This is a genomic window from Streptomyces sp. NPDC093109 (assembly GCF_040701725.1).
Lineage (GTDB): Bacteria > Actinomycetota > Actinomycetes > Streptomycetales > Streptomycetaceae > Streptomyces.
On sequence record NZ_JBFBEZ010000025.1, the window covers coordinates 56,407 to 111,932 of the forward strand.

General features: G+C 72.8%; 52 protein-coding genes and 1 pseudogene (2 of these 53 only partly in view). 15 read left to right on the plus strand and 38 right to left on the minus strand.

Features of this window, described 5'->3' with window-relative positions:
• Window positions 1–258 carry the 5' portion of a CapA family protein gene (locus tag AB0389_RS23530; protein WP_366397431.1) on the minus strand. Its footprint begins 924 nt before the window's first position, so 258 of the gene's 1,182 nt are visible here — the first part of the coding sequence; it begins with the start codon at window positions 256–258; the stop codon falls past the left edge of the window.
• Between the two features lie 263 nt (window positions 259–521).
• On the opposite strand from AB0389_RS23530, the gene AB0389_RS23535 reads away from it, so the two are divergent.
• Entirely contained in the window at window positions 522–1,175 is a 654-nt protein-coding gene (locus tag AB0389_RS23535; RefSeq protein ID WP_366397432.1) for a sigma-70 family RNA polymerase sigma factor, read from the plus strand.
• Here the strand turns inward: AB0389_RS23535 and AB0389_RS23540 are convergent.
• Window positions 1,112–1,327 carry a zf-HC2 domain-containing protein gene (locus AB0389_RS23540; protein ID WP_366397433.1) on the minus strand — a complete coding sequence of 72 codons (216 nt, stop codon included), beginning with the start codon at window positions 1,325–1,327 and terminating at the stop codon, window positions 1,112–1,114. The genes AB0389_RS23535 and AB0389_RS23540 overlap by 64 nt on opposite strands.
• A gap of 123 nt (window positions 1,328–1,450) precedes the next feature.
• On the opposite strand from AB0389_RS23540, the gene AB0389_RS23545 reads away from it, so the two are divergent.
• Window positions 1,451–1,972, plus strand: a complete 522-nt coding sequence (locus tag AB0389_RS23545; RefSeq protein ID WP_366397434.1) for a hypothetical protein — start codon at window positions 1,451–1,453, stop codon at window positions 1,970–1,972.
• Between the two features lie 94 nt (window positions 1,973–2,066).
• Here the strand turns inward: AB0389_RS23545 and AB0389_RS23550 are convergent, their stop codons facing one another.
• The 4 genes from AB0389_RS23550 to AB0389_RS23565 form a co-directional block, all read right to left on the minus strand.
• Window positions 2,067–3,260 carry a histidine kinase gene (locus AB0389_RS23550; RefSeq protein ID WP_366397435.1) on the minus strand — a complete coding sequence of 398 codons (1,194 nt, stop codon included), beginning with the start codon at window positions 3,258–3,260 and terminating at the stop codon, window positions 2,067–2,069.
• A complete protein-coding gene (locus tag AB0389_RS23555) occupies window positions 3,257–4,723 on the minus strand; it encodes a cation acetate symporter (protein WP_366397436.1) in 1,467 nt (488 codons plus the stop codon). The genes AB0389_RS23550 and AB0389_RS23555 overlap by 4 nt, the downstream gene beginning before the upstream one ends.
• Window positions 4,720–5,019 carry a hypothetical protein gene (locus AB0389_RS23560; RefSeq protein WP_366397503.1) on the minus strand — a complete coding sequence of 100 codons (300 nt, stop codon included), beginning with the start codon at window positions 5,017–5,019 and terminating at the stop codon, window positions 4,720–4,722. Before AB0389_RS23560 ends, AB0389_RS23555 begins: the two co-directional genes overlap by 4 nt.
• A gap of 131 nt (window positions 5,020–5,150) precedes the next feature.
• On the minus strand, window positions 5,151–5,903 hold the full coding sequence (locus AB0389_RS23565; RefSeq protein ID WP_366397437.1) for a LytTR family DNA-binding domain-containing protein: 753 nt from the start codon (window positions 5,901–5,903) through the stop codon (window positions 5,151–5,153).
• Between the two features lie 122 nt (window positions 5,904–6,025).
• Here AB0389_RS23565 and AB0389_RS23570 point away from each other — a divergent pair, with 122 nt between their 5' ends.
• The gene (locus AB0389_RS23570; protein WP_366397438.1) at window positions 6,026–6,694 is read left to right on the plus strand and encodes a zf-HC2 domain-containing protein; all 669 of its coding nucleotides are present in this window, start codon (window positions 6,026–6,028) and stop codon (window positions 6,692–6,694) included.
• 28 nt (window positions 6,695–6,722) lie between these two features.
• On the opposite strand, the gene AB0389_RS23575 is transcribed toward AB0389_RS23570, so the two are convergent.
• Window positions 6,723–7,595, minus strand: coding sequence for a DNA-formamidopyrimidine glycosylase family protein (locus AB0389_RS23575; RefSeq protein WP_366397439.1), 873 nt, complete (start codon window positions 7,593–7,595; stop codon window positions 6,723–6,725).
• Between the two features lie 130 nt (window positions 7,596–7,725).
• On the opposite strand from AB0389_RS23575, the gene AB0389_RS23580 reads away from it, so the two are divergent.
• Complete coding sequence (locus AB0389_RS23580; protein ID WP_366397440.1) at window positions 7,726–8,445, plus strand: alpha/beta fold hydrolase; 720 nt, start codon at window positions 7,726–7,728, stop codon at window positions 8,443–8,445.
• An 18-nt stretch (window positions 8,446–8,463) separates the two neighbouring features.
• Here AB0389_RS23580 and AB0389_RS23585 read toward each other — a convergent pair whose 3' ends face one another.
• The 7 genes from AB0389_RS23585 to AB0389_RS23615 form a co-directional block, all read right to left on the minus strand.
• Window positions 8,464–9,528 (minus strand): aldo/keto reductase, encoded by a 1,065-nt coding sequence (locus AB0389_RS23585; RefSeq protein ID WP_366397441.1) that lies wholly within the window; start codon window positions 9,526–9,528, stop codon window positions 8,464–8,466.
• Between the two features lie 118 nt (window positions 9,529–9,646).
• Window positions 9,647–11,719 (minus strand): SpoIIE family protein phosphatase, encoded by a 2,073-nt coding sequence (locus AB0389_RS23590; RefSeq protein ID WP_366397442.1) that lies wholly within the window; start codon window positions 11,717–11,719, stop codon window positions 9,647–9,649.
• A gap of 39 nt (window positions 11,720–11,758) precedes the next feature.
• Complete coding sequence (locus AB0389_RS23595; protein WP_366397443.1) at window positions 11,759–12,892, minus strand: DUF6777 domain-containing protein; 1,134 nt, start codon at window positions 12,890–12,892, stop codon at window positions 11,759–11,761.
• 164 nt (window positions 12,893–13,056) lie between these two features.
• Window positions 13,057–13,230, minus strand: a complete 174-nt coding sequence (locus AB0389_RS23600) for a hypothetical protein (protein WP_181957574.1) — start codon at window positions 13,228–13,230, stop codon at window positions 13,057–13,059.
• A 263-nt stretch (window positions 13,231–13,493) separates the two neighbouring features.
• The gene (locus tag AB0389_RS23605) at window positions 13,494–14,897 is read right to left on the minus strand and encodes an SDR family NAD(P)-dependent oxidoreductase (RefSeq protein WP_366397504.1); all 1,404 of its coding nucleotides are present in this window, start codon (window positions 14,895–14,897) and stop codon (window positions 13,494–13,496) included.
• A 263-nt stretch (window positions 14,898–15,160) separates the two neighbouring features.
• A complete protein-coding gene (locus tag AB0389_RS23610; protein ID WP_366397444.1) occupies window positions 15,161–15,919 on the minus strand; it encodes a GNAT family N-acetyltransferase in 759 nt (252 codons plus the stop codon).
• 101 nt (window positions 15,920–16,020) lie between these two features.
• Window positions 16,021–18,612: a PA14 domain-containing protein gene (locus AB0389_RS23615; protein WP_366397445.1), complete on the minus strand. Its 2,592-nt coding sequence runs from the start codon at window positions 18,610–18,612 to the stop codon at window positions 16,021–16,023.
• Between the two features lie 218 nt (window positions 18,613–18,830).
• Here AB0389_RS23615 and AB0389_RS23620 point away from each other — a divergent pair, with 218 nt between their 5' ends.
• Window positions 18,831–19,859 carry a DMT family transporter gene (locus tag AB0389_RS23620; protein ID WP_366397446.1) on the plus strand — a complete coding sequence of 343 codons (1,029 nt, stop codon included), beginning with the start codon at window positions 18,831–18,833 and terminating at the stop codon, window positions 19,857–19,859.
• Here the strand turns inward: AB0389_RS23620 and AB0389_RS23625 are convergent.
• The 7 genes from AB0389_RS23625 to AB0389_RS23655 all read right to left on the minus strand — a co-directional run bounded on the left by AB0389_RS23625 (window position 19,740) and on the right by AB0389_RS23655 (window position 27,456).
• The gene (locus AB0389_RS23625) at window positions 19,740–20,996 is read right to left on the minus strand and encodes a transglycosylase family protein (protein WP_366397447.1); all 1,257 of its coding nucleotides are present in this window, start codon (window positions 20,994–20,996) and stop codon (window positions 19,740–19,742) included. The genes AB0389_RS23620 and AB0389_RS23625 overlap by 120 nt on opposite strands.
• Before the next feature lie 403 nt (window positions 20,997–21,399).
• Window positions 21,400–22,347: a carbohydrate kinase gene (locus AB0389_RS23630; protein ID WP_366397448.1), complete on the minus strand. Its 948-nt coding sequence runs from the start codon at window positions 22,345–22,347 to the stop codon at window positions 21,400–21,402.
• Window positions 22,344–23,333, minus strand: a complete 990-nt coding sequence (locus tag AB0389_RS23635) for a zinc-dependent alcohol dehydrogenase family protein (protein WP_366397449.1) — start codon at window positions 23,331–23,333, stop codon at window positions 22,344–22,346. The genes AB0389_RS23630 and AB0389_RS23635 overlap by 4 nt, the downstream gene beginning before the upstream one ends.
• Window positions 23,334–24,230, minus strand: a complete 897-nt coding sequence (locus tag AB0389_RS23640) for a carbohydrate ABC transporter permease (protein ID WP_366397450.1) — start codon at window positions 24,228–24,230, stop codon at window positions 23,334–23,336.
• Window positions 24,227–25,213 carry a sugar ABC transporter permease gene (locus AB0389_RS23645; RefSeq protein WP_366397451.1) on the minus strand — a complete coding sequence of 329 codons (987 nt, stop codon included), beginning with the start codon at window positions 25,211–25,213 and terminating at the stop codon, window positions 24,227–24,229. Before AB0389_RS23645 ends, AB0389_RS23640 begins: the two co-directional genes overlap by 4 nt.
• Window positions 25,210–26,568 carry a sugar ABC transporter substrate-binding protein gene (locus tag AB0389_RS23650; RefSeq protein ID WP_366397452.1) on the minus strand — a complete coding sequence of 453 codons (1,359 nt, stop codon included), beginning with the start codon at window positions 26,566–26,568 and terminating at the stop codon, window positions 25,210–25,212. Before AB0389_RS23650 ends, AB0389_RS23645 begins: the two co-directional genes overlap by 4 nt.
• 126 nt (window positions 26,569–26,694) lie before the next feature.
• Complete coding sequence (locus tag AB0389_RS23655) at window positions 26,695–27,456, minus strand: DeoR/GlpR family DNA-binding transcription regulator (RefSeq protein ID WP_366397453.1); 762 nt, start codon at window positions 27,454–27,456, stop codon at window positions 26,695–26,697.
• A gap of 413 nt (window positions 27,457–27,869) precedes the next feature.
• On the opposite strand from AB0389_RS23655, the gene gndA reads away from it, so the two are divergent.
• Window positions 27,870–29,309, plus strand: a complete 1,440-nt coding sequence (gene gndA / locus AB0389_RS23660) for an NADP-dependent phosphogluconate dehydrogenase (protein WP_366397454.1) — start codon at window positions 27,870–27,872, stop codon at window positions 29,307–29,309.
• Window positions 29,310–29,718: 409 nt separating this feature from the next.
• Here the strand turns inward: gndA and AB0389_RS23665 are convergent.
• From AB0389_RS23665 to AB0389_RS23725, 13 genes and pseudogenes are all read right to left on the minus strand, one after another.
• Window positions 29,719–30,345: pseudogene (locus AB0389_RS23665) on the minus strand (aspartate/glutamate racemase family protein); the annotation flags it as partial.
• A gap of 150 nt (window positions 30,346–30,495) precedes the next feature.
• Window positions 30,496–31,059 carry a DoxX family membrane protein gene (locus AB0389_RS23670; RefSeq protein ID WP_366397455.1) on the minus strand — a complete coding sequence of 188 codons (564 nt, stop codon included), beginning with the start codon at window positions 31,057–31,059 and terminating at the stop codon, window positions 30,496–30,498.
• A 198-nt stretch (window positions 31,060–31,257) separates the two neighbouring features.
• A complete protein-coding gene (gene yicI, locus AB0389_RS23675; protein ID WP_366397456.1) occupies window positions 31,258–33,570 on the minus strand; it encodes an alpha-xylosidase in 2,313 nt (770 codons plus the stop codon).
• A gap of 125 nt (window positions 33,571–33,695) precedes the next feature.
• Entirely contained in the window at window positions 33,696–34,427 is a 732-nt protein-coding gene (locus tag AB0389_RS23680; RefSeq protein WP_366397505.1) for a carbohydrate ABC transporter permease, read from the minus strand.
• A 122-nt stretch (window positions 34,428–34,549) separates the two neighbouring features.
• Complete coding sequence (locus tag AB0389_RS23685) at window positions 34,550–35,473, minus strand: sugar ABC transporter permease (RefSeq protein WP_366397457.1); 924 nt, start codon at window positions 35,471–35,473, stop codon at window positions 34,550–34,552.
• A 14-nt stretch (window positions 35,474–35,487) separates the two neighbouring features.
• On the minus strand, window positions 35,488–36,714 hold the full coding sequence (locus AB0389_RS23690) for an extracellular solute-binding protein (protein WP_366397458.1): 1,227 nt from the start codon (window positions 36,712–36,714) through the stop codon (window positions 35,488–35,490).
• Between the two features lie 237 nt (window positions 36,715–36,951).
• The gene (locus tag AB0389_RS23695; RefSeq protein WP_366397460.1) at window positions 36,952–38,022 is read right to left on the minus strand and encodes a LacI family DNA-binding transcriptional regulator; all 1,071 of its coding nucleotides are present in this window, start codon (window positions 38,020–38,022) and stop codon (window positions 36,952–36,954) included.
• Window positions 38,023–38,099: 77 nt separating this feature from the next.
• Window positions 38,100–38,642 (minus strand): hypothetical protein, encoded by a 543-nt coding sequence (locus AB0389_RS23700; protein ID WP_366397461.1) that lies wholly within the window; start codon window positions 38,640–38,642, stop codon window positions 38,100–38,102.
• 57 nt (window positions 38,643–38,699) lie between these two features.
• Window positions 38,700–39,458: an SDR family NAD(P)-dependent oxidoreductase gene (locus AB0389_RS23705; RefSeq protein WP_366397462.1), complete on the minus strand. Its 759-nt coding sequence runs from the start codon at window positions 39,456–39,458 to the stop codon at window positions 38,700–38,702.
• Window positions 39,459–39,514: 56 nt separating this feature from the next.
• Entirely contained in the window at window positions 39,515–40,288 is a 774-nt protein-coding gene (locus AB0389_RS23710; RefSeq protein WP_366397463.1) for an SDR family oxidoreductase, read from the minus strand.
• A 127-nt stretch (window positions 40,289–40,415) separates the two neighbouring features.
• Window positions 40,416–41,813 carry an MFS transporter gene (locus AB0389_RS23715; protein ID WP_366397464.1) on the minus strand — a complete coding sequence of 466 codons (1,398 nt, stop codon included), beginning with the start codon at window positions 41,811–41,813 and terminating at the stop codon, window positions 40,416–40,418.
• Between the two features lie 215 nt (window positions 41,814–42,028).
• Window positions 42,029–42,907, minus strand: coding sequence for a polysaccharide deacetylase (locus AB0389_RS23720; RefSeq protein WP_366397465.1), 879 nt, complete (start codon window positions 42,905–42,907; stop codon window positions 42,029–42,031).
• A gap of 78 nt (window positions 42,908–42,985) precedes the next feature.
• A complete protein-coding gene (locus AB0389_RS23725; RefSeq protein WP_366397466.1) occupies window positions 42,986–43,996 on the minus strand; it encodes an asparaginase in 1,011 nt (336 codons plus the stop codon).
• A gap of 150 nt (window positions 43,997–44,146) precedes the next feature.
• On the opposite strand from AB0389_RS23725, the gene AB0389_RS23730 reads away from it, so the two are divergent.
• Both AB0389_RS23730 and pgm read left to right on the plus strand, forming a co-directional pair.
• Window positions 44,147–45,187, plus strand: a complete 1,041-nt coding sequence (locus tag AB0389_RS23730) for a LacI family DNA-binding transcriptional regulator (RefSeq protein WP_366397467.1) — start codon at window positions 44,147–44,149, stop codon at window positions 45,185–45,187.
• 146 nt (window positions 45,188–45,333) lie between these two features.
• Entirely contained in the window at window positions 45,334–46,974 is a 1,641-nt protein-coding gene (gene pgm / locus AB0389_RS23735) for a phosphoglucomutase (alpha-D-glucose-1,6-bisphosphate-dependent) (protein WP_366397468.1), read from the plus strand.
• 18 nt (window positions 46,975–46,992) lie between these two features.
• Here the strand turns inward: pgm and AB0389_RS23740 are convergent, their stop codons facing one another.
• Together AB0389_RS23740 and AB0389_RS23745 are read right to left on the minus strand one after the other, a co-directional pair.
• Entirely contained in the window at window positions 46,993–47,673 is a 681-nt protein-coding gene (locus AB0389_RS23740) for a response regulator transcription factor (RefSeq protein ID WP_366397469.1), read from the minus strand.
• Complete coding sequence (locus AB0389_RS23745) at window positions 47,670–48,911, minus strand: histidine kinase (RefSeq protein WP_366397470.1); 1,242 nt, start codon at window positions 48,909–48,911, stop codon at window positions 47,670–47,672. The genes AB0389_RS23740 and AB0389_RS23745 overlap by 4 nt, the downstream gene beginning before the upstream one ends.
• Before the next feature lie 133 nt (window positions 48,912–49,044).
• On the opposite strand from AB0389_RS23745, the gene AB0389_RS23750 reads away from it, so the two are divergent.
• Together AB0389_RS23750 and AB0389_RS23755 are read left to right on the plus strand one after the other, a co-directional pair.
• Window positions 49,045–49,968, plus strand: a complete 924-nt coding sequence (locus AB0389_RS23750; protein ID WP_366397471.1) for an ATP-binding cassette domain-containing protein — start codon at window positions 49,045–49,047, stop codon at window positions 49,966–49,968.
• Window positions 49,965–50,798, plus strand: coding sequence for an ABC transporter permease (locus tag AB0389_RS23755; protein WP_366397472.1), 834 nt, complete (start codon window positions 49,965–49,967; stop codon window positions 50,796–50,798). Before AB0389_RS23750 ends, AB0389_RS23755 begins: the two co-directional genes overlap by 4 nt.
• A 10-nt stretch (window positions 50,799–50,808) precedes the next feature.
• On the opposite strand, the gene AB0389_RS23760 is transcribed toward AB0389_RS23755, so the two are convergent.
• A complete protein-coding gene (locus tag AB0389_RS23760) occupies window positions 50,809–51,477 on the minus strand; it encodes a DedA family protein (RefSeq protein ID WP_366397473.1) in 669 nt (222 codons plus the stop codon).
• A gap of 84 nt (window positions 51,478–51,561) precedes the next feature.
• Between AB0389_RS23760 and AB0389_RS23765 the strand changes: the two genes are divergently transcribed.
• Complete coding sequence (locus tag AB0389_RS23765; protein ID WP_366397474.1) at window positions 51,562–52,233, plus strand: hypothetical protein; 672 nt, start codon at window positions 51,562–51,564, stop codon at window positions 52,231–52,233.
• 6 nt (window positions 52,234–52,239) lie between these two features.
• Here AB0389_RS23765 and AB0389_RS23770 read toward each other — a convergent pair whose 3' ends face one another.
• Window positions 52,240–52,851, minus strand: a complete 612-nt coding sequence (locus AB0389_RS23770; protein WP_366397475.1) for a GNAT family protein — start codon at window positions 52,849–52,851, stop codon at window positions 52,240–52,242.
• A 69-nt stretch (window positions 52,852–52,920) separates the two neighbouring features.
• On the opposite strand from AB0389_RS23770, the gene AB0389_RS23775 reads away from it, so the two are divergent.
• The 4 genes from AB0389_RS23775 to uppS all read left to right on the plus strand — a co-directional run.
• Complete coding sequence (locus AB0389_RS23775) at window positions 52,921–53,532, plus strand: TetR/AcrR family transcriptional regulator (protein WP_366397476.1); 612 nt, start codon at window positions 52,921–52,923, stop codon at window positions 53,530–53,532.
• A gap of 97 nt (window positions 53,533–53,629) precedes the next feature.
• On the plus strand, window positions 53,630–54,157 hold the full coding sequence (locus tag AB0389_RS23780) for a methylated-DNA--[protein]-cysteine S-methyltransferase (protein WP_366397477.1): 528 nt from the start codon (window positions 53,630–53,632) through the stop codon (window positions 54,155–54,157).
• On the plus strand, window positions 54,154–54,825 hold the full coding sequence (locus tag AB0389_RS23785; protein ID WP_366397478.1) for an alpha-ketoglutarate-dependent dioxygenase AlkB: 672 nt from the start codon (window positions 54,154–54,156) through the stop codon (window positions 54,823–54,825). Before AB0389_RS23780 ends, AB0389_RS23785 begins: the two co-directional genes overlap by 4 nt.
• A 120-nt stretch (window positions 54,826–54,945) precedes the next feature.
• On the plus strand, window positions 54,946–55,526 hold the start of the coding sequence (gene uppS, locus AB0389_RS23790; protein ID WP_366397479.1) for a polyprenyl diphosphate synthase. The gene runs 1,126 nt beyond the window's last position; 581 of the gene's 1,707 nt are visible here — the first part of the coding sequence; it begins with the start codon at window positions 54,946–54,948; the stop codon falls past the right edge of the window.

Genomic DNA, 55,526 nt, shown 5'->3' on the forward strand with positions numbered 1-55,526 from the left:
CCGTACGCCGGCGAGCATCGGCGCGAAGTCGTGTCCGGAGCCGCCCGCGTCCGCGCGCGCCCGGTCGATCACCGAGTCGTGCGGCAGGACATCGCCCGAGGCGACCAGGGTGAATCCGCGCCGCTGCGCCGGGGCGGGCGCGCCGGTGCCCGGCGGTCCTGGCGGGGCCGGTGGTGTCCGGGGGGCCGCGCAGGCCGCCGCGGCCGTCATGAGCAGCGCCACGGCGGCCACTGCTCCCTGTCGCACACGCTGTGTCATGGGTGGGGCTCCGGGGTCCGGGGATACCGATCCCTTGAATCCATATAGTCATATAAATGGATGTCAAGTAACCAACCCGACACCACGCCCGAATAGGGCCGAACGGCGGCCGGCGGCCGTCCCCCGACCGTTCACCGCACCACTCGTCGCAGTGAGCGACCGCTCGTCGCAGATCTCTGCCCGCTGTCTGTCCCCCGGCGCCGCCATGGGTTCGGATACGCCGCACGGCACACCGCGACACCGGCGAGAAAGGGCGGCCCACGATGACCACCGCTACCGCGACACGCACGGCCGACGGGACCACCGACGAGCGGGCCCTGGCCGAACTCCAGCACCGGCACGGCCCCGCCCTGCTGCACTTCCTGCTCGGCCTGGTCTACGGCGACCGCCAGCGCGCCGAGGACCTCGTCCAGGAGACGCTGCTACGGGCCTGGCTCCACCCCGAGGCGTTCGACGCGCCCTTCGAGTCGATGCGGCCCTGGCTCTTCACCGTCGCCCGCCGGCTGGCCATCGACGCGCGCAGATCCCGGCTGGCCCGCCCGCCGGAGGTCGGTGACGCGGTGCTGGCCGCCACGGCCGACCCCGAGGACCGTACGGAGAGCGCGGTCGCGGCGCTCGACGTGCGGCGGGCGGTGCGGACGCTGAGCGGGGAGCACCGCGCCGTGCTGGTCCAGATCTACTTCCGCGGGCTCGGCGTCAACGAGGCGGCGCGGGTGCTGGGCATTCCGCCGGGCACCGTCAAGTCCCGTACGTACTACGCGCTGCGGGCCCTGGCGCACGCGCTGCCTGGCTACAGCAGGAGCGGCGACGGGGCCGGCGCCGGGACCGGCGACAGGCCCGGCTGCGGTTCCGGTCACCGCAGGTCGTCCTCGTCCAGCAGTCCGAGCAGTGACGGCGTGTCGGCCACCTCCCCATAGGCCGCGCCGCATCCGTCGCACTCCGCCAGATGGTCCGCGACCCGGCGGCCCTCCCCGGGCGTCAGCGCGCCGAGTACATAGACGCCGAGAAGCGACCGTACATGTGGGCCGGAATCGTCCGCTCCATCGTCGGCGTTCTCACCGTCGGCCACACCCGTCACAATCCGCTCCCGTCAGCCGACCGATCCTGCTCTTCTGGCCACGCGGAGCGGCTGCCGCCGGTTCAATGCTCCCTTAAGCAGGTTTCGGGGGGACGGAAGGAAGGCGGAAAATCGATGCGTCCGGAATGCACTGAAGGGGAAGGGACCGGCGGTGGCGGGCTGCTCGTCCCCATGGCGTGGATGTACGCGGAGTACATCGCCGACGAGCTCCTGCGCACCGGTGATCTGATGCCACCGACGACACTGGAGTACCGGGCGGGCCGGGACGCGCTGGCGCTGACCATCTTCCTCTCCGACGGCTCGGTGGGCGGACCGCGCGTGGTGGCCAGAATGGAGGAGTGGCGCTCGCTCACCGCGTACGGCACGAGCTGGCGGGAGTGGGTCTGCGCGCGGCTCGACCGGCTGGAGGCGCTCGACTTCGAGGCCGGCTCGGGGACCCGTGATCCGGATCTGGCGCTGGCGGGGACGGCCTGGCGGTGGCTGGAGGAGACGGAGCTGCTGGCGCCGGACCTCGACGCGATGGGCCCGTACGGCGCGGGGCCGCCGACCGCGGACGAGGCGGAGGGGCCCCAGGTGTGGACGCCCGCCTGGCAGTTGGGGCTGCCGCTGGGGCATCTGGCGATCCATCTGTTCTGAGGACCCGCGCCACCGCGAAAGCCTCGCGACAGCCGCGCGACAGCCGCGAGTGAACCGCGGGGCAGCGGCGAGACAGCCGCAGGTCTGCCGCGCGTCAGCTGCCGTGCACGCCCGCGCGGTACTTGGGAATGCGTACCGTGATCTTCATACCCGCGCCGACGCCCGTCTCGATGACGAGGCCGTACGCGTCCCCGTACACCTGGCGCAGCCGTTCGTCCACGTTGAGCAGCCCGATCCCGGTGGAGGCGCCGCCCTCGCCGCGCAGGATCCGGCGCAGCCGGTCCGGCTCCATGCCGACGCCGTCGTCCTCGATCACCACCTCGGCCTCGGCGCCCGCGTCGAGCGCGCTGATGGTGATCCGGCTCGCGGTGGCGTCCGCCCCTTCGAGACCGTGCTTGACCGCGTTCTCCACGAGCGGCTGGAGGCAGAGGAACGGCATCGCGACGGGCAGCACCTCGGGGGCGATCTGGAGGGTGACCGAGAGCCGCTCACCGAACCGGGCCCGGACGAGGGCCAGATACTGGTCGATGGAGTGCAACTCGTCGGCCAGCGTGGTGAAGTCGCCGTGGCTGCGGAACGAGTAGCGGGTGAAGTCGGCGAACTCCAGCAGGAGTTCGCGGGCGCGGGCCGGGTCGGTCCGGACGAACGAGGCGATCGCGGCCAGCGAGTTGAAGAGGAAGTGCGGTGAGATCTGCGCCCGCAGCGCCTTGATCTCGGCCTCGATCAGCCGGGTGCGGGAGCGGTCGAGCTCGGCCAGTTCCAGCTGTACGGAGACCCAGCGGGCCACCTCACCGACCGCCCGTGCCAGCACCGCCGACTCGCGCGGCGCGTACGCGACCAGCGTGCCGAGCACCCGGTGGTCGACGGTCAGCGGGGCCGCCACGGCCCAGCGCCGCGGGCAGTCGAGGTCGTCGCAGGCGTCGGCGAAGGCCGTACCGCGACCGCTGTCGAGCAGCCCCCCGATCCGCTCCATCACCCGGGCTCCGTGGTGGTCGCCCGTACCGTCCCAGGCGAGGACCCGCTCCCGGTCGGTGAGGCAGAGCGCGTCCGTGCCGAGCAGCGAGCGCAGCCGGCGGGCCGCCTTGCGGGCGCTCTCCTCGGTGAGACCTGCGCGCAGCGGGGGCGCGGCGAGCGAGGCGGTGTGCAGCGTCTCGAAGGTGGCGTGTTCCACCGGGGTGCCGACATCGCTGGTGCGGCCGTGCGGCGCGGTGCGCCGGCCGAGGAGGAAACCGCCCGCGACGAGCAGCGGGCCCAGGGTGATCAGTACGGCGAGAGCGGAGCCGCTCATGTCAGGCCCTCCGGCAGATGGAAGCGGGCCATCGCGGCGTTCGTGCCCGCCGGTATCCGGCTCCGGGTGGCCAGCGAGACGAGGATCATGGCGAGGAAGCCGACGGGCACGGACCAGACGGCGGGCCAGGCGAGCAGCGCGTGCGGCCACCCCGACCGTACGGTCCCGGTCACCGTGATGACCGTCGCGGCGAACGAGAGACCGCCGCCGAGCAGCAGTCCGGCGGCGGCCCCCGGCGGGGTGAGCCCCCGCCACCAGATGCCCAGCACGAGCAGCGGGCAGAAGGACGACGCGGAGACCGCGAAGGCCATGCCCACCGAGTCGGCCACGGGCGCCCCTGCGACCAGCAGCGACCCGCCCAGCGGTACGGCCATGGCGATCGGGGTGGCCAGCCGGAACTGCCGTACCCCGCGCGCGGGCAGCACGTCCTGGGTGAGGACCCCCGCGACGGCCATGGTCAGCCCGGAGGCGGTGGAGAGGAACGCGGCGAAGGCGCCGCCCGCGACCAGCGCGCCGAGCAGATCACCGGCGAGCCCGCCGAGCGCCCGGGCGGGCAGCAGCAGCACGGTGGCGTCGGCGTCGGTGCCGTGGGGCAGCACGGGGACGTACAGCCGGCCCAGCGCCCCGTAGACGGGCGGCAGCAGATAGAACGCGCCGATCAGCGCCAGTACGGCCACGGTGGTGCGGCGGGCGTCCCGGCCGCCGGGGCTGGTGTAGAAGCGGACGACGACGTGCGGCAGCCCCATCGTGCCGAGGAAGGTCGCGATGATCAGACCGTAGGTGGCGTAGAGCGGGTGGTCGGCGCGGACGGCGACGGCGGCGGCCAGGGCCGCGTCCGGGCGCGGCCGTCCGTCGCCCCACCAGGCCGTCAGCAGGAAGACGGCGGGGACGAGCAGCGCGGTGAGCTTGAGCCAGTACTGGAACGCCTGGACGAAGGTGATGCTGCGCATGCCGCCCGCCGCGACGGCCACCACCACGACGAGCGCGACGAGCACCCCGCCGAACCAGCCGGGTGCGCCGGTGAGGATCTTCAACGTCAGCCCGGCGCCCTGGAGTTGGGGTACGAGATAGAGCCAGCCCGCGCCGACCACGAAGACACCGACCAGCCGGCGCACGGCGCGTGATTCGAGCCGTCCCTCGGCGAAGTCGGGGAGGGTGTACGCGCCGGAGCGGCGCAGCGGGGCGGCGACGAACACCAGCAGGACGAGATAGCCGGCGGTGTAGCCGACCGGGTACCAGAGCATGTCGGGGCCGTGCAGCAGCACCAGTCCCGCGACGCCGAGGAAGGAGGCCGCGGAGAGGTACTCGCCGCTGATCGCGGCGGCGTTGAGGGAGGGCCCGACGGTGCGGGAGGCGACGTAGAAGTCGGAGGTGGTACGGGATATCCGCAGCCCGAAGCCGCCGATGAGGACGGTGGCGAGCACGACGACGGCGACGGCCGTGACGGGGTAGCTCTGGTTCACGGGGCGGGCCGGCCCTTCACGAGCCGGGCGAAGTCGCGCTCGTTGCGCTCGGCGCGCCGTACGTACCACCAGCCGCCGAAGGTGAGCAGCGGGTACGCGGCGAAGCCCAGCACCACCCAGACGGCGGTCGCGTCGCGCAGCGCTGCGAAGGCGAGCGGGAGGGTGCCGGCGGTCAGCGCGAGGACGCCGAACACCGTGAGTCCGGCGCGCAGTTGGCCGCGCATGAGGGAGCGGACATAGGCGTCGCCGAGCGCGGTGTGTTCCCGGATCTCGGCCTGGGCGCGGTAGCGGGGCAGCGGGCGGACGCGCCGGGGCTCGCCGGTGACGACCTCACGGCGCGGCGCGGGTACGGGCGCGGACCGGGGTGTGGACGGGGGTGTGGACGGCGGTGGGGGCGCGGGCTCGCCCGGTCCGGTCCTCGGGTCCTTCACCGGGGCCGCCGCATCAGCAGCTCCCGCAGCGCGCGGGCGTGCCGGCGGCTGACGGCCAGCTCGGCGTCCCCGACGCGGACGCTCATCGCGCCCGCGTCCAGGCGCAGTTCGTCGATGCGGTCGAGCGCGACGAGATGACGGCGGTGGATCCGTACGAAACCGCGCGGCCCCCAGCGCTCCTCCAGTGTGGTGAGCGGTATCCGGACCAGATGGCTGCCGGTGCCGGTGTGCAGCCGGGCGTAGTCGCCGCGCGCCTCGGCGTAGGCGATGTCGGCGACGGCGACGAGGCGGATCACCCCGCCCCGTTCGACCGCGATCTGGTCGGCGGCCGGGGCCCGCTCGGGCAGCGGGGCGCGCTCCCCCACGAGTCCGGCGACGCGGCGCACCGCTTCGGCGAGGCGCTCCCTGCGGACGGGTTTGAGTACGTAGTCGACGGCCTTGAGGTCGAAGGCCGTGACGGCGAAGCCCTCGTGTGCCGTGACGAAGACGATCAGCGGGGGCTCGGCGAAGCCGGCCAGCAGCCGGGCGACGTCGAGCCCGGTCAGTCCGGCCATGTGGATGTCGAGGAAGACGACATCGACGGCCCCGGCCCCGCCGGGCCCCGCCTCCAGCGCGGCCCCGATGCGGCGCAGCGCCTCCGTGGCGCCGGTGGCCCCCTCGGCGGTGCGGACGCGGGGGTCGGCCCTGAGCAGATAGAGCAGCTCTTCGAGGGCCGGTTCTTCGTCGTCCACAGCGAGTACGCGCAGCATGAGGCCGGAGTGTAGACCGACCGTCACATGGGGGGGTGGGTAAAGGAGCGGGGCCCGGAACGAGTTGAATTCGGGGGCGGGACGGTTTGAGTGATTCCGCGCTTCACTGCGTAACAGAGAACATGCGGACCTTGGACCTCCATCGTGATGTCGGCGCCTACGCACTCGGGGTGCTGGACGCCTCGGACGCCTTCCGCTTCGAAGATCACCTGATGGTCTGCCCGCAGTGCACGCTGCTGCTGGCCGACTTCGGTGGAGTGAAGGCGCAGCTCGACCAGTACGCCCGCCAGACCCCGGCAGAGGTGGCGCCCTACGCTGTCGCGAGCCCGGAGCTGCTGACCGGGCTGCTCGACCGTACGGCCGCCGGCCGGCGCCGGAACCGCCGGCGGCGGTTCGTGCTGGCCGCCGCCGCGGCGGTGCTCATGGTGGGCGGCCCCCTCGCCGTCCTCGGGGCGGCGCCGCCCGACCGGCAGGACCCTGCCGTGCCCGGGACCGTACGGTGGACCGCCTCGGACGGCGCCACCGGCACCTCGGCCGTCGTGACGACGGCGGAGACGGACTGGGGTACGGACGTCGGCCTCGAACTGGTACGCCCCGGAGCCTCCGATGTGTGCGCCCTGGTCGCGGTGGGCCGCGACGGCTCGAAGGAGACCGTGATGACCTGGGCGTCGCACACGCGGGACGGTGGACGGCTGGTCACCCGGGGCGGGGCGGCGCTGCGCCCGGGAGAGATCGCGCGCTTCGAAGTACGGGCCTCGGACGGACGGCTGGTGGTGGCCATCGCCGAATGACCTGCCGCCCCGGGACAGTGGGGCGGCCCTACTTGAGCAGCCGGGACATTCTGCGGTCGGCGAGCGGCCTGCCGCCCGTCTGGCAGGTGGGGCAGTACTGGAGCGAGGAATCGCTGAAGGACACCTCCCGGACGGTGTCGCCGCAGACCGGACACGCCTCGCCCGTCCGGCCGTGCACCCGCAGCCCGCTCTTCTTCTCCGCCTTCAGCCGGCCCGCGGCCACCCCGCGCGAGCGCTCGACGGCCTCGCGCAGGGTGTCGCGCAGCGCCTCGTACAGCGTGGTGATCTCGTCCTCGGTGAGATTCCGCACCGGCTTGAAGGGCGACATCCGCGCCGCGTGCAGGATCTCGTCGCTGTACGCGTTGCCGATCCCGGCGATCAGCCGCTGGTCCCGCAGCGCGCCCTTGATCTGCCGCCGCTCGCCCGCGAGCAGCGCCGCGAGGGCCGCCCGGTCGAAGGACGCGGCGAGCGGATCGGGGCCGAGCCGGGCGATCCCGGGGACCTCGGCCGGATCGCGTACGAGATGGACGGCGAGGCGCTTGGCGGTGCCCGCCTCCGTCAGATCGAAGCCGTCGCCGCCGGCGAGTACGGTACGCAGGGCCAGCGGCCCCCTGCCCGGCCGCGGCGGCTCGGCGGGGAACGAGTCCTTCCAGCGCAGCCACCCCGCGCGGGCCAGATGGATCGCCAGATGCAGCGCGCCGGCCGGGGCGTCCGCGACGATGTCGAGGTACTTGCCGTACCGGCCGACCTCCGTGACGGTCGCGCCCTCCAGCGCGGCGAGTGGGGGATCGTACGTCTTCAGGGCATTGACCGTCAGCGGCAGGACACGGACGATTTCCTTGCCCACCAGGTGGCCGTCGAGAAACTCTCGCAATGCTTCGACCTCGGGTACTTCCGGCATACATCCAGCGTGCCGCAGGCCCCGCGCGAACGCCCGGTGGGACCGTGCCCGGGCAATCCCGGACCGCCTCGGCCACGAAGACCGGGAAGAGGTGCTCCCAGGGAGCACCGCCGCAGGAAGGAAGGCCCACGTGCCCAAGAGCGACAGCCGAACCGCCGTCCGGCCCGCCCTGGTCCTCGACAGAACGGCCGCGCGGCCCCGCGCCGTCGTGCTGCTGCTGCACGGCGGGCGCGCCGACAGCATGGCTCCGCCCGCCCGGCTGAACCCGGCGGCCACCCGGATGCTGCCGTTCACCCGTTCCGTGCTGAAGGCCACCGAGGGGTGCGATGTCGTGGTGGGCCGGGTCCGCTACCGGCACCGGGGGTGGAACGGCAGCCGTGCCGACGCGGCGCGCGACGCGCTCCGGGCGCTGGACGAGCTGGCCCAGCTCGTGGGCACGGTACCGGTGGTGCTGGTGGGGCACTCGATGGGCGGCCGGGCGGTGCTGGCAGCCGCCGGGCACGAGCGGGTGACCGGGGTGGTGGGGCTCGCCCCCTGGTGCCCGCCGGACGAGCCGGTGGAGCAGCTCGCCGGCCGCCGGGTGGTGCTGCTCCACAGCGACCGGGACCGCGTGACCGATCCGCGCGCCAGCGTGGAACTCGCCGCCCGGGCCAGGGCCGCGGGCTCGGACGCCTGCGCCGTGCTGCTCTCGGGCAGCGATCACGCGATGCTGCGCCGGGCCCGTACGTGGCACGCGCTGACCACCGGATCGGTCACCGCGCTGCTGGGGATGAACCCGTTCCCGGAGGTGGTCGGAGAGGCGTTCCTGCGGGCGACCGGGGGCCGGGCGGAGCCGGTGCGGCGCGTGTGAGGCCGTGGACGCGGCGCGTCATCGGGCGGCCTCCCCCGACTCCACGGACTCCAGGGATGCCGCAGACTCCAGGGACGCCTCGGACTCCAGGGACGCCTCGGACTCCTCGGACAGCAGTCCCTCCGCGCGCAGTTCGGCCCACAGGTCGTCGGGGATCGTACGGTCCGCCAGCGCCGCCGCGTCCCGTACCTCCGCCGCCGAGCGGGTGCCGGTCAGGACCGTGGCCACGGCCGGGTGACGCCGCGGGTAGCGCAGGGCGGCGGCGCGCAGCGGAACGCCGTACCGCCGGGTGACGGCGTCCATGCGCAGTGCGCGGTCGACGAGTCCGGGCGGAGCGGCGGTGTAGTCGTAGGTGGCTCCGGGGCGCGGGTCGGCGAGCAGCCCGGAGTTGAAGACCCCGCCGACGACGACGCTCCGGCCGCGCGCGGCGGCCTCGGGGAGCAGTTCGAGGAGCGCCGACGGGTCCAGCAGGGTGAAGCGTCCCGCGCACAGGACAACATCGGCGTCGGTGTCGCGGAGGAACCGGGTGAGCAGCTCGTTCTGGTTCATCCCGGCGCCGATCGCGCCGATGACGCCTTCGCCGCGCAGCCGCTCCAGCGCCGGGTACGCCTCGGTGAGGGCGGCTTCCGCGTGGTCGTCGGGGTCGTGCAGATAGACGATGTCGAAGCGGTCGAGGCCGGTGCGCAGCAGGCTCTCCTCGATGCTCCGCCGTACGCCGTCGGCGCTGAAGTCCCAGACGCGCCGGTGGGTGGCCGGCACGGCGAAGCCGTTGCCCAGATCGTCCCCGACGGGGAGCGCGCCGCCCGTGCCCGGCGCGGGTTCCAGGAGCCGGCCGACCTTGGTGGAGACAGTGAACTCGTCGCGGGGCCGGTCGCGCAGGGCCGCGCCGAGCCGGCGTTCGGAGAGGCCGAGGCCGTAGTGGGGCGCGGTGTCGAAGTAGCGGATGCCCGCGTCCCAGGCCGCGTCGACCGCCGCCCGTGCCTCCTCCTCGCCGACCGGGGTGTAGAGATTGCCGATCCCGGCGGCTCCGAAGGAGAGTCCGGTCACCCGGACCGTGCTGTTCCCCAGCGTGGTGTACCGCATCCGCCGCCCCTGACGTCTGTCCCCGTCGTCTGTCGAGGTCCGAATATTCATCGGATGACTGGCGCCGTCAACACCTTGTTCCGCGAAACTCTCCGTTCACCGCGCCGGCCGGTTCCGCTCACCGCGCCGGCCGGTCGGGGACCCGGAACTCGCACCACACGCACTTGCCGCTGCCGCGCGACTCCACGCCCCAGCCGTCGGCCAGCCGGTCCACGAGCAGCAGTCCGCGCCCCGACGTGCCCGACTCCCCCGCGTCACGGCGGTGCGGCAGGGCGCTGGAGCCGTCCTCCACCTCGACCCTGATCCGCCGCTCCGGGCCCGGCAGCACCCGTACGATCACGGTCGCCGCGCTGCTCGCGTGCATCAGCGCGTTGGTGATCAGCTCGTCGGCGGTCAGCTCGATCTCGTCGGACCTCTCCCGGGCGCCCCACGCGGTCACCGCCGCCCTGATCATGTGGCGCACCGTGGACAGCGCCTCGGGGTCGCCCTGCGGGACGTACCGCTGGAGCCGGCCGGCCGAGCGGACGGGCCGCGCGCCGCCCCGGCGCAGCAGCAGTACGGCGACGTCGTCCTCGCCGCCGCGCGCGTCGACGACCTCGCAGAGCCGGTCGGCGAGCAGCTGGAGATCGCGCGGCCCGTCCCCCACCAGTGAGGCGAGCAGCTGCATCCCGTCGTCGAGATCGGCGCCCGGCTGCTCCACCAGTCCGTCGGTGTAGAGCAGGAGGGTCTGGCCGGGGTCCAGCTCGACGGTCTCCACCGGGTAGTCCAGCGCCCCGAAGGCGGCCGAGAGCCCGAGCGGCAGCCCGCCGGGCACCAGCAGCCGGCGGCAGCTGCCGTCGGCCTCCCTGACGAGCGGATCGACGTGCCCGGCCCTGACCAGCTGGATCAGCCCGGTGGTCAGGTCGGCCTCGGCGTAGACGCAGGTGGCGAAGCGGTCGGTGTCGAGTTCGTGCAGGAAGACCGAGGCGCGGGCCATCACGGTGGCCGGGATGTGCCCCTCGGCGGCGTAGGCGCGCAGCACGATGCGGAGCTGTCCCATCACCGCCGCGGCGTGCGTGTCATGGCCCTGTACGTCGCCGATGACCGCGCCGACCCGGCCGCCGGGCAGCGGGATCACGTCGTACCAGTCGCCGCCGATGTCCCGGCCGAGCCGGGCGGACCGGTACCGTACGGCGATCTCGGCGCCCTCCACGGCGGGGATACGGCGCGGCAGCATCGCCTGCTGGAGCCCTTCCGCCAGATCGTGCTCCTGCTCGAAGAGCACGGCGCGCTGGAGGCTCTGGGCGATGCTGCTGCCGAGCGCGACCAGCAGATTGCGGTCCTCGGCGGTGAAGCCTCCCCGGTCGGTGTAGAGCAGTCCGAGGGCGCCGATGGGGCGCGCCTGGGCGATCAGCGGCAGATACGCGGCCTTGTGGATGCCTAGTTCGCCGATGTGCGGCCACAGGAGCGGGTAGGACTCGGCGAACTCGGCCGCGGACTCGATGAAGCGCGGCGCGAGCGTCCGTACCACCTCGCTCATCGGATAGCCCTCGTCGGTGCGGGTGACCCGGGTGCCCGGCACGTACGAGCCCTCGGGTCCCTCCGCGACCAGATGGATGCGCCCGGCCTCCATCAGGCCCATGACCAGGCTGGTGGCGCCGAGGTGAGCGAGGCCGCGGGAGTCCTTGAGGACGTCGATGACGTCCTGGACCGTTCTGGCGTGCGCGAGCGCGGCGGTGGTGCCCTCCACGACGCTCGTCTGCACCCGGCGCACGGCGTTCAGTTCGAGCCGGGCGGCCGAGTCGGCCAGCTCCTGGGTGGCGTCGCGGATGACGCCGATGACGCGGAAGGGCCGGCCGTCCTCGTCGCGGCGGATGGCGCCCTGGGTGTGGGCCCAGTAGAGGGTGCCGTCCCGCCGCCGCACCCGGACGTACGCCCCGTAGTTCGCGCTGCCGTCGCGGAACGCCTGCTCGACCACCAGGTCGAGCCGGTTGACCTCGCTCTGCGGGATCCAGGGCGCCAGGCCCTGGATCCGGCCGTCGAACTCGCCGGGGCGCAGACCGAGGACGTCGAGGGCCGGCGAGTCGAGGTGGAGGAGCCCGCTGGCGATGTCCCAGTCGAAGGTGCCCATCCGGTTGAGCGACAGACTGATGTCCGGGTGGACGGGCCAGTCGTCGGGGAGCGACAGGGGACCCCTTGCCCGTTCAGCCATGGAGACACTTTGTCATCATTTGCCGGATTCTTCGAGCGGTCAGCCCTGGAAGGGGTCGGGGCCGGTGAGCACCCCGCCGTCCGCCCCGCCGTCCGCGCCGGGCTGCTCCCCCTCCGGCAGCGGACCGAACAGCTCACCGTCCCCGGCATCGTCACCGGCCCCGGCATCGCCACCGACCGGGTCCGCGTCCGGGACCGGAACCGCGCCCGGGTCCGCGCCCCGGTCCGGCGGGTTCGCTCCCCGGGAGGAAGCGGCGGAGGGCGCGGCGGACGGGGCCGCCGGGACGAGGGCGTCCGGCGGCGGGACCGCGTCGGCGTCGGTCACATCGGCCTCGGGACCGTACGCGGGCGGGACCGCCGGGACGATGTCCTCCCCGCCGTCGGTGCCGATCCGCCGCTCCAGCCAGCCGCCGCCCGCCGTGTCGGCGATGACGAGACCGGCCAGGGCCTCTTCGGAGGGCCGTACGACGACGACCCGTTCGGCCCGGTAGTCCGGCCAGCGGTCGCCCCGGTACTCCACCGACCCCTTGACTGCGACCGGCGGGCTCAGCGGGTTCCCCGACGCGCAGCGGACCCGCGGCAGCCCCCGGCCGTCGACCAGCACGGCGGTGCCCTTCTGCAGGACGGCCTGGAAGGAGGTGACGGCGCCGGCGCGGTGGCCGTGGTCCGTGACCCGGACGTCGGCCCGCAGGGTGACCGGGGTGAGGGCGCGCAGGAAGCCGGGGACGGACTCCCTGCCGATCCCGGCGCCCTGGGCGAAGGCGCGGGAGGTAGCCGGGTCCTGGGTGAGCAGCCGCACCTGCCGCGCGACGGCGCAGCCGGCGGTGGCCGTTCCCTCGTACAGCCCGGGCGTGGAGCCGGGCAGCGCGCGCGGGGTACGGGGTACGGCGCCGGCCCGGCGCTCCCCGGGTACGGCGCCGGCCGGCCCGCCGCCCGCCGGGCTGTCCCGCGACGCGGTGTCGCGGGATGTCCGGGACGTCTCCGGGGCCGGGGCGGCGGGGGCGGCGGCCGGCCGGGTGAACGGGTCGGGTCCCGCGGCGGCGGCCGGCTGGAGGTACAGCTCCCGGTCCGCCGAGGAGTCCGCCCCGCCGCTCCCGCCGCAGCCTGCCGTGATCAGCACTCCCGCGGACAGCGCGGCGAGCGTGGCGTAGCGACGACGGATGAGTGAGCGCACCCGGATCTCCCGTTCTGGTCCTCCAGCGATGTCGCTCCATATCTGCCGGACGTACGGGCGGCCCGCAAGCGGAGGCGGTACGCACTACGCCGTCCGGTCCCGTACCCGGCCGATGCGGGGGTACGGGACCGGACGGCGAACGGGGCCGGGCCGGGACGGACGGGTCAGTCGACGCCCGGCAGGATGTGCGGCTCGGCGAGGTCCTCCTCGTAACCGGCCAGTCTGATCGGGGCGGACCGGGCCCACACCTCAAGGTTCCCGATCTTGTCGGGCCCCCGGCGGTGCCGTTCGGCGGACTCCGCCGGACGTTCCTCGTACCGTTCGACTTCTGGTGTCACCGCGCACTCCTTCGTGTCGCGCAACTCTGGGACAGGGGCGGTTCCGTCGCGGTGGCGCCGTTTTTCGGACGGGAACGGCCGTTGGTGGTGGGCCTGTCCCAGCGGTGCGGCCATGGGGATGGTGTACCCCCTGAAGTGATCGCTTGGCCGCCCGCGGACACCAGAGTAACCAGATGAGCGGTCATGCGCTCGATAGGGCTGGCTTTCGGGTGACGTTCCGGCCAATCGGCCCCCTTCCGGTGGACCGACGGGCCGGTGACGGTCTACCAGTTGGCGGGCGCGTAGTCCTTCAGGAAACAGCCGTAGAGGTCTTCGCCGCTCTCGCCGCGCACGACCGGGTCGTAAACCCGCGCCGCGCCGTCGATCAGGTCCAGCGGGGCGTGGAAGCCCTCGTCGGCGAGGCGCATCTTGTCCGGATGCGGGCGCTCGTCGGTGATCCAGCCGGTGTCGACGGCCGTCATCAGGATGCGGTCCGTCTCGAACATCTCCTGCGCGCTGGTGCGGGTGAGCATGTTCAGCGCGGCCTTCGCCATGTTCGTGTGCGGATGGCCCGCGCCCTTGTAACCGCGGCTGAAGACGCCCTCCATCGCGGAGACGTTCACCACGTAGGCGCGTCCGGCGGCGGCAGCCGCGGCCATCGCCGGGCGCAGCCGGCTGATCAGGATGAACGGCGCCGTGGAGTTGCACAGCTGCACTTCGAGCAGCTCGACCGCGTCGACCTCGGAGACCGTCTGCACCCAGCTGTTGGAGTCGTGCAGATCGGGTACGAGACCGCCGGCGTCGATCGCGGTGCCCGCCTCGATCCGCGCGAGCGTCGCGGAGCCGCCGACCAGGGCGAGCCCGGTGACGTCGGAGGCGCTCAGCGGCGCGACCCCGGCGGCGGGCAGCACGGCCTGGGCGCCGCTGCCGAAGGCGCCGATGACCTGGGAGGCGGGCAGCTCGCCGGCGGGCGGCGGCGCGGACTCGGCGGCGAGGAGTTCGCTGTACGCGCCCGGGGAGCGGCGTACGGTCTGCGCGGCGTTGTTGATCAGGATGTCGAGGGGGCCCTCGGCGGCGACGGCGTCGGCGAGGGCGACCACCTGCGCCGGGTCGCGGAGGTCGATGCCGACGATCTTCAGGCGGTGGATCCAGTCCGCGCTGTCCTCCATCGCCTTGAAGCGCCGGATCGCGTCGCCGGGGAAGCGGGTGGTGATGGTGGTGTGCGCGCCGTCGCGCAGCAGCCGCAGCGCGATGTACATGCCGATCTTGGCCCGGCCGCCGGTGAGCAGCGCGCGCCGTCCTGTGAGATCGGTACGGGCGTCGCGGCGGGCCCGGTTCTCGGCGGCGCACGCCTGGCAGAGCTGGTGGTAGAAGACGTCGACCTCGACGTACCGGGTCTTGCAGATGTAGCAGGAGCGGGGGCGCTGGAGTATGCCCGCGATCTCGCCGCTCGCCGAGGAGGAGGGCAGCAGCCCCTGGGTCTCGTCGTCGATCCGCTCGGCGGAGCCGGTGGCGGTGGCCTCGGTGACGGCCTTGTCGTGCGCGGTCTTGGCGGCCCGGCGCTCCTGGCGGCGGCGCTGCTTGACCGTGCGGTAGATCCCGGCGGTGGCCCGGCGGACGGCGATCGCGTCGGGGTGGTCGACGTCCAGTTGGTCGAGCTCGCCGAGGACGGCGAGGCAGACGGCCATCCGGTCGGGGTCGATGCCGGGACCGTGGGCGGGGGTCTCGCCGGACGCCTGGCCGGGCACCTGGCCGCCGCCGTACGCGGGGCTGTCCTCTGTCACCGTCATCGCTCGTGCCGTTCCTCGGTCGCTCGTGGGTCACCCGTATGCCGCGCCCTGCGGGGGCACCGCGGGGAGTCAGCAAAATGCCGACATCTTATCCGGTCGCGGGGTACGGGCGCGCCACGGCGACCGGGCCCCGCACTCCGCACCTCGTACCCCGTACCGCCTCAGCCGGGGACGCGGACGCCGAGGAAGCGGGTGCGGCGGCGCAGGGCGAAGCCGAGCGACTCGTACAGCCTGACGGCGTTCGTGTTGTCGGTGGCGGCGTGCAGGAACGGGGTCTCGCCGCGGGCCTTGATCTCGTTGGCGACCGCGAGGACGAGCCGGGCCGCGAGGCCCCGGCCGCGGAACTCGGGGGCGGTGCAGACGGCGCTGATCTCGCTGAAGCCCTCGGGCCGCATGCGCTCCCCCGCCATGGCGACGAGCGCGCCCTCGTGGCGGATGCCCAGATACGTGCCCAGCTCGACGGTGCGTGGCAGGAAGGGTCCCGGCCGGGTGCGCTCCACCAGATCGAGGATCTCCGGTACGTCGGCCGGGCCGAGGCGCACCGCGTCCGGTTCCGGCGCCGTGGCGGCGCCCGCGTCGACGAGCTGGACGCCGGGGGCGTCGAAGGTGATCTCCCAGCCGGCGGGCGGCACGACGGGGTATCCGGCGAGTACGAGGGATCCGCCGGGCCCGGCGAGCGCGGCGGCCTCGGCCCAGAGCGCGCCGTCACCGTCGCCGTCACCGCCGGCGGCGAGGTCGTCGGGGAGCGCCAGCCAGACGGAGACGTCGGACCGGTAGCGCAGCAGCCGGCCGTGCCGTTCGGCGAAGCGCGCGTGCGGTCCGGTGAGCGCGGAGTACGCGGGGTTGTCCAGCGGATGCCCGGCCGTCCCGTGCCGGCCGGCGCGCTCCTCACCGCGTACGGACTGCTGGCTGCCACTCATGCGCCGACCTCGATCATTGTCTCCCTCGCTGACAGAGGGAGAAGGCGGATCACCGGGCGCGCTATTCCCGGAGGCCGGCGCATGAGGGGTTCAGCACATGGTCAGGACGTGCCGCACACCATCGTGGAGGGGTCGGCGGCCTCCGCGATCAGGGCCTCGTGGGCCGCCTTCAGCCGGGCCGCGTCCGGCTTCAGCACCTTGCGGTCGTAGGTGAGCAGGCCGTTCAACTCGCCCTCCACATCGGTGATCTGGGTGTAGACCGCGCCGTTCCCGCCCCGGCAGGCGAGCGCCCGTACCTTGCGGAGCTGCGCCAGATAGGCGTCGGTGTACGCGGCCTGGTCGACGCTCACATAGGTGAAGCGCACCGGCCAGGCGTGGCCCGGCACGGCGAGTCCGAGGCCGCCGTACTCGCCGCTGACCAGCGCCCGTCTCCCGTCGGGGGCGGGCAGTTGCGGATCCGGGTAGCCGTGCGCGTCGGCGATGTCGCCGTTGCCGCCGTCGACGGCGCCGCAGCAGTTGACGCCGCTCATGTTGTTGATGAGCCGGGTCGGGTCCCACGCCTTGGCCTGGTCGGCGATCCGGGCCTGGTCGTACTGGCCCCAGCCCTCGTTGAAGGTGACCCACATGATCACCGAGGGGCTGTTGACGTGCTGGTCGATCATCCGCTTCAGCTCGTGCTCGTACTGGGTACGGGCCGCCGCGTCCGGGTTGATCGTGTTCATGGCGGGCATGTCCTGCCACACCAGCAGTCCCAGCCGGTCCGCCCAGTAGAACCAGCGGTCGGGCTCGACCTTGATGTGTTTGCGTACGGAGTTGAAGCCGAGCCTCTTGTGCTCCTTGAGGTCGAAGGCGAGCGCCTCGTCGGTCGGCGCGGTGTGCAGCCCGTCGGGCCAGAAGCCCTGGTCGAGGGTGGCCATCAGAAAGACCGGCTTGCCGTTGAGCACGGTGCGCGGGGTGCCGTCGATCTTCTCGACGGCGATGGAGCGCATCCCGAAGTAGCTGCCGACGGTGTCGGCGCCGGCCCTGACCTCCAGCCGGTAGAGATGCGGATCGGCGGGCGACCACAGGCGCGGGTCGCGGACGGGCAGGCTCAGCGGCGTGCCGGCGCGGCCGGAGACCGTGCCCACGCGGCGCTTGCCGTCGTACGCGGTGGCCGTGACCGGCACGCCGGCCCGGATTCCGCGCACCTCGACGGCGAGCCGCTCGCCCGGGACATCGGGGGTGAGCTTGAGGGAGCCGATGTGGTCGGCGGCGACGGGCTCCATCCAGACCGTCTGCCAGATGCCGGAGGACGGGGTGTACCAGATGCCGGAGGGGTCCAGGCGCTGCTTGCCCATCGGCGGGTTCTCGCCGCCGGCGGCGTCGGTCGGGTCGTAGACGCCGACGATCAGCTCCTGGGTGCGGCCGGGCCTCAGCGCGTCGGTGACATCGACGGTGAACCGGTCGTAGCCGCCCTTGTGCGTGGCGACCGCGGTGCCGTTGACGTACACCTCGGACTGCCAGTCGACGGCGTCGAAATTGAGGTTCAGCCGCTTGCCCGCGCCGATCCGCCAGTCGGCCGGGACGGTGAACGTACGCCGGTACCACATGCGGTCCTCGTGCCGTTCGATGCCGGAGAGCCGCGACTCCACGGGGTACGGGACGAGGATCCGCTCGCCCAGCGTCCGGCCCACCGGAGGGCTCTCGCCGGGCTCGGCGGCGGCGAACTGCCAGGTGCCGTTGAGGCTGCGCCAGGTGTCGCGGGTGAGCTGCGGCCGGGGGTACTCGGGGTGGGCGTTGTCCGGGCCGACGTCCTCGGCCCAGGGGGTGGTCAGCTGGTACTCCGAGGTGTTGGGTCCGCCGCTCCAGAAGGCTCCGACCGGCGCGCCGGACCGGGAGACGAGCCCGCCCGTGCCGTCGTAGCGCACATCGGCGCCGCCGCCCCTGCCGACGACGGGCTCCCCGAGCGCGACCAGCAGCCGCCGGGCGTCGCCGGGATCCGCGCGGATGTCGCCGAGCGGCCAGCGCGCGCCGCCGATGACGGCTTCGAGGCCGTCGGCTGCCCCGGCGGGCGGCGCGGCGAGTTCCTGCGCGAAGTCGAGGCGCAGGGTGCGGCCGTCGGGCAGGACGGTCGCGGCGAGGGCGCCGTCGTACGCGAAGCCGTCCGGCAGCCGGAACGCGGAGGCCGGGACCGGCCGCTTGGTGCCGCCGGGCTCGGTCCAGCGCAGATGGAGGTTGGCGCCTCCGGTGTGCTGGAAGTACTCCACCTTGAGGTCGTAGGCGCGTCCCGCGACGAGGTCGACGGGCGGGGCGGTCTGTTCCCTGTCCCAGTCGTCGACCCAGTGGTCGATGGTGAGCCGGCCGTCGATCCAGAGCCGGAATCCGTTGTCGCCGATGACCGAGAAGGTGTGGGCGCCGCTGGTGGCCGGGACGATCTTCCCGGTCCAGCGCGCGCTGACGTCGGTGGTCCGTCCGGTGGTGGCGCGCAGCCTCGGTTCGAGGTCGTCGAAGTCGATGGTGGGGTCGAAGGCCGTGGCCTTGAGTTCGTGGAAGTCGAAGGCCCCGGCGGCGGACTGGGTCCAGTACTCGCCCTTGAGGCCGTGGGGTCCTGCCGGGTCGTCCGAGGGAGCGGCGGAGGCGGCCGGGCCGGCGGCGAGTCCCGCGACGCCGAGAACGGCGGCCAGTAACAGGGCCAGTTTTCTTCGGATACGCACAGATCCTCCTGTTGAGGAGAGGGGGGCGGCTCACTGCGCAGAGCAGTTGGCATGAGAGCACGCCGTCCGACTGGTCGTCCAGCACATGACAAGAATTGGTCCGTACCAATCCGGTCGGCGGCGTCCCGCGCGTCTCGCCCCTACTACGTAGGCAGTACGCCGAATTGCCCTCTTGAGGACGACGACCGAACCGGGCCGGACAGGAGATCGTGGACCCCATGAGTGCACTGGTCCTGTCCGTTCTGCTGTCGCTGATCTCCGCGATCGCCTACGCCTCCGGAGCGATCCTCCAGGAGCGTGTCGCGACGGCCACCCCCGACCGGCCCTACGCCCCGCTGCACCACGCGGTGTGGTGGGCCGCCGTGGCCCTGAACGGACTGGGGGCGCTGCTGCATGTCGTGGCACTCGCGTACGGGCCGCTGAGCCTGGTCCAGCCGCTCGGCGCGCTCACCATCGTCTTCGCGCTGCCGCTGGCGGCGCTCTTCGTGGGCCGGCGTGCCGGGCGCACCGCGTGGCGTGGCGCGCTCATGACGACCGCGGGGCTGGCAGGGCTGCTCGCGCTGACCGGCGACACCGACGAACACGCGCTGGCCGGCGGGGAGCGGATGATGCTGGCGGGGGCGACCTTCGGCGCGATGGGGCTGCTCTTCCTGGCCGCCCAACTGGTGGGCAGGCCCACGGTGCGGAGTCTGCTGATGGCCGGCGCGGCGGGGGCCGCGTTCGGTATCGGCTCGGTCTTCACCAAGGCCGTCGCCGTGGACTGGACCGCGGACCGGCCGGCGCTGAGGCTGCCGAGCCTGGCCGTGATCGGGGTCCTGGCGATCGCCGGCACGCTGCTCTCGCAGGCGTCCTACCGGGGCGCCGGGCTGGCCGCGCCGCTGGCGGTCGTCACCGTGGTCAACCCGGTGGTGGCCGCGGCGGTGGGCGTCACGCTCTTCGCCGAGGGGTTCCGGTACGGGCTGCCCGGCGCGGCGCTGGCGGTCGTCACCGCGGTGGTGACGGCGGGCGGGCTGGTGCTGCTCACGGTGGAGCGGCCGGTACGGGCGGATGCCCCGCGTCCCTCCCGTCCCCCCGTCCGGGACTCCGTGCCCGCGCCCGCGCCGCGGGCGCCGGTGCGCCCGGAGGCGTCAGAGGCGGACGCCGCCGGCCCGCAGATAGGCGAGGGGGTCGATGTCGGATCCGTAGCCGGGCCCCGTGCGCATCTCGAAGTGGAGATGCGGGCCCGTGCTGTTGCCGGTGGTTCCTGACCGGGCGATCCGCTGGCCGCCGCCGACCGTCTGTCCCTCGCGCACATTGAGCGCGGAGAGGTGCGCGTACTGGCTGTACTTGCCGTCCGCGTGCCGGATGACGACCTCGTAGCCGTACGCACCCGCCCAGCCCGCCGAGACGACCTTTCCGGGGGCGACGGCCTTCACGGAGGTGCCGGTGGGGACCGGGAAGTCCACGCCGGTGTGGTAGCCGCTGGCCCAGGAGCCCGCCTGGCGGTAGCGGGTGCCGGTGGCCGACGAGGCGACCGGCGCGGTGAGCGTGGTGGTCTTCGTCGCCGTGCTCTTCCCGGCGCTCGCGCCGGTCTTGCGCACGGGCTGCTCGGCGGTCTTGGGCTTCGCCTGCTGCTTGGGCTTCGCCTGCTGCGCGGGCTTGGCGGCCTGCTTCGGCGCGGCGCTCCCCTTGACCGGGGTCCGGGTCTGGAGGACCAGCTTCTGGCCCGGGAAGATCAGGTCGGGGTCGGGGCCGATGAGCTTGCGGTTCTCCTCGTACAGCCGCTGCCAGCCGCCCTTGACGGACTCGGAGACGGCGATCCCGGAGAGCGAGTCGCCGCGCGCCACGGTGTAGCCCTCGCGCCGGGTCGGTACGGAGGTCGGTGAGGCGGCCTTCTTGGCGGCCTTCTGCTCGGCCTTCTTCACCGCCTCCACGGCCTGGGCGGCCTGGGCGGTCTTCTTCGTGCTCTGCACGGCCGGCGCGTTGCCGGCCGGCGCGCTCCCGGTCGTGATGTCGGGCGTCGCGCCACCGCGCGTCAGTCCGGCCCGGACCGAGCAGACGGGCCAGGCGCCGGGGCCCTGCCCCTTGAGCACCTTCTCCGCGATGGCGATCTGCTGGTCCTTGGTGGCGAGATCGGCGCGCGACGCGAAGCGTGCACCGCCGTACGCCTCCCAGGTGGACTGGGTGAACTGGAGGCCGCCGAAGTAGCTGTTACCTGTGTTGATCTGCCAGTTGCCGGTCGACTCGCAGGCCGCGACCTTCTCCCAGGTGTCCACCGACGCGCCGTGCGCGGTGGCCGCCGCGAGAAGTGGCAGCGCCATTCCCGCGCCACCGGCGGTGACGGTCAGCGAGGCACGGTTGATACGGCTCGGCTGGTACCGGCGGTGCCGTCCGGTTGCGGCCATGGCTTGGCTCCCCCACTGGCTGTAGGACACGTCGCGTCCGGCCAACGTAAGGGCTCGGTAAGGATCGTGACAAGACCTCACCTCCGCCCGGAGGCGCCGGGACCGCTTCCAGGTCCTGTTTCCCGGATCTTCGCGGGCCCGGAACGCCTGGCACGGCACCTAGGGCCGCGCCAGACGCCCCGGGCTGATCCACGAAGATCCGGGAAACAGGGCCTGGTCGTTCAGCGTGCCACCCCGGAGCCCCGTGTGTCCGGCCGAGCCGGAAATTTCCCCCGGCGCCCCGGTGAACGTCCGGAGCCACCGCCCTGTCGGTGGAGGGCGGTGGCTCCGGCCACCGGGGAGGCGGCCTCTCCGGGCACCGGCCGGACACCGACGGCCGGGACCCCGTCCTACCCGCCGCCCGTCAGTCCGAGCCGGGCAGCGGAAGAGTGGGCTCCGTACCCGTCTGCGCGCATACGGAGGCGGCGACGCGCGCCGCGAAGCCGAGCATCTCCGCCACCCGTTCCCGGGCGAGACCGGCGGGACCGGCCGCGCGGTCGACGTCGGCGGTGCTCAGCCAGTGCAGGACGCCCGTCATGAACGCGTCGCCGGCGCCGATGGTGTTGACCACCTCGACGGGGACTGCGGGGACGGAGACCGGTTCCGCGGTCCCGGCGTACGCCGTGCTGCCCTTCGCGCCCCGGGTGAGGACGACGAGCCGCCCCTCGGCCGCGAGCCGCCTGGCAGTCCCGTCCGGGTCGGTGCCCGGCCAGAGTCCGGCCAGGTCCTCGTCGCTCGCCTTGACTACGTGGGCCAGCGCGCACAGCTCGCGCAGCCGGCGCAGGCTCGCCTCGGGGTCGATCGTCCGGTCGGTGCGCAGATTGGGGTCCACGACCAGCAGGGAGTGCTCCGCTCCGGCGCGCGCGGTGGCCAGAACGGCGTCGGCGGACGGGTCGACTGCGGCGGCGACCCCGCCCGCGTACACCACCGCGAACCGGCCGGCCTCGGCGGAGTGGTCGGGCAGCCGGAAGGTCGCCGTGTCCGCGAGGTGGAAGTGGTAGCTGGTGCCGTGCGGGCCCGGGTCGGCGACCGCGAGCGTCGTGGGCAGCTCCGAGCGCGCGCACAGGCCGAGTTCGGTGCCGGTCGAGACCAGCCACTCCTCGATCATCCGGGCGAACCCGTCGCCGCCGAGGGCGCCCGCGAACCAGCTGGGCGTGGCCAGCCTGGCCAGTCCTGCCGCGACATTGGCGGGGGCGCCGCCGGGCTGGGCCCGGTAGATCTCCGGGCCGTCCGGCGACGGTACGAGGTCGATGAGCGCCTCCCCCATCACCAGCACGGCGCCGGCCGGTACGGTCCGCTCCGCTCCGGTCACGGCTCGACCACGATCTTGCGGCCCTGGCCCGCCTTGAACTTCTCGACGGCCTGCGGGTACTGCTCCAGCGGCAGCCGGTCGCTGATGAAGACCGCCGGGTCGAGGACCCCTGCGGCGAAGAGCGCGGCGGCGCGCTCGTAGCTGTGCAGCACCGCCATGGAGCCGGTGATGGTGATCTCCTGGTTGTAGATGCGGTACGGCTCGATCACGGCGGTCGTCGCGTAGTCGGCGACGCCGAACTGGAGGAACGTACCGCCCTTGGCGACCCGGCCGAGGCCGTCCTGGATGGCCCGGGCGTTGCCGGTGGCGTCCACGACGAGGTCCCAGCCGCCGGGCCGGTCGAACTCGTCCGCGGCGGCGGCCGAGTTCGAGCAGCCGAGCTTGACGGCGGTCGCGAGCCGCTCGGGGTTGATGTCCAGGATGTCCACGGAGGCGGCGCCGGTGCGCTTGGCGAGTTCGAGCATCATGAGTCCCATGGTGCCCGAGCCGTAGATCAGCACCTCGGCGCCCAGGTTCGACTTGAGCACGTCGTAGCCGCGCACCGCGCAGGACAGCGGCTCGATCAGCGCCGCGTCCCGGACGTCGACGTGGTCGGGGAGCTTCACGCAGTTGGCGACGGGCGCGACGGCGTACTCGGCGGCGCCGCCCGGCTTGCTGACGCCGATGGCGTTCCACCGGTCGCACAGGTTGCCGCGCCCGGTGCGGCAGTACCGGCACTCGTGGCAGTAGAGCGACGGGTCGACGGCGACCTTGTCGCCGATGGCCAGCTCGGTCACCTCGGCGCCGATCTCCACGATCTCGCCGGCGAACTCATGACCGGGGATGATCGGCAGGGTGGGCGCGAACTCGCCCTGGAGGATGTGCAGGTCGGTACCGCACAGTCCGCACGCGGCGACGGACACCACCACGTCCCGAGGGCCTGGAGTCGGGTCGGGAACCGTCGTGACGGAGACCTTGCCGACGGCTTCGACGATCGCTGCCCTCATTTATTTCACTGCTCCAAGAGAAAGGCCCTGGACAAGCTTGTCCTGGGCGGCGAACCCCGCGGCGAGCACCGGCAGGGAGACAACGACGGACGCCGCGCACAGCTGGGCGAGGAAGAGGCCCTGGCTGGTCACGAAGCTCGTCAGGAACACGGGGGCGGTCTGCGCCGTCACGCCGGTCAGCACCCTGGCGAAGAGCAGCTCGTTCCAGCTGAAGATGAAGCAGATCAGCGAGGTGGCCGCGATCCCGGGCGCGGCCACCGGCGCCACCACCCGGGTCAGCACGGTCGGCAGCCGGGCGCCGTCCACCTGTGCCGCCTCGATGATGGAGACGGGCACGTCCGCGAGGAAGGACTGCATCATCCAGACGGCGATGGGCAGGTTCATCGACGTGTAGAGGATGACCAGCAGCCAGATGTTGTCGAGCATCCCCGCGTTCTTCGCGAAGAGGTACACGGGCAGCAGCCCGGCGACGACCGGCAGCATCTTCGTGGAGAGGAAGAAGAACATGACGTCCGTCCACTTCTCCACCCGCTTGATGGAGAGCGCGTACGCCGCCGGGAGCGCAAGCACCAGCACGAACAGCGTGGAGAACAGCGACGCCATCAGGGAGTTGATCAGCGGCGGCCAGGGGCTGGCCCCGCCGCCCTCACCGAAGAACACCCGGTAGCTGTCCAGGGTGAGGGGCGCGGTGAGGGAGGGCGGGTTGGTCGCCGCGTCCGCCTCGGAGTGGAAGGAGGTCAGCAGCATCCAGAGCGCCGGCAGGCAGAAGACGATGCCGACGATCCAGGCCAGCAGGCCCAGCCCGGCGGAGCGGCGACGGGCCCGGCGGGCGGCGGGTGCGTACTTGTCGACGCGGGGGCGCGCGACGGCGGGCTGCGGTACGGAGAGGGTACTCATGCGCGGTTCGCCTCCTCACTGAAGAGGGACGAGACCACCCGCAGGGCGAAGGTGGCGATCACGATCGTGCCGATCACCACGACGACTCCGGCGGCGGAGGCCAGTCCGTACTCGTGAGCCTGGTAGAAGGTCTGATAGATGGTGTAGGGGAGGTTTGCCGTGCCGAGTCCACCGGAGGTGAGGGTGAACACAGCGTCGAAGTTCTGCACGATGTAGATCGACCCGAGCAGGATCCCCAGTTCCAGATAACGGCGCAAATGCGGCAGGGTCAGATAGCGGAACGTCTGCCAGGCCGTCGCGCCGTCCAGCTTCGCCGCCTCCATGATCTCGGCGGGCCGGCTCTGGAGTCCGGCGAGCAGGATGAGCATCATGAACGGGGTCCACTGCCAGACGAGGGCGGTCTCGACGGCGATCAGCGGCATGTCGGAGATCCAGTCGGGCTGACCGGGGTCGGTCACCCCGAAGAGGCCGGTGAACCAGGCCCAGCCGCCGTTGAGCAGGCCGTACTCCGGGTTGTAGAGCACGTGCTTCCACATCAGCGCCGCCGAGACGGGCACCAGCAGGAACGGGGTGATCAGCAGCGTACGGACGAAGCCGCGGCCGAAGAACTTGCGGTCCAGCAGGAGCGCCAGCAGCAGTCCGAGGACCACGCTGACGATCACCACGGTGCCGGTGAGCAGGATGGTGGTGAGTACCGAATCGCGCAGGCTCGCGTCGGTGAAGACCGAGCCGTAGTTGGACAGCCCCGCGAAGGCGCGGTCGTCGGGCGCGAGCGAGTTCCAGTCGAACAGGGAGATCACCAGCGTCGCCACGAAGGGCAGCTGGGTGACGGCGACCAGGAAGACCAGGGCGGGCAGCAGCGGTGCGCGGGTGGCCCAGACGCGGGCGCGCCGCCCGGGGGCGCCCCGGCCGGCGCGCCGGGGCGCGGGGGCGCTCGACGCGCCGGCCGGGGACTGAGGAGGAGTGCTGACGGAGGTACTCACCGCTGCTTCTCGCCCACCTTCTCGGCGAGCGCCTGCGAGATCTTCAGGGCGTCGTCGACCGACTTCTTGCCGGCGATGGCGGCGCTGATCTCCTGGGAGACCTTGGTGCCGAGGTCGGTGAACTCCGGGATGTCGACGAACTGGATGCCGACCGTCGGGCGGGGCTGGGTGCCCGGGTCACGCGGGTTGGCGTCGGCGATGGCGTTCTTGGTGACCTCGGCGAACGCGCCGGCTTCCTTCAGGTAGTCGGGGTTGGCGTAGGTCGAGGCGCGCTTGCCGGCCGGGACGTTGGACCAGCCGATCTTCTCGCCGACGAGCTCCTCGTACTCCTTGCCGGACGCCCAGGAGATGAACTTCCAGGCGCTGTCGGTCTTCTTGGACGCCTTCTGCATGCCCCAGGCCCAGGTGTAGAGCCAGCCGGAGCTCTCCGTCTTGTCGACGGGGGCGGGTACGTAGCCGATCTTGCCCTTGACCGGGGAGCCCTTGGCCTCCAGCGATCCGGCGCCGGCGGTGGCGTCGTACCACATGGCCGAGTGGCCCTGCGTCATGTTGTTGAGGCACTCGGCGTAGCCGGCCTGCGGGGCGCCTGCCTCACCGTGCTCGCGGACCAGGTCCACATAGAACTTGGTGGCCTTCTTGAACTCCGGGGAGGTGAGCTGGGCCTCCCAGTCCTTGGTGAACCAGGTGCCGCCCATGGTGTTGACGACGGTGGTCAGCGGGGCGATGACCTCGCCCCAGCCGGGCAGCCCGCGCAGACAGATGCCGCGCATGTTCTTCTCGGCGCCGTCGACCTTGGCGGCGAGGTCGGCCACCTCCTGCCAGGTGGGCTTGGCGGGCATCTTCAGGTTCTTCGCGGCGAAGACGTCCTTGCGGTACATCAGGAAGGACGACTCGCCGTAGAAGGGCTGGCCGTAGAGCTTGCCGTCCTCGGCGGTCAGGGACTCGCTCAGCGGCGGGAGGATGTCGGCCTGGTCGAAGTCCTTGTCCTTCTCGGTGTACTCGTCGAGCGCGTGGAGCCAGCCGTTCTTCGCGAAGAAGGGCACCTCGAAGTTGCTGATGGTGGCGATGTCGTACTGGCCGGCCTGGTTGGCGAAGTCCTGGGTGATCTTGTCGCGGACGTCGTTCTCCGGCAGGACCGAGAAGTTGACCTTGATGCCGGTCTCCTTCGTGAAGTTGTCCGCGGTGAGCTTCTGCAACTCGACCATCTGCGGGTTGTTCACCATGAGCACGTTGATCGTCTCTCCTCCTCCGGAGGAGGAGGCGCCGCCCGCGCCGCTGCACCCCGCGAGGAGGCCCACCAGGGCCGCACCCGCACCCACTGCGCGGATTCCACGTCGTCTCTGCTGGAGGGGCATGAGATCTCTCCTGATCATTCGTTACGGAAGGGTCCGGGCGCCGCTGAACCTCCCCCGGCCCGGGAGGGCGCGGGGACGGACACGGCGATGGAGCAGGGGGGGCGGGGGCCTCGGCGGGCCGCCCGGTCAGACGCGGATGACCTGCGGCCCGAGCAGCGAGTACCGCTGGGCCTCGGCCGAGGGCAGTCCTGAGTCGGTGACGATCGACTCGAAGTCGCCCACGCCGGCGAAGCGGCAGAAGCTCACCGCGCCGAATTTCGTGTGGATGCCCGCGAAGACCCGGCGCCGGGCGCTCCGCATGGCCTGTGCCTTCACTTCGCTGACGGCCGGGTCGGGGGTGGTGAGGCCGTACTCGCGGGAGATTCCGTTGGCTCCGACGTACGCCAGGTCGATGACGAACTCGGAGAGCATCCGGGTGGTCCAGTGGTCGACGGTGGCCATGGTCGAGCCGCGGACCCGGCCGCCGAGCAGCAGTACGGCGATCTTCTCTGCGTCGGCGAGCGCGGTCGCGACGGCCAGGGAGGCGGTGACCACGGTCAGCGGCCGGTCGCGCGGCAGCGCCTCGGCGACGAGCTGGGGGGTGAACCCCTCGTCGACGAAGACGGTCTCCGCGTCGCCGAGGAGGTCGGCGGCGGCAGCCGCGATCCGTGACTTCTGCGGGACGAGCCGGGTGGTCCGCACCGCGAGGGTCGTCTCGAACCCGGCGCTCTCCACCGGATACGCGCCGCCGTGGGTCCGCCTGACCAGGCCGTGCCCCTCAAGGGCGTGCAGATCACGCCGTACGGTCTCCTTGGCGACCCCGAGCTTCGCGGCGAGCGCGGTCACTTCCACTGACCCGTCACGTCGGGCGATCTCAAGAATTTCTCGTCGGCGTTCGTCGGTGTCCACGACAACACACTTCCCTGCTTGCTGCGGCTCAGCACCCGTTCGGGCTCATGCGTCGTTTGTACAAGCAAGGGACCGGCTGCGACCAGGCTCTTCACGGCATCTACTGTGACCGTTCATGCCCGTTTGACGAAGTCCGAACGCACAGGTCATCCGCCGGAGAGGGGTCGGTGTTGCGCGGATCACTGCCCGATCGCCACGATTCGGGCGCCCGGTCGGTGCCCGTATCGGTCAGCCTGTTCCCCGGAAGCGGAGCCCGCATGCGGATGAGACCGAAAAACCCCGGAGCCCGGAATGCGATAGCTTCCGGGGCACTTGACCATGGGTGAACGGCCGTGTTCAGCAGTACGTATCCCTTCGCGGAGCACGGCACAGCACACAGCACAGAACATCCGACGGATATCAGGAGCACACGCATGAGTGGTACTGCCCAGATCGGCGTCACGGGGCTCGCGGTGATGGGCCGCAACCTCGCCAGGAACTTCGCGCGCAACGGCTTCACCGTCGCTCTGCACAACCGCACCGCGTCCAAGACCCGTGCCCTGGTGGACGAGTTCGGCGACGAGGGTACGTTCATCGCCGCCGAGTCGGCCGAGGAGTTCGTCGCGGCGCTGGAGCGGCCCCGCCGCCTGGTCATCATGGTGAAGGCCGGCGAGCCCACGGACGCGGTCATCGAGGAGTTCGCGCCGCTGCTCGAAGAGGGCGACGTCATCATCGACGGCGGCAACGCGCACTTCGCGGACACCCGCCGCCGGGAGAAGGAGCTGCGCGAGCGCGGCATCCACTTCGTCGGCGTCGGCATCTCCGGCGGCGAGGAGGGCGCGCTGCACGGCCCGAGCATCATGCCGGGCGGCTCGACCGAGTCGTACGCCTCGCTCGGCCCGCTGCTGGAGCGGATCGCCGGAAAGGCGAAGGACGGCACGCCGTGCTCCACGCACATCGGCCCCGACGGCGCCGGTCACTTCGTGAAGATGGTGCACAACGGCATCGAGTACGCCGACATGCAGCTGATCGCCGAGGCGTACCACCTGCTGCGGTCGGTGGCCGGCTACTCCCCCGCGAAGATCGCCGAGACGTTCCGGACCTGGAACACGGGCCGGCTCGACTCGTATCTGATCGAGATCACGGCGGAGGTGCTGGCCCATACGGATGAGGCCACCGGCAAGCCCTTCGTGGATGTCGTGGTCGACCAGGCCGAGCAGAAGGGCACCGGCCGCTGGACCGTGCAGATCGCCCTCGACCTGGGCGTCCCGGTCTCCGGTATCGCCGAGGCGGTCTTCGCCCGCTCGCTGTCCGGGCACGGCGCGCTGCGCGAGGCGTCGGCGTCGCTGCCGGGTCCGGTGGCGACCCCGCTGAGCGAGGAGGAGGCGGAGCGCTTCGCCGGCCAGGTCGAGCAGGCGCTGTACGCGTCGAAGATCGTGTCGTACACCCAGGGCTTCCACCAGATCCAGGCGGGCAGCGAGGAGTACGGCTGGAACATCGACCTGGGGTCGGTCGCGGCGATCTGGCGCGCGGGCTGCATCATCCGCGCGGCGTTCCTCGACCGGATCCGCGAGGCGTACGACACGCGCGCCGACCTGCCGAGCCTGCTCTCGGACAAGCAGTTCGCCGAGGAGATCGGCGCGGCGCAGGAGGACTGGCGCGCGGTCGTCGCGTCCGCCGTCCACCAGGGCGTGCCGACGCCGGGCTTCGCGGCGGCGCTGTCCTACTACGACGCGCTGCGCGCCGAGCGCCTGCCGGCCGCGCTGACCCAGGGGCAGCGCGACTTCTTCGGTGCGCACACCTACCGGCGTACGGACCGTGAGGGCTCGTTCCACACCCTGTGGGGCGGCGACCGCACCGAGGTCACCGGCTGACCGCGCCTCTCACCCGGAACGGGCCGCCGCGGGACTCTCAGCAGTCCCCGCGACGGCCCGTTCCGTCGTACTCCGCCGTCTCCCTCGTCTAGACCGGCCCGGGCAGCGGCTCGGGCTCCGGTGGCGGCAGCGGGGCGGGGCCGGGTCCCGGCGGGGACGGAACCGGGTCGGGGCCGGGGATGGGCGCCGGGCCCGGCGGCGAGGGCACCGGCGAGGGGCCCGGTCCTGGGCCCGGCGGCGGGGTGGGCGACGGCGGTACGGGGTCGGGGAAGGTGCCGGTCATGCCTCTCTCCTCCAGGGGTACGGGGTTCGGGCCGGTCCTGGCCCGTACGGCGCACGGGAGCCGTGCGTTCCCAATGTCCCCCGGAGCGCGCGCCCCCGCGCGCCGGATCCCACGGGTGGCGGACGGAGCGAGCACGGCAGCGGCGAGTCCAGGACGGGGCGCGGCGAGCACGGTGACACCGCTGGTGACCCGCTCGGCGACGGCGGCCATCGACGCCTGGGCGAGGACGACCACCGCCGGGGCTGTGATCAGGTCGACGGCGGCGGCCACCGCGTCGAGATACCCGTCGAGGTCCCCGGCCTCGAACCGCTCCCAGGCCCCCTCGACAAGGACGGTGCTCAGCACCGGTCCTGGCTCCCGCCGCTGCCGCGCCACCTCGTCGCGGACGAGGTCGGCCGTCGGTCCCAGGGTGCTCTCCACGGTGGCGACGACCACGACCCGCCCGGCCGCCGCCGCGGCCCGGGCCATCGGCCGGTCGACGCGCAGGACGGGCACGCCGAGCGCGGGCGCGGCCCGCTCCGCGATATCGCCGATGGTCGAGCAGGTGCACAGCACGGCCGTCGCCCCGTCGGCCACGGCACGCGCGAGTACGTCCCCGACCGCTTCCGCCACGGCCCCGGGCCCCTCGGCCCTGGCTCGGGCGAGCAGCTCCTCGTGGACGAGGTGCCGGAGGGCGACCCCGGGGTGGTCGGCGTCCCTGAGGGCGTCGAAGGCCGGGACATGGACCGGCGAGGTGTGCAGCAGCGCGAGCATGCCCGCAAGGCTAGCGGCGTGTTGCGGAAGTAGCGCCGTCCGCCCGGAGGGCGGGTCCCACGGCGTCGGGTTCGCGCGATCGTCCCGACAACGCCGCGAGCGTGTGGGCCAGGCGGGACTTCCGCAGCACGCCCTGGGCCGCCAGGACGGTCAGGCGTCGGCCGGAGCGTCCGCGGCCGGGCCGTCGCCGTCCGCCGGGCCCGCGGCCGCCGCCAGGCCCTTGGCGCGCTTCTGGATGACCGCCGCCGCCGCGACGGCGCTCGCCGCGAAGGCGACGGGGATCATCCAGCGCTGGTCCAGGCGGTGACAGGTGGCATGGTCGAGCGAGTAGCGGCCCGCCCCCATCAGCCCGATGGACGCGGCGGTCCAGCCGAGGAAGCCCGGGTACTCGAAACCGCCCGACTGCGCGAAGAACCCGTTGGGCGCGTGCACCGCCGCCGCCCCGGCCATCCCGCCCGCGGCGGCGGCGCCCGCGGCGGGGGTGGCCAGCCCCAGGGCCAGCAGCACCCCGCCGCCCGCCTCGGCGAGACCGGCCGCGATCGCGCTCTGCCGGGGCGGGTGGAAGCCCATGGCCGCCATCCCCTGCGCGGTGCCCTCGATCCCCCCGCCCCCGAACCAGCCGAAGAGTTTCTGCGCGCCGTGCGCGGCGAGCACCCCTCCGGTGCCGAGCCGCAGGACGAGCAGGCCGAGGTCGCGTCGGGTGTGACAGGTCATGGCGGGCTCCGGGGGCTGATCGTCGGGTGTCGGGGCGCGGCGTACGGAGTACCGGTACGTGTACGCGTACGTGCCCCTCCACTCTCGGCGGCCCGGCGCGTGAAGGGAGAGCGTTGCTGGGCCGTACGGGTCCCGGACGGCCGCCCCTCCCGCCGGTGGTGCCGGTGCGCACGAGCGGCGCCGGCACCACCGGCGGGGTCACGGCCGGCGGACGGCGAGCCGGTGGGTGCCCGCCGCGCAGGTGTACACCGCGCCGAGCGGGTCGTCTGCGCCTTCGCCCGCCGCGGCGGCGCCGGAGAGCTGGACCCGCCAGGGGAGGTCGCTCGTGGTCTCGACGACGATCTCCGTCTCCGTGCACGTCGTGGTGAAGACCGCCGCGTCACCGGCGCCGTCCGGCGCGGGGATCGCGGTCACCGTCTCGCCGGGGAGCGGCGCGTACACCCGCAGGGTCACCCCGTCCGCCCAGTCGTACACCGGCTCCTCGTCGGCCGCGCCGAACGGGACCACCGCGCCCGGCCTGACCAGCAGCGGCAGGGTGTCGAAGCCATGGGTCTCGCGGCGCCAGCCGGGACCCCGTACCTCCTCACCGGTGAGGAGGTGTGTCCAGGTGCCCTCGGGGACGTAGTAGTCGACGGTGCCGTCCTCGGTGAAGACGGGCGCCACCAGCAGATCGTCGCCGAGCATGTACTGCCGGTCGAGCGGATGGCAGGCCGGGTCGCCGGGGAACTCCAGGAGCATCGCGCGCATCACCGGCGTACCGGAGTCCCTGGCCTGGAGCGCCGCGCGGTAGAGGTACGGCATGAGCCGGTGCTTGAGCCGGGTGAAGGAGCGGGTGACGGCGACGGCCTCGTCCCCGTAGTCCCACGGCACCCGGTACGACTTGGAGCCGTGCAGCCTGCTGTGCGAGGAGAGCAGCCCGAACTGCACCCAGCGCTTGAAGACGGCGGGGGTGGGCGTGCCCTCGAAGCCGCCGATGTCATGGCTCCAGAAGCCGAACCCGGAGAGTCCGAGGGAGAGTCCGCCGCGCAGCGATTCGGCCATCGCCTCGAACGTCGACTCGCAGTCGCCGCCCCAGTGCACCGGCAGCCGCTGCCCGCCGGCGGTGGCGGAGCGGGCGAAGAGGACGGCCTCGCCCTCGCCGCGCTCCTCGCGCAGCAGGTCGAAGACCGTCTCGTTGTAGAGCTGGGTGTAGTAGTTGTGCATGCGCTCCGGGTCGGATCCGTCGTGCCAGGCCACGTCCACCGGTACGCGCTCGCCGAAGTCGGTCTTGAAGCAGTCCACGCCCTGGCCGAGCAGGACGCGCAGCTTGTCGGCGTACCAGGCGCGGGCCGCCGGGCTGGTGAAGTCGACCAGTGCCATGCCGGGCTGCCAGCGGTCCCACTGCCAGACGTCCCCGTCGGGCTTGCGGAGCAGATGCCCGGCGGCCATCCCCTCGGCGAACAGCGCGGACTTCTGCGCGATGTACGGATTGATCCAGGCGCAGACGCGCAGCCCGCGCTCCTTGAGGCGGGCGATCATGCCCTCCGGGTCGGGGAAGACGTCCGGGTCCCAGACGAAGTCGCTCCACTGGTACTCGCGCATCCAGAAGCAGTCGAAGTGGAAGACGCTCAGCGGGATCTCGGCGTCGGCCATGCCCTGGACGAAGCGGTTGACGGTCGTCTCGTCGTAGGAGGTGGTGAAGGAGGTGGAGAGCCACAGGCCGAAGGACCAGGCGGGCGGCAGCGCGGGACGGCCGGTGAGCGCCGTGTACCGGGCGAGGATCTCGCGCGGGCCCGGGCCGTGGATGACGAAGAACTCCAGGCTCTGGTCCTCGACGCTGAACTGGACGCGGCCGACGGTCTCGGAGCCCACCTCGTACGACACGCGTCCCGGATGGTTGACGAAGACGCCGTATCCGCGGGTGGTGAGGTGGAACGGGATGTTCTTGTAGGCCTGTTCGCTGTTGGTGCCGCCGTCGGCCTGCCAGATGTCGACGCTCTGGCCGTTCTTGACGAACGGGGTGAAGCGCTCCCCGAGCCCGTACACGCTCTCGCCGACGCCGAGCGTGTGCTGCGCGAGCATGAAGTGCCGGCCGTCGGCGTCGGTGGCGAAGCCGGCGCCGCGCCCGCCGATCGACGTGAGGGTCTGTCCGTCGGCGGTGAAGTCCAGCTGCCAGGGGGCGTCGGTGTCGGTCCGCAGGGTGAGCGGGCCTGAGACCAGCTCGATCGTGGAGCCCTCGCGGACCGTCTTGGCGTGGCCGCCGCTCTCCGTACCGGTACGGAGGGCGAACTCCGGCGTACGCGGTGCCCGGCCGCCGAGGTGGGTGACGCGAACGCCGATGACCCCTTCGGCCGGTGACCAGCACTCCACCGTGAGCAGGGGGCTGTTGAGGGTGTCGCCGCGGTGCGTCACCTTGTCGACCGGTGCGTAGAGGGTGACCCGGTCGTCGGTGACGACGGCGTCGGTCACGGAGACCGCGTGGCGCGCGGTGACACCGGGGCGCATCAGCCAGTACCCGTCGGTGAACTTCATCAGTGCTCCTGCTTCTGCTCGTGGCTGCGGGTGGTGGGGGGTGGGGGGTGGGGGTGGGATGAGGGTGGAGGTGGAGGTGGAGGTGGTGGTGAGGGGGGAGGTGGTGAGGGGCCGGTGCCGCCCGGCTATTTGACCGAGCCGCCGGTGATCCCCGCGGCGACGTACTTCTGCGCCACCACCAGCAGGATCGCGGCGGGCACGGCGGAGACGACGGCGGTCGCCATGACCGCTCCCCAGTCGCTGACATGGGCGCCGATGTACTCGTACATGCTCAGTGTGATCGGTTTGACGTCGTCGGTGGTGTTGAGTGTCAGCGCGAACATGAAATCGGACCAGGCGAAGAGGAAGGTGAACAGGCCGGCGGTGATCAGGGCGTTGCGGCTCATCGGCAGCACGATACGCACGAACGCGGTGAATCGATTCGCTCCGTCGACGAGCGCCGCCTCCACCACCTCGCCGGGGATCGACACCATGAACGCCCGCAGCAGCACGATGGCGAACGGCAGGCCCAGCGAGGCGTCCGCGAGGATCAGCCCCAGCAGGGAGTTGACCAGCCCGAGATCGACATAGGCGCTGTAGAGGGCGTTGGCGATGACGATGCCCGGCACCATCTGGGTGATCAGGGTGGCGAACACCATGGCACGGCCGCCGCGCAGCCGGAACTGGGCCAGCGCATACGACGCGGGCGCGGCGAGCAGCAGACAGACCACGACGGCGCCGAGTGCGACCACCAGACTCGTCACGAGCGAGCCGCCCTGGCTGCTCAGGGCGCGCTGGAAGTTGTCCCAGCCGCCCGAGGTGGGCAGCCAGCGGGTCGCGGCGAGGCTCTCGCCGGGCTGGAGGGCGATGTTGAGCATCCAGTACAGCGGGAAGAGCAGGACGGCGAGAATCGCCAGCGCGGCGACGGTGTGGGCCGTGCGGCGGGAGCCGCTGGTGGACGTCGATGGGCTGACGGGGTGGGCGCGAGTGGGCACGGCGGTCACTTCCCCTGGCCGAAGTCGGAGCGGTTGGCGCGCAGATAGAGCACGGCGAAGACCGCGCTGACCAGGACGAGGACATTGCCGACCACGGCACCCTGACCGAAGTCCAGCTGCTGGAAGGAGAGTTGGTAGGTGAGGGTGCCGAGGGTCTGGGTGGAGTCGGCGGGCCCGCCACCGGTGAGCGCGAGGATCAGATCGAGGATCTTCACCGTCGACATGAAGCCGAGGATCAGCACCACGGTGACGACCGGGCGCAACAGCGGCAGGGTGACACTGCGGAACGTACGCCAGGGACCGGCGCCGTCGAGCGCGGCGGCCTCGCGCAGCTCGCGCGGGATCTCCTGGAGGCCGCCGTACAGGATCACCATGTTGAACGGGATGCCGATCCAGATGTTGACGAGGATCGCGGCCAGCAGGGCCATGTCCGGGCTGCTCAGCCAGGGGACGGCGGACGAGGTGAGATGCAGGTCCATCAGCAGTGTGTTGATCACACCGCTCTCCTGGTCGAGGAGCTTCCGCCAGACCACGGCGGAGACGACCATGGGCACCAGCCAGGGCAGCAGCAGGACCGCCCGGACGAAGCCGGAGAGCGGGAAGCGGCGGGAGAAGAAGACGGCGAGCGCGAGCCCGAGGACGAACTGGCCGAGCAGGGAGCCGAAGGTGAAGACCAGGGTGTGTCCGAGCGAGTCGGCGAAGAGGGGGTCGCTGAACACGGCGCGCCAGTTGTCGAGGCCGTTGAAGGGCGACTCGCCGGTGAAGTAGGTGCGCGGTGTGTAGTGCTGGAAGCTCATCAGGATGTTGCGGACGAGCGGATAGCCGAAGAAGGCCAGCAGGTAGAGGGCGGCGGGCGCGACGAAGCACCAGCGCAGCAGAGTGGCGCGACGGCGCCGGCGTGCGGCGGTGACGGTGACGGTGGTGGTCATGGCGGTCGCTCTCCTCACTGTCCGGCCGTGGCCCGTGACTGGGCCCGCTTCAGGGCTGCTTCGGGGGTGGCGCGGCCGGTCAGGACGGACTGGAACGCGCCGGCGAGCGCGTCGGAGACGACCGGCCAGCGGGCGCCGACCCGGCCGGTGCGGGAGCGGGCGGTGGCCACCTCGTCGGCGAAGGCGCCGAGCTTGGGATTCTGGGCCTTGTACGCGGCGGCGGCGGCCGTACGGGTGGGCACGTTGTAGACGGACTCGCCCCAGTCGACCTGGTTGCGCTGCTCGTTGAGGCAGTTGAGGATCTTCGCGGCGGTCCGCTGCCGTGCGGTGTCACCGGTCCTGGGGAGGGTCATGACGGTGCCGCCGATCGGGGGCACCGGGGGCCGGCCGGCCTCGGGCACCGGTACGGCGGCGACCTCCCAGTTCAGGTCCTTGTGCGCGCTGAGCACCGGGACCTGCCAGGGGCCGTTGATCATCATCGCGGCGCGGCCCGCGATGAACTGGTCGTTGACGTCCTGCTGGTTCCAGGTCACCACCGCGCTGGAGGCGGACTTGGCGGCGACGAGGTCCTTCCAGAGCTGGAGTGCGGGCGCGCCCCGGCCGTCGTCGAGCCGGGCCTCGTCGCCGCCGGCCGACCAGAAGAACGGCAGGAACTGGTAGACGCCGTCCGCGTCGGGCGTCGCGCTGAAGGCCATGCCGAAGGTCTTTCCTTGGGTGAGCTTCTTGGCGGCGGCCTTCAACTCGTCCCAGGTGGTGGGCGGTTCGACACCGGCCTCGCGCAGCAGGTCGGCGTTGTAGATCAGCGCGAGCGAGTTGACGGACCGGGCGATGCCGTACTGGGTGCCCCGGAAGCTGCCCATGGTCACGGCGCCCCCGGACATCCCGGTGGTGTCGACGCCCGCGGTGCGCAGCGGGACGAGACCGCCGGTGTCGGCGAACTGCGGCAGCTCGGAGCCGTCCAGTTCCAGGATGTCCGTCAGCGAGTGCGACGAGGCCATCCGCAGCGCCTTGGACGCGACCTGGTCGGCGGGCACACTGGTCTGCCTGACCCGTACCCCGAGCGGCTTCGCGCACCGGTCGAAGAACTTCTGCTGCTGGTCGTGTTCATGGGTGTCGGTGGCCGAGTTCAGTACGGTCACGGTCCCGGGATCGGGCTCCCGGGCGCAGCCGGCGAGGCTCGTGGCGGCCACGAGCGCGGTGAGGATCAGGGTCGGTGCGGGTGGTCGGGGACGGGCAGGCATGGCGAGTGGCTCTCCGTTCGGTCTACGGCTCTGTATGGAGACGGAGGTGGTACGCCTGAGGGGAACAAGGGGGACGGGACAGTCACGCGTCGAATCGATTCGATTGAGCAATGCGGCGATGCTAGGCGCTCGCGCATAGCGCGACAAGAGGTGCGGCAGGGATGGGCGGATCCGCCGGTGTACGGGGGACGTTGACGTGCGGGGACGGTGGTACGCGGGCGCCGGCGCGCGGGTAGGTCAGCGCGCGGACGCGGCGAGGGGCGCCGCGCCCGGCAGCAGGGCCGGGGCGATCAGCAGATGCCCCACCGACTCGGCGAGGAGCCGCTCGCCGGGCGCCGCACCCCGCGCGGTGTCCTCGCGCAGCGCCTCGGCGGCGGCGACGGCGAGCCGGGTGACCTCGGTGGCCAGGGTCTCCACGGGCAGCTCGATCCGGGGCAGCCGGCGGCTCGACGGGTCGCCCGGGAGCGTACCGATGACCACGACGGTGAGATCCTCAGGCACCCGCAGCCCGGCCGCCGTGACCGAGGCCAGGATGTGGTGGTGCGCGGAGGGGTGCTGGACGACGAGGGCGGTGGGCGGCCTGCGCCCGGCGGGCCCGCCGTCCCCGAGCAGCGCGTGGAGCCGGTGGGCCTGCCGGGCGGGGTCGTTGACCGAGTGGACCACCTTGACGGTGGCGCCGGTGGTACGGGCGCCCCGGCGCGCGCCGTCGATACCGCGCAGCGCGTAACTGCGCCGGCCGCGCACCTCGGTCTCGGAGGGCGCCAGATAGACCAGCTCGCGGTGGCCGGCGGCGGCCAGTTCACCGACCGCGAGGGCCGCCGCCGCCTCCCAGTCGAGGTCGGTCCACGGCAGGGCGTCCTCGTCGGCGGGCCGCCCGATGAGCGCGGCGGGGAACACCAGTTCCCGTACGACGTCGATCCGGGCGTCCTCCATGTCGACCGCCATCAGGACGGCTGCGTCGGCGAGTCCGCTGCGCGCCACCCGCCGCAGCCCCTCGGCCTTGTCCTGGGAGGTGGTCAGGAGCAGGTCGAAGCCGAGGACATTGGCCGCGTCGCTGACCTCGATGGCGAACCGGCCGTCCACGGAGTGCCGCGACCCGGACGCGCGCGGCAGCGCGAGTGCGAGGACATGGGTACGGCTGCTGCGCAGGGTCCTGGCGCTGGCGCGGGGGTGGTATCCGAGCGCGTCCACGGCCTCCTGGACGCGCCGGCGCGTCTCCTCGGAGATGGAGCGCGAGCCGTTGAAGACATAGCTGACCGTGCTGGGCGCGACCCCGGCCCGCTGGGCGACGTCCCTGATGGTGGCCATCCTCGCCCCTTCGCTGCTTGACGGGTACGACGCCGGTGGACGTGCCGAAGGCGTGAGGCGACATCCTAATGGACCGGTCAGCGGCGCTCCGGAGGGACCATCAGGCCCGCCAGCCCCTCGGCCAGCGCGCGGGCGCCGGCCGGAGCCCCGACGCTCAGGCCCCCGTCCGCGCACCGGACCACGGTGACGACCGGACCGCCCGCCTCCCCCGGCTCCGGCGCCGCCACCGTCAGCCGCAGGCCCGCCGCCCGTACGGTCAGCCACGCCGGTGCGGGTCCCGCGTGGAGCACCGCCGCCGTCCAGACGACCAGGGCGTGCGGGTCGGGGGCGTGCGGATCCGGCAGGCTCCAGGCGCGGGTGCGGTCGGCCGGGCCGGGGACGACGACCGGTCCCGCGGCCGACCGTACCGCCGTCCAGAGCGCGACGAGGTCCGGGCAGTGGTGGTAGCGGCCCGCCCGGTCGGCGAACTGCCAGCCGCCGCCGTGCCAGGGCCGCGCGGTGGTGCGCGTACCGGCGAGCAGCCGCCGTACGGCCCGGTGCCGGGCGTGCGCGCCGCCGGGACCGAGCGGGGCCGCGCGCTCGGGCCAGCCGGTCGCGGGCCGTCCGCACCCACCGCACATGGTCGTTCTCCTCGTCCTCTTCCTTCTCCTTCGAACCCGCCGACCGCCATCCGCCGTTCAGGCCATGACATCGCCGCTGTTCGGGCCGAGTGTCTGCCCGACGTAGAGATTGCCGCCCGGGTCGGAGGCGAGCAGCAGCACGGTGGGCGCGATCTCCTCCGGTGTGCCGAACCGGCCGAGCGGCAGCTCCGCCTGTTTGGCGCGTTTCCAGTCGGCGCTGAGCCCGTCCACCAGCGGGGTCTCCACCGGGCCCGGGGCGATGGCGTTGACCAGGACGTTGTGCGGGGCGGCCTCCCTCGCGAGCGCCTTGGTGAACCCGATGACACCGGCCTTCGCGGCGGAGTAGTGGGTCAGTCCCTCGCCGCCCTTCTGGCCGAGCTGGGAGGCGATGTTGACGATGCGTCCACCTCCGCCCCCGATCATGTGCGGAAGGACGTAGCGGCAGCTGAGGAAGACACCGCGCAGATCGACCGCGATGGTCTCGTCCCAGACGGCCGGGTCCATCTCGACGAGCGGCACCTCGGTGAGGATGCCCGCCGAGTTGACGAGAACGTCCACCCCGCCGTGCCGCCGCACCACCTCCTCGACGGCCTCGGCGACCTGGCCGGCGTCCGCCACGTCGACGGTGTGGGTGGTGACGGCGGCGGCGCCGGTGAGCCGGTCGCGCAGGGCGGCCAGTCTCTCCGCGTCGCGGTCGGCGAGCGCCAGCCGGGCGCCCTCACGGGCGAACGCCTCGGCGATGGCCGCGCCGATACCACTGGCCGCGCCGGTGATCAGAACGGTACGCGGCCGGGCCGCGCGGTCGTCGGTGCTCATGTCTGTCTGTCCCATCTCTCTCTGCGTGGCGGGGGAACGGGGGCGTCGGCCGGGGCTCAGTCCGGGAAACGGACCGTCAGCCCGCCGTCCACCACGAGCTGCTGCCCGGTGATGTACGAGGCGTCCGGCGCACAGAGGAAGCGGATCGCGGCGGCGACCTCCTCCGGGCGCCCGACCCGGCCCGCCGGGATCCCGGCACCGGCCGCGCGCAGCCCCTCAGGGCCGAGGGAGTTGCGCGCGTCCAGCGACTGCGGGGTCTCGATCAGGCCGGGGATGACCGAGTTGGCGCGGATCCCGCGGGGTGCCAGCTCCACCGCGAGCGACCTGACCAGCCCCAGCACACCCGCCTTGGCCGCCGCGTAGTGGGCGTGCTCGCCCCAGCCGTAGACCCCGCCCGCGATGGAGGAGACGGCGAGCAGCGCGCCGGGGCCCGTCATGCGCGCGACGGCGGAGCGGAAGGTGCGCATCACCCCGGTGAGGTCGACACCGAGCATGTCGTCCCAGGCGCCGTCGGAGAGTTCAGCCAGCGGCGCCCGGCGCAGGATGCCGGCCGCCGCGACGGCGATGTCGAGCCGGCCGTACGTGTCGACGGCGGCTTGGGCGAGCCGCTCCGGGCCCTCGTGGCCGGCGACGTCCGCCTCGACGGCGAGACATCGGCCACCGGCCGCGAGGACGGCGTCCACGGTCTCGCGCGGATCGTGGGGATCGGCGGTGTGGTAGCCGATCACCGTGTCGATGCCCGCCTCGGCGAAGGCGACGGCCGTCGCCCGGCCGATGCCACTGGCGCCTCCGGTGATGACGGCCGCGCCACGCTGTGGTTGTCCGGTCATGGTGTCCAGGTCTCCGTGTTTCCGTACGGGATGTGCGGGGTGAAGTGTGAAGCGCGAGGTGCGTGCGGTGTGCCGTGGGCGGTGTGCGCGGTGCGCGGTGTGTGCGCGGTGTGCGGTGTGTTCGCGGTCAGGCGGCCGTCGGCACCGCGTCCGGGGCGGCGGCGCGGTCGTCGCGGCGGGCGCCGAGCATCACCAGTCCTGAGCCGAAGATGCCGACGGCTCCGGCGACGAACGCCGCCATGGTCATCGAGATCCCGGCCGCGAGCAGCGCGCTGAGCAGCGCCGAGCCGACGATGGCCCCGATCGGCCCCATGGTGTGGGCCACATTGGCGCCGAGTCCGCGCACCTGCTCGGGGAACGACTCGCTCATGTAGAAGAGCATCGCCGAGTAGGGGCCGGTCAGGAAGAACAGGCCGAGCGCGTACAGGGCGATCACCGCGCCGGTGGTGGTGGGCCCGAAGAGCATCGCGGTCATCGCGGCGCCGCCGCAGGTCCAGCCGATGATGATGGTGGTGCGGCGGCCGACGCGGTCGCCGAGCCAGCCGTGGAAGACGTAGCCGAAGAAGCCGGCCAGGTTGGCGAGGACGAGGACGAGCAGCGCGCTGCTGAACGAGACGCCCTTGGCCTCGACGAGCACCGTGGTGCCCAGCACCGAGAAGATCTGGATGCCCATCCAGTTGAGCAGCCAGGCGGCCGAGAGACAGAGGGTGTGACGGCGCAGCGCCGGGGCGAAGACCTCACGCAGCCCCGGCTTGACCGCGTTGCTCTCGACGCCGGCCGACTTCTCCAGCGCGGCGGCCTCGGCCGTGCGGCCCTCGGCGCGCAGAGCGCGGGCCTTCTTGATCCCGAGGAAGACCGGGGACTCGGGCAGGGTGCGCATCAGTACGGCGATGACCAGGGCGGGGACTGCGGCGATGACGAAGCTGCCGCGCCAGCCGAAGGTGGGCAGGGTCAGGGCCGTGACACCGGCGCCGACGAGCGCGCCGACCGGCCAGCCGCTCTGGACGAAGCTGAAGTACAGGCCGCGCCGGGGGTGTTTGCCGTAGATCTCCTTGAGATAGACGGTGTTGACGACCTCTTCCGAGTAGCCGAAGCCGGAGAAGGCGCGCACGGCGACCATGGAGACCGGGCCCATGACCAGGGCGGTGGCGGCGGAGGTGAAGGCGGCGCCGGCCGAGGTGATCATGAGGGCCGGGCGGCGGCCGAAGCGGTCGAGGATCGGGCCGACGCAGAGCGAGACCACGAAGGTGCCGGCCGTGACCCCGGTGACGACATTGGCCGCGGTGGCGTTGGACCAGCCGAAGTCCTCGGAGATCTTGGGCAGCAGGGTGCCGAAGAGGGTGAAGTCGTAGACGCTGAAGACCCAGGCCAGAAAGCAGATCACCGAGGCGCGGACGACCAGCTTGCGGGGCGGGAGCGCCGGGTCGGGGCGCTCGCCCGGGTCGGCTATGACGGCCGTCGGAGTGGTGGTGGACGTCGGTGTGGTGGACGTCGGTGTGGTGGACGGTGTGGTGGAAGAGGACATGGCGATCTCCGGCAAGGAGGAGTGGGGACGGGGGCGCGGCTGCGGCGCGGGGGCGGTGTGACCGCCGGGGTGGAGCGGAGTGCGAAAACGGAGGGGCGGGTCCTCCGGCGCCGGCCCGGGGATGTGGCCGTACGCCGGAGACCGGCGGAGGAGGTGCGTGCGGGTGCGGCCGGTGGCGGGGTGGGTCCGCGCCGCGGGTACGGGGTCGGGAGGGTTCAGCCGCGCGGGCGGCGGGCGACGAAGTCGGTGGCGATCTCGTCGAAGGTGACCCAGCGGACTCCGGGGTGTGCGCTGATGTGGTCGATCAGCCGCTCGTGCATCAGCAGGTTCTGCGGCCGGCCCGACACATCGGGGTGGACGGTCATGGTGAAGACCGCGTAGTCGTTCTCGCGGTAGACCCAGTCGAACTGGTCGCGCCACATCTCTTCGAGGTGGCGGGGGCTGACGAAGCCGTGGCTGTTGGGGCTGGCCTTGATGAACATCATCGGAGGCAGGTCGTCGAGGTACCAGCTGGCCGGGATCTCCACCAGGTCGGTCTCCTCGCCGCGCTCCAGCGGCTTCATCCACTCCCGGGCGGGCCGGTCGTAGTCGATCTTCGTCCAGCTGTCGCCGACGCGTACGTAGTAGGGCTCGAAGTCCCGGTGCATCAGGGAGTGGTCGTAGGTGATGCCGCGTTCCAGCAGGAGTTCGTTGGTGACGCCGGAGAACTCCCACCAGGGCGCGACATAGCCGGTGGGGCGGCGGCCGGTGCGGGTGGAGATGAGATCGATGCAGTGGTCGAGGATGTCGGACTCCTGGGTCCGGCTCATCGCGATCGGGTTCTCGTGGCTGTAGCCGTGCACCCCGATCTCGTGGCCGGCGGCCGTACACGCCTCGAACTCGGCCGGGAAGGTCTCGATCGAGTGGCCCGGCCAGAACCAGGTGCTGGGCAGTCCGCGGCGGCGGAACAGCTCCAGCATGCGGGGGACGCCCACCTCGCCCGCGAACAGGCCGCGGGAGATGTCGCAGGGCGAGTCCTCTCCCCCGTACGAGCCCAGCCAGCCGCCCACCGCGTCGACGTCGACTCCGTACGCCACGAGGATCTCTTTCGGCATGACACTTCTCCTGTCAGTGTGAGTGTGTTGCTCATCTGTAGGTGTGTTTCCGGGTGGTGTTTCCAGGGGGGGGTGTGGTCAGTTCGGCTGGTGTCCGGCTCCGGCCAGCCAGCCGCGGATCACCTCGGCGGCCCCGGCCGGGCCCCCGCCCGCCGACCGGTGCAGCGCGGCGGCGAGGAGCAGCCGCAGCTGCCACGGCGAGAGGTCACCGGCGAAGACCGCGCCCGCGCGGAGCAGGTCGGCGCCGCCTCCGGCACCGTACGCCGCGGAGGTGGCGCCGGCCGGGACCCGGCTGGCGACGGCGACGGCGACGCCGTCCGCGACCAGCCGGCCGACCGCCTCGGTGACCTCGGGCGGGGCGTTTCCGGCGCCGAAGGCGCAGAGCACGACGCCCCGAGCGCCTGCGGCCACGGCGGCGTCCAGCAGGGCGGTGTCGCAGCCGATGTAGAGCGGGACGACATCGACCCGGGGCAGCCGGCCGAGGTCCTCGGCCGTGATCAGGGCGGCGGGGCGCGGCGGGCGGCCGATCAGCCGGATCCGGCCGTCGTCCACGCGGGCGAGCGGGCCCCGGCCCGGCGCGCTGAACGCGGCGGGCGCGAGGGTGTCGGTCTTGCGCAGGCCGATGGCCGGCCAGACGGCTCCGTCGAAGACCGCGCTGACACCGTGGTTCCGGGCGGCGGGGTGAACGGCCCAGGTCAGGGCGGTGGCGAGATTGCGGGGCCCGTCGGCGGCCGGGTCGTCGGCGGGCCGCTGCGCGCCGGTCAGCACGATGGGCCGGTCGTCGGCGTGGACGAGGGCGAGCGCGAAAGCGGTCTCCTCCATGGAGTCCGTGCCGTGGGTGACGACCACCCCGTCCGCCCCGTCGGCCAGGCTGTCGCCCACCGCGCCGGCGAGCCGGGCGAGATCGGGCAGGCCGAGCGCGAAGCTGGCGCGCAGACCGATCTCGTCACAGGTGACCTGCGCGGACTCCGGCACCTGGAGGGTCCTGGCCGTCTCCAGCAGCTCCTTCACACCGACGGAGGCGACCCGGCCCGCGGGCGTGGAGCGGCTGGCGATGGTGCCACCCGTACCGATGAGACGCAGCTGCATGCGAGGCTCCACAATCGATTGCGAGAACGATTGCGCAACTGTGCTCCATACCCACCCCGGAGGGCAACCCCCGTAATCGGATCTTCATGGAAGATGATGGTTCCGGAAATTCGCCGGCGGAGAAGCCGGCGGGAACGAGGAGAGGCGCCCGTGAGACGACAGCCCGCAGACACCCGCGAGCCCCGCGACCCCGCGGAGAGCGGTGTGACACTGGCCGATGTGGCGGCCGACGCGGGTGTCCACCAGTCCACCGCGTCCCGGGCGCTGCGCGACGGCGCCGGGGTGGGGGCCGCCACCGCCGACCGGGTGCGGGAGTCCGCCCGGCGCCTCGGCTATGTGGTGAACCCGGCCGCCTCCAGCCTGCGCACCGGCCGCTCCCGGCTGCTGGGGGTGCTGGTGCCCCGGCTCACCGACATCGTGCTCGCCACGGTCTACGAGGGCATCGAGGCCGGCGCGGCGGCGGCCGGCTACCAGGCCGTGGTCGCCAACACGGGCGACGACCCGGCCGTCCAGCGCGCCAAGGTGGAGCGCCTGCTGGCGCTGCGGGTCGACGGCCTCCTCCTCGGCGACGCGCGCGGTGACACGACGCTGGCTCCCGAACTGGTGGCGCGCGGTGTGCCGGTGGTGCTCGTGTCCCGGCGGCTGCGCGGTGTCACGTCTTTCACCTGCGACGATCTCGTCGGCGGGCGGCTGGTGGCGGAACATCTGCTGGCCCTCGGGCACCGCCGGGTGGGGGTCGTGGCGGGCGAGCCGTACGCCTCGACCGGGGTCGAGCGGACCAAGGGTTTCACCGACGCGTTCGCGAAGGCGGGCATTCCGGTGGCCCCCGAGCTGATTGTCAACGCGCCCTTCGACGTGCACGGCGGGGAGCGGGCCGCGCACCGGCTGCTGGCCGTCGGGCCGCGTCCCACCGCGATCTTCGCGGTCAACGACTTCGCGGCGATCGGGGTGATGGGCGCGCTGCGCGCGTCCGGTCTGACACCGGGCCGGGACATCGCCGTGGCCGGCTTCAACGACGTACCGCTCTCCGCCCAACTGCCCATTCCCCTCACCTCCGTTCGCTCACCGATGCGCGACATGGGCGAGCGGGCGGCGGCGGCGCTGGTGGGGCTGATCAAGGGGCGTCCCGCCCGGTCGCGCCGCTTCGCGCCGGAGCTGATGGTGCGTGACTCGACGGTCACGCCGGAGTGACGACACCGCGCCGGGGACCCGGGGCCGGTGACGCCGGGCCGGGGCCCCTGCGGCGGGGCGAGCACCGGCCACCCGCACGCCCGCGCGAAGATGAACACACGAAGCGATCCCAGCAACCTACGCAACCAATCTGGAGGGGTGCGCAGATGCCGCACGAACGAGCGGGACAGCCGGCGCGGCCGGAGGACCTCATCGATGTCGCCGGGCTGGTGACCGCGTACTACGCGCTGCACCCGGACCCCGAGGTGCCGGCGCAGCGAGTGGCGTTCGGGACCTCGGGGCACCGCGGGTCCTCGTTCGCCACCGCGTTCAACGAGGACCACATCGCCGCGACCAGCCAGGCGATCTGCGAGTACCGGACCCGGCAGGGCACCGACGGGCCGCTCTTCCTCGGCGCCGACACCCACGCGCTCTCCGAGCCCGCGCAGGTGACCGCCGTCGAGGTGTTCGCCGCCAACGGGGTGACGGTGCTCGTCGACAGCGCCGACGGCTACACGCCCACCCCCGCCGTCTCGCACGCCATCGTCACCCACAACAGGGGCCGTACCACCGGGCTCGCGGACGGTGTGGTGGTCACCCCGTCCCACAATCCGCCCGCCGACGGCGGCTTCAAGTACAACCCGCCGAGCGGCGGCCCGGCCGGCTCCGCGGCGACCAACTGGATCCAGGACCGGGCCAACGAGATCATCGCGGACGGCCTCAAGGAGGTCCGCCGGATCCCGTACATCCGCGCGCTCGCCGCGGCCACCACGGGCCGCTACGACTTCCTCGGTACGTACGTGACGGACCTGCCCTCCGTCCTCGACCTGGACGCGGTCCGCGCGGCCGGGGTACGGATCGGCGCCGACCCGCTGGGCGGCGCGTCCGTCGCGTACTGGGGGCGGATCGCCGAGCAGCACCGGCTCGATCTCACCGTGGTCAATCCGCTCACCGATCCCACCTGGCGGTTCATGACGCTGGACTGGGACGGCAAGATCCGGATGGACTGCTCCTCGCCGTACGCGATGGCCTCGCTGATCGAGCGGCGCGACGCGTACCAGATCGCCACCGGCAACGACGCGGACGCCGACCGGCACGGCATCGTCACGCCCGACGGCGGGCTGATGAACCCGAACCACTATCTCGCCACCGCCATCGGCTATCTCTACGCCCACCGCGAGCACTGGCCCGCGGGCGCGGGCGTCGGCAAGACGCTGGTGTCGTCCGGCATGATCGACCGGGTCGCGGCGGACCTCGGCCGGCGGCTGGTCGAAGTGCCCGTCGGCTTCAAGTGGTTCGTGGACGGACTGGCCGACGGCTCGCTCGGGTTCGGCGGCGAGGAGTCGGCGGGCGCGTCGTTCCTGCGCCACGACGGGTCGGTGTGGACCACCGACAAGGACGGCATCCTGCTGGCGCTGCTCGCCTCGGAGATCCTCGCGGTCACCGGAACCTCGCCCTCCGCCCACTACGCGGCGCTCACCGCGCGCTTCGGGGAGCCGGCGTACGCGCGGATCGACGCGCCCGCGACGCCCGCGGAGAAAGCGGTGCTGGCCCGGCTCTCGCCCGCGCAGCTCGCCGCGGACACGCTGGCCGGGGAGCCGGTCACCTCGGTCCTCACCAAGGCGCCCGGCAACGGCGAGTCCATCGGCGGCATCAAGGTGACCACGGAGAACGCGTGGTTCGCGGCCCGGCCCTCGGGCACGGAGGACGTCTACAAGATCTACGCGGAGTCCTTCCTGGGCCCGGACCATCTGAGCCGGGTCCAGCGCGAGGCGAAGGCGGTGGTGTCGGCGGCCCTGGCCGGCTGACGGATCGGGGGGCGTGTCTCAGCCCGGCGCCACCAGTCCGGCGTCGTAGGCGAGGATGACCAGGTGGACCCGGTCGCGGGCGTCGAGTTTGCCGAACAGCCGGGCCACATGGGCCTTGACGGTCGCCACACTGATGAAGAGTTCGGCGGCGATCTCGGCGTTGGACAGGCCGCGCCCGACGAGCGTCATCACCTCGCGCTCCCGGTCGGTGACGCCCGGGAGCGCACGCGCCCGCGCGGCGGGCCCGGATCCGGGGCGGGCCTCCGGCCGGGCCACGAACGCGCCGATCAGCCGGCGGGTGACGCCCGGCGCGATCAGGGCGTCCCCGGCGGCGACCACCCGGATCGCCGCGAGGATGTCGTCCAGCGCCATGTCCTTGACGAGGAATCCGCTCGCGCCGGCGCGGAGCGCGCCGTACACGTACGCGTCGTCGTCGAATGTGGTGAGGACGAGTACACGGGCCCCGGAGGTCCCCGCCGTGATGTGCCGGGTGGCCTCGATGCCGTCCATACCGGGCATCCGGATGTCCATCACCACCACATCGGGCCCGGCCTCCCCGGTCAGCCGTACCGCCTCGGCGCCCGTGCCCGCCTCGCCCACCACCTCGATGCCGGGGGTGTCGGCCATCAGAACCCGCAGACCGGCCCGTACCAGCGGCTGGTCGTCGGCGAGGAGCACCCGGACGGGAGCACCGCTCATCGGGCCGCCTCCGTTTCGGCCGCCGATGCCGGTGCCGGGATCGGTGCCGATACCGGCACCGGCACCGGCAGGCAGGCCGCGACCCGGAATCCGCCCTCGGGACGCGGCCCGGCGGTGAACCGGCCGTCCAGCAGGGCGACGCGTTCGCGCATGCCGACGATCCCGTATCCGGCGCCCGTACCGAGACCGCCGCGGCCCTCGTCGGTGATCTCGACGGACAGCTCGCCGTCCCGCTGACCGACCGTCACCAGACACTCCCCGGTGTGCGCGTGCCGTACGACATTGGTCAGTGCCTCCTGGACGATCCGGAACGCGGCGAGGTCGAGATCGGCGGGCAGCGGGCCGCTCGCCCCGCTCTCCCCGGTTCGGCGCACCTCCACCCGTACCCCCGCGTCGAGTGTGGCCGCCGCCAGCCGGTCGAGATCGGCGAGCCCCGGCGCGGGTTCGAGCGGTACGGAGTCCGGCCGTACGGAGTCCGACGGCCGGCCGGGGTCCCGCTCGGTGCGGCGCAGCGCCCCCAGGGTCCGCCGCAGCCCGGCCAGGGTCTCCCGGCTGGTGGCCTCGATGATGCGCAGCGCCTGGCGCGCCTCGGCGGGCCGGTTGTCGATGACCCTGCTGCCCATCCCCGCCTGGATGGCGATGACACCGATGCTGTGCGCGATCATGTCGTGCAACTCGCGGGCGATCCGCAGCCGTTCGGCGGTGACGGCCTGCTCGGCGGCCCGCTCGCGCAGCGCGAGGGCGTGCTCGCGGCGCTGCCGGACGGAATGACCGATGCCCCAGGCCGCCACCATCGCCAGAACGACCACCAGGACGGTGTTGACGAACATGTACCGTCCGGTGCCGAGACGGGCCGCCGCGGCGATCTGCGTACCGAGCACCATCACGGCGGCGGGAACCGCGACACGGCGCGGCCGGGTGGCCACGGTACGGCCGACCACGACATCGTTCACGAGGACCAGCAGATACGCGATCCCCCAGGCCGGCCGGGCCGTCGCCGCTGCGAACACACCGGCGGACATCAGCGCCAGGGCCGGCAACGGAGCACGCCGCAGCAGTCCGAGAGGCAGGGCCGTGAGGAGAAGCGCCAGCACGAACCGGAGCAGATCCGAGCGGTACGGTCCGGCCCGCACGGCGAAGAACAGCAGCACCGGGTACGCCACCGCCGCGCACCAGGCCAGGGCGGTCCACACGGCCGGCCTGCCGACGGCGCGCGGGTGTTCCGGGGTGGCGTCCATGCGCCGATGGTAAGTGCCGCGTCCACGCGGGGGCATTGGCCCATGGGCGTACGCCCGTGGGCCACCCCGTACCCGTGGATTGCCGCCGACGGGCCGATGCCGTAGTGGGCCGTCCCGCGGCACCGTGGGCCGGGTGATCGAAGTCAATGAACTCACCAAGCGGTACGGCGGCACCACCGCCGTCAACGGTCTGTCCTTCACGGTCCGTCCCGGCCGGGTCACCGGTTTCCTCGGACCCAACGGCGCGGGGAAGAGCACCACCCTGCGCATGCTCCTCGGCCTGACCGAGCCCACCGCCGGCACGGCGACCATCGACGGCCGCCCGTTCCGGGACCGGCCGCGCGGGCTGCGCCATGCCGGCGCGCTCCTCGACGCGCAGGATGTCCACGGCGGGCGCGGCGCGGCGGCGCATCTGGCCGCCCTGGCCAGGAGCAACGGCATCCCGCGCGGCCGGGTGGCCGAGGTGCTGGCGGAAGTGGGGCTGTCCGCCGCCGCGCGGCGGCGGATCGGCGGCTTCTCGCTGGGGATGCGGCAGCGGCTCGGCATCGCGGCGGCGCTGCTCGGCGATCCGCCGGTGCTGCTGTTCGACGAGCCGATCAACGGCCTTGATCCGGAAGGGGTGTTGTGGGTGCGGGGACTCTTCCGTCGGCTGGCCGCCGAGGGGCGCACGGTGTTCGTCTCCAGCCATCTGATGACCGAGATGGAGCACACCGCCGACGATCTCGTGGTGATCGGCAGGGGCGAGCTGATCGCCGCCGAGAGTGTGGCGGAGTTCGCCGCCCGCGCCACCGCGCCCAGCGTGTGGGTCCGTACGTACGACACCGCGGGGCGGGCGGCCCTGCTGGCCGTGCTGGAGGCGGAGCCTTCCTGGGCGGTACGGCCCGACGGCGAGCGGGCGTTCACGGTGACCGGACCGAGCGCGGCCCGGGTGGGCGAACTGGCCTTCCGGCACGGAATCCGGCTGGAGGAACTCACCCCGCGTACCGCCTCGTTGGAGGAGGCGTTCATGGAACTGACCGCCGACAGCGTCGAATACCTCGCGGGAGAGCCCCGATGAACACATCACACACCGCGGCGGCCGAGCCCCGCGCCCGCTTCCGGGATCTCCTCGCCGCCGAGTGGATGAAGCTGTGGTCGCTGCGTTCGACGCCGTGGGCGTTCGCGGTCGGTGCGCTGGTGATCCTCGGGATCAATCTGAACGCCACCCTCGCCGACTACACCAGTTATCCGCAACTGCCCGTCCTCGCAAAGGACTTGTTCGTGCCGATCTGGGCGATCCGGGACGCCTGCACCGTCGGCGCCGCCATGGTCCTGATGCTCGCGGCGGGCAGTATCGGCGCCCTGACGGTCGTCGGCGAGTACGGCTCGGGAGAGATCCGTACGACCTTCGCGGCGGTCCCCGACCGCCGCGCGGTGATGGCGGCCAAGGCGGCCGTCGTGACAGCGGTGATGCTGGTGTACGGGACGGTCGTCGCGGCGGTCTCGTTCTGGGTGACGCAGGCCGTCTTCTCGGGCCGGGGCATCGGCCTGTCGATCGGTTACGACGGCGCGCCGCGCGCGGTCGCGGCGTGTGCGCTGCTCGCGCCGGTGTGCGCGCTGGCCGGTATGGCGCTCGGCGCGCTGGTCCGGCACACCGCGACGACGATCGTCACCCTGACCTTCGTCCTCCTGCTGCTGCCCACCCTCGTCAACGAGCGCGACCGCTGGACGGCGATCCTGCTGCACGCCCTGCCGCGCGGCGCGTGGGACCGGCTGACCGAGCTGGGCGTCTCCCCCGTGCCCGTCGTCCATCCCTGGACGACCGGCGGGGCGTGGACCGTGTACGTGGTGTGGGCGGTAGTGTCGGCGGCCGTCACGGTGGTCGCCGTACACCGCCGGGACGTGTGAGGACCCGTTGTCAGCGGGGGTCCCCCGGCCCCCGCCCGTCCTCCCCGTCTTCCCCGTCGTGCCCGCCCTCCCCGTCGCGCTCGCCGCGCCGTCTGCGGTACGCCCACACGGCCAGCGCGACGAGCACGGCCGCCAGCAGTGCCAGCGCCGCGACCAGCCCCACCTTCGACTCGATCCGGGTGAACGCGGCCCCGGCGAAGTAGCCGAGCGCCGTACAGCTCACCCCCCAGCACAGCCCGCCCAGGGCGTTGAAGAGCAGAAACCGCCGGTACGGCATGTCGGAGAGGCCGGCCAGCGCGGGCATCAGCGCCCGGAGGAAGGCGATGAACCGGGCGAGGAACACCGCCGCCGCGCCGCGCTCGCCGATCATCCGGCGGGCGCGGTCGATCCGGTTCTGGCGGCGGCGCAGAACGCGGGTGGTGAGGATGCGGTCGCCGAAGTGGTGGGTCACCGCGTACCCGGTGCTGTCGCCGAGGACCGCGGCGAACACCACGACCACGGTGATCCACCACACCGACACCTCGCCCTGCCCGGCCAGCACTCCGCCGAGGATGGCCGCCGTCTCGCCGGGCAGTACGAAGCCGAAGAACAGCGCGTCCTCGCAGAAGACGAGCGCGCCGACCACGGCGTAGACCAGGGGGCCCGACAGCCCGCTGAGCCAGGTGGTGATGGTGTGCATCGGCCGCGTCCCTCCGGGGTCCGTCCGGGGACCCTACCCGCCCCGGTGTCCGGTTCCCGGCCGACAGGGCGCAGACTGACCCGCATGCGCGAACTCCTCGACGGAACGGGCGGCGTCGGCGGTCTGCTCGCCGCCTGGTACGGCCCGCCCGACCGCCCCGCCGCGCCGGTCCCGCCGCTCCCGCCGCTCCCGTCCGGCACCGACCGGCTGCCGTCGGCGCTGCGCGCCTGGTACGCGGCGGCCTCCCGGTACCCGCGGCCGGTCCTGTTCAACCACAAGGTCGCGCCGGTGACCGGCCTGTACGAGGACGACGGGCAGCTCGCCTTCTGCGTGGACGACTTCGAGTACCAGGAGTTCGGTGCCGCGCCGGGCGACGGCGACCCGGTGGTACACCGCCGGGAGATCAGCGACGAGCAGGCCTGGGAGCCGCACGACGACGGGATGCGGCTGTCGGAGTTCCTGCCGGCGCTGCTGGTGCACGAGACGGTGGAGGGGGCGCGGTACGGCGCGGCGGCCGACGGGCTGACGCCTGATCGGCTCGGCCCGCTGCTCGCGCCGCTGCGCCGGCTCTCGGGACCCGAGCTGTTCACCGCGCAGTACGCCGGCGAGGGGCTGCTCGCCCTGGCCTGGCCGCGCGGCGACGTCTGGGACGTCAGGATCGCGGCCCGGGACGAGGCGCTGCTCAGGTACGTCGACGGGGTGGCCGGGGTACGGCGGGGGCCGGGCGAGTGGTGCCCGCCGGAGGACCGGGGGTAGCGCCGGTCAGCCCCGCGCTTCGGGCCCGGACGCTTCAGGCCCGGACGCGGCGGGCCCGGACGCGGCGGGCCCGGACGCGGCGGGCCACTCGTCGCGGAGTACGGACCAGATCTCCTTGTCGTGCCGCACGCCCCGGTACGGGTAGCGCTGCCGCAGCACCCCGTCGAGGGTCATCCCGAGCCGGCGCGCCGACTCCGAGCTACGGGTGTTGCCGACCGCGGCCCACCACTCGACCCGGCTCATCCCGCGCTCCAGGAACGCCCAGTCGATCAGCGCCCGGGACGCGGCCGTGACCAGGCCGCGGCCCTGCCCGGCGGCCTCCAGCCAGCAGCCGACCTCGCACACCCCGGCGGCGGCCTCGAACGAGGTGAACATGACGCCGCCGACCAGGGTGGAGTCCAGCCAGATGCCGTAGATCCGGGCGGTGTCCCTGGCCTGGTTGTCGGCGTACCGCTGGAGGACCGCCGTGGCCGAGGCCAGGTCGGTGCTGAGCGTCGCCCAGGGTATCCAGGGGTCCACGTTCGGGCGGGCGCGGTCGATATGGGCGAGGAACTCCGGCGCCTGCCAGGGTTCGAGGGGGCGGAGCTGAGCGTTGTCACCCAGGGGCAGCGCGAACATGACGGTCTCTCTTCGACGCGGAGGCGCCCGTACGGTACGTAACGAGCGTTCGGTATGTAAGATAACAGCATGCCCCCAGCTCCAGGAGACCGCGCCGCCCGCCGCGAGGACGTGTCCGAGGCGGTGTGGCGGACCCTCGCCGACAAGGGTTTCGGCGGACTCACCCTGCGCGCCGTCGCCACCGAGATGGGCGTCTCGACCGGGATGCTCATGCACTACTTCCCGACCAAGCGGGCGCTGGTCGCGCACGCGCTGGACGTTCTGGAGAAGCGCACCGCCGAGCGCCCGAGGCGCGGCAGACCGGCCGAGGGGCTGCCCGCGCTCAGGGCGGTGCTGCTGGACATCCTGCCGCTCACGCCCGACGACACCGCGCGCAACCGCGTCTGGGTCAGCTCCTGGGACCTCGCGCTCGCCGACGAGGGGCTGGGCGCCGATCAGGCGGCCCGCTACACGCGGATGCGGGCCCTGCTCCGCCCGCACCTCGAAGCCGCCCGCCACCTGGGCCAGCTCCCCGCGACGGCGGACCCGGAGCGGCTCGCCGCCACGGCGGTCGCCTTCGTCCACGGACTGGTCGTCCAGGCGCTCTTCGACCCCGGACGCTTCCCCGAGGACGTCCAGACATCCATGGTCGACGGCTTCCTGCACGGTCTGACGGCGGACGGGCTCCCGTCGCCCCGCTGAACGTCGTGTCGTTTTTCCGCCAGTACGGCCGCCGCTCCCGGCGCACACTGGGAGCGTGACAACAGGCGACTCGGCGCGCCGGAAGGGAACGAGACCGATGACGGTCCATACGACCATCGACAGCCCGCTGGGCGAACTGCTGCTGGCGGGCGAGGAGTCGGCCACCGCGAGGGGCGGCACCGCGCTCGCCTCGCTCTCCGTCCCCGGGCAGAAGCGCGGCGCGACCGTACGGGACGACTGGACCGAGGACGCCGGCGCGTTCACGGAGATCGCCGCCCAGCTGCGCGCGTACTTCGACGGCCGGCTGACCCGCTTCGACATCGAGCACACGGCCGGCGGTAGCGACTTCCAGCGGCGGGTGTGGCAGGCCCTGGAGGACATCCCGTACGGGACCACCCTCAGCTACGGCGCGATCGCGGCCCGGATCGGCGCGCCGAGGGCAGCGGTCCGCGCCGTCGGCACGGCGATCGGCGCGAATCCGCTGCTGGTCGTGCGCCCCTGCCACCGGGTGATCGGCGCCGACGGAGCGCTGACGGGCTACGCGGGCGGTCTGGAGCGCAAGCGGCACCTCCTCGACCTGGAGAGCGCCCACCGGAGCGGACCGGCGGCGGAAGCGACCGCGTGAACGCCCTGATCCCCCGCCCCACCAGGGAGATGGCGCCGGGGGCCGTGCATGTGCCGGACTGGCTCACCCCGGAGGAGCAGCGCGCACTCGTCACGGCGTGCCGCGCCTGGGCGAGCGGCCCGGTGCCGATCCGCCACACCGCGCTGCCGCGCGGCGGTGTGATGTCGGTGCGTACGGTGTGTATCGGCTGGCACTGGCAGCCGTACCTGTACACGCGCACCGCGGGTGATGTGAACGGGCTGCGGGTCGCCGCCTTCCCCGACTGGATGGTCCGGCTGGGCCGCCGGGCGCTCCTGGCGGCGTACGGCGACGAGAGCGCCGCGGACGCCTACACCCCGGACACCGCGCTGATCAACTTCTACGACGGGCAGGCCAGACTGGGCATGCACCAGGACAAGGACGAGCGGTCCTCCGCGCCGGTCGTCTCCCTGTCCATCGGCGACTCCTGTGTCTTCCGCGTCGGCAACACCGAGACCAGGACCAGGCCGTACACCGACATCGAACTCGCCTCCGGCGACCTGTTCGTCTTCGGCGGCCCCTCGCGCTACATCCACCACGGCGTGCCCCGGGTCCACGAAGGCACCGGGGACCCCGCCGTCACCGGTATGGCTTCGGGACGTCTGAACATCACGATGCGGGTCACGGGGCTCTCGGACCCGGAGGGCTGACGGACCGCTGAACCGAGCCCCGGCATCCGGACCGGCACCGTACGGCGGGAGTGTCGTTAGTGACGGTGGCGGCCCGGTTCCGGGCCCGCGCGGCGGTACGGCTGTCAGGGAGGTCCGGCGATGACCCGGAGCGAGGCCTTGTTCGACGACGCATCCGAAGACGCACCCGAACTGCGGGCGTCCTACGCGCTGTGCGAGGCGGAGGTCAAGCGGTACCTGGAAGGGATGTGGCGGGCGATCGAGTTGCTGCCTGCCGAGATCCGCCCGCACTGCCACGCCGTGTACGGCTTCCTGCTGCACGCCGACCGCACCGCCGACGAGGGCGGGACACAGCGGGAGCGTGAGCGGCGGTTCGCCCGCCTGCACACCGAGACGCTGCGGGAGTTGCGCGCGGGGCGGAGCGAACACCCGCTGCGGCGGGCGTTCGTGGACACGGTGCGGCGGCGGGATCTCGACCACGCGGCGGTCGAGGAGTTCCTCGACGCCATGCGGACCGACTGCGCTTCCCCTCCCCGGTACGAGACGTTCGAGGACCAGCGACGCTATCTGCGGGGAGTCTCGGGGACGATCTCCGAGATGCTGGCTCCGCTGCTGGAGGTGACGGCGCCGGACGTACGGGCGCTGACCTCCGTGCTGGGCGAGGTGGGCCAGCTGGTGGACATCTTCGAGGATCTGCCGGCCGACCTCGCCGCCGGCCGGTG

What these genes read in the sequence shown, in the direction of transcription:
- AB0389_RS23550 (WP_366397435.1), bottom strand. Translation starts at nt 3,260, where the DNA reads ATGAGCGGCTCCGCTCTCGCCGTACTGATCACCCTGGGCCCGCTGCTC.
- AB0389_RS23680 (WP_366397505.1), bottom strand. Translation starts at nt 34,427, where the DNA reads ATGCTCAACATCGCCCTCCAGCCCGGCGAGAGCCTCGCCGCGACCCGC.
- AB0389_RS23770 (WP_366397475.1), bottom strand. Translation starts at nt 52,851, where the DNA reads ATGTTCGCGCTGCCCCTGGGTGACAACGCTCAGCTCCGCCCCCTCGAA.
- AB0389_RS23740 (WP_366397469.1), bottom strand. Translation starts at nt 47,673, where the DNA reads ATGAGCGGTGCTCCCGTCCGGGTGCTCCTCGCCGACGACCAGCCGCTG.
- AB0389_RS23640 (WP_366397450.1), bottom strand. Translation starts at nt 24,230, where the DNA reads ATGAGTACCCTCTCCGTACCGCAGCCCGCCGTCGCGCGCCCCCGCGTC.
- AB0389_RS23725 (WP_366397466.1), bottom strand. Translation starts at nt 43,996, where the DNA reads ATGCAGCTGCGTCTCATCGGTACGGGTGGCACCATCGCCAGCCGCTCC.
- AB0389_RS23575 (WP_366397439.1), bottom strand. Translation starts at nt 7,595, where the DNA reads ATGCCGGAAGTACCCGAGGTCGAAGCATTGCGAGAGTTTCTCGACGGC.
- AB0389_RS23635 (WP_366397449.1), bottom strand. Translation starts at nt 23,333, where the DNA reads ATGAGGGCAGCGATCGTCGAAGCCGTCGGCAAGGTCTCCGTCACGACG.
- AB0389_RS23780 (WP_366397477.1), top strand. Translation starts at nt 53,630, where the DNA reads ATGACGGTCCATACGACCATCGACAGCCCGCTGGGCGAACTGCTGCTG.
- AB0389_RS23715 (WP_366397464.1), bottom strand. Translation starts at nt 41,813, where the DNA reads ATGTCCTCTTCCACCACACCGTCCACCACACCGACGTCCACCACACCG.
- AB0389_RS23570 (WP_366397438.1), top strand. Translation starts at nt 6,026, where the DNA reads ATGCGGACCTTGGACCTCCATCGTGATGTCGGCGCCTACGCACTCGGG.
- AB0389_RS23755 (WP_366397472.1), top strand. Translation starts at nt 49,965, where the DNA reads ATGAACACATCACACACCGCGGCGGCCGAGCCCCGCGCCCGCTTCCGG.
- pgm (WP_366397468.1), top strand. Translation starts at nt 45,334, where the DNA reads ATGCCGCACGAACGAGCGGGACAGCCGGCGCGGCCGGAGGACCTCATC.
- AB0389_RS23685 (WP_366397457.1), bottom strand. Translation starts at nt 35,473, where the DNA reads ATGACCACCACCGTCACCGTCACCGCCGCACGCCGGCGCCGTCGCGCC.
- AB0389_RS23775 (WP_366397476.1), top strand. Translation starts at nt 52,921, where the DNA reads ATGCCCCCAGCTCCAGGAGACCGCGCCGCCCGCCGCGAGGACGTGTCC.
- yicI (WP_366397456.1), bottom strand. Translation starts at nt 33,570, where the DNA reads ATGAAGTTCACCGACGGGTACTGGCTGATGCGCCCCGGTGTCACCGCG.
- AB0389_RS23625 (WP_366397447.1), bottom strand. Translation starts at nt 20,996, where the DNA reads ATGGCCGCAACCGGACGGCACCGCCGGTACCAGCCGAGCCGTATCAAC.
- AB0389_RS23650 (WP_366397452.1), bottom strand. Translation starts at nt 26,568, where the DNA reads ATGCCCCTCCAGCAGAGACGACGTGGAATCCGCGCAGTGGGTGCGGGT.
- AB0389_RS23545 (WP_366397434.1), top strand. Translation starts at nt 1,451, where the DNA reads ATGCGTCCGGAATGCACTGAAGGGGAAGGGACCGGCGGTGGCGGGCTG.
- AB0389_RS23720 (WP_366397465.1), bottom strand. Translation starts at nt 42,907, where the DNA reads ATGCCGAAAGAGATCCTCGTGGCGTACGGAGTCGACGTCGACGCGGTG.
- AB0389_RS23585 (WP_366397441.1), bottom strand. Translation starts at nt 9,528, where the DNA reads ATGCGGTACACCACGCTGGGGAACAGCACGGTCCGGGTGACCGGACTC.
- AB0389_RS23565 (WP_366397437.1), bottom strand. Translation starts at nt 5,903, where the DNA reads ATGCTGCGCGTACTCGCTGTGGACGACGAAGAACCGGCCCTCGAAGAG.
- AB0389_RS23535 (WP_366397432.1), top strand. Translation starts at nt 522, where the DNA reads ATGACCACCGCTACCGCGACACGCACGGCCGACGGGACCACCGACGAG.
- AB0389_RS23760 (WP_366397473.1), bottom strand. Translation starts at nt 51,477, where the DNA reads ATGCACACCATCACCACCTGGCTCAGCGGGCTGTCGGGCCCCCTGGTC.
- AB0389_RS23700 (WP_366397461.1), bottom strand. Translation starts at nt 38,642, where the DNA reads ATGTGCGGTGGGTGCGGACGGCCCGCGACCGGCTGGCCCGAGCGCGCG.
- AB0389_RS23710 (WP_366397463.1), bottom strand. Translation starts at nt 40,288, where the DNA reads ATGACCGGACAACCACAGCGTGGCGCGGCCGTCATCACCGGAGGCGCC.
- AB0389_RS23695 (WP_366397460.1), bottom strand. Translation starts at nt 38,022, where the DNA reads ATGGCCACCATCAGGGACGTCGCCCAGCGGGCCGGGGTCGCGCCCAGC.
- AB0389_RS23705 (WP_366397462.1), bottom strand. Translation starts at nt 39,458, where the DNA reads ATGAGCACCGACGACCGCGCGGCCCGGCCGCGTACCGTTCTGATCACC.
- AB0389_RS23745 (WP_366397470.1), bottom strand. Translation starts at nt 48,911, where the DNA reads ATGGACGCCACCCCGGAACACCCGCGCGCCGTCGGCAGGCCGGCCGTG.
- AB0389_RS23765 (WP_366397474.1), top strand. Translation starts at nt 51,562, where the DNA reads ATGCGCGAACTCCTCGACGGAACGGGCGGCGTCGGCGGTCTGCTCGCC.
- AB0389_RS23670 (WP_366397455.1), bottom strand. Translation starts at nt 31,059, where the DNA reads ATGACCTGTCACACCCGACGCGACCTCGGCCTGCTCGTCCTGCGGCTC.
- AB0389_RS23620 (WP_366397446.1), top strand. Translation starts at nt 18,831, where the DNA reads ATGAGTGCACTGGTCCTGTCCGTTCTGCTGTCGCTGATCTCCGCGATC.
- AB0389_RS23605 (WP_366397504.1), bottom strand. Translation starts at nt 14,897, where the DNA reads ATGGCCGTCTGCCTCGCCGTCCTCGGCGAGCTCGACCAACTGGACGTC.
- gndA (WP_366397454.1), top strand. Translation starts at nt 27,870, where the DNA reads ATGAGTGGTACTGCCCAGATCGGCGTCACGGGGCTCGCGGTGATGGGC.
- AB0389_RS23690 (WP_366397458.1), bottom strand. Translation starts at nt 36,714, where the DNA reads ATGCCTGCCCGTCCCCGACCACCCGCACCGACCCTGATCCTCACCGCG.
- AB0389_RS23610 (WP_366397444.1), bottom strand. Translation starts at nt 15,919, where the DNA reads ATGAGTGGCAGCCAGCAGTCCGTACGCGGTGAGGAGCGCGCCGGCCGG.
- AB0389_RS23590 (WP_366397442.1), bottom strand. Translation starts at nt 11,719, where the DNA reads ATGGCTGAACGGGCAAGGGGTCCCCTGTCGCTCCCCGACGACTGGCCC.